Raw genomic sequence first — 57671 nt, 5'->3', positions numbered from 1 at the left:
GTTCATGCCTGGCCCGGCTTCGGCGGACCAAACGGTATTGTCAGCCGACCGGGCAGTCGTCACCGCTGACGGGCTAAGCCGTTCAATCGTGACCGTACAGCTGAAGGACGCTTATGGAAACGAGCTCAGCTCCGATGCCGGATCGCTCCAGCTTAAGCTGGCGTCGACGCTTGGCCTGCTAACGGAGCCGGAGTACGAAGCGGAAGGCCGTTATACGGCCGGCGTTGCGTCGAATAGGGCCGGAGCAGCCGTTATTACCGGAACCTTGGACGGCATTCGGATCGCCTCGTCGGTGACGGTATCCTTCGAGCCGGGCGAGCCTTCGGCGCTCGCCTCGACGGTGGATGCGGACCGGACCGGGCTGACAGCCGACGGCATGCAGTCCGCGCGGATTACGGTGCAACTGAAGGACGCCGCCGGCAATACGATTCCGGATGACGGCGGGCCCGCGGACATTCGGATTCATTCCTCGATCGGCACCGTTTCCGCGGCCGTATATGAGGCCGAGGGACGGTACACGGCCTTGCTGATCTCCACCGAGGCTGGCATTGCCATCATTACGGCATCGGTGGACGATAGCGAGCTTGCAGACACGGCTGAGGTCGAATTTCTGCCGGGGCCCGCTTCGGCCGCTGCATCGGAGCTTTCCGCCGACAGCGGGGCAATCCCGGCCAACGGCTCCGCTGCCTCGATGATTACCGTCTTGGTAAGGGATGCTTTTGGCAACAGCACGGGGAACGGGGCCGATATTCGGCTTGAAACAACGCTTGGCACCGTGACGGAAGCCACGTATCGCGAGAACGGCGTGTATACCGCGGAAGTCCGTTCAACCGAGCCGGGAGTGGCTGACATTCACGCCTGGATCGGCGGAGAGCCGATTCGGGATGGCGTGCAGGTAACCTTTGCCGACGGCATATGGTTTACGCCGCCCTCGTACCGCCTTCAAATCGGCGAATCGGTGCGCACGGTCGTGGAGGTGACTTACGAGGATGCTACCTCGGACGTAACCGCAGATGCCCGCTTCCAATATGATGATGGGCTGATCCGGGTGGCGCGGGCCGAGGACGGCTACTGGTATGTCACAGGGCTTCGTGCCGGGCGTACCGTCATGCAGGCCGTCTATGAGGCTGATGCCGGCAGGCTGACAGCCGCCGCCCCTGTCACGGTTTATGCCGTGCCGACCGGATTGACGCTGGATGCTTCCAGGTATGAAGTGAGGGAGGGCGAATATCGCCAGATCCGGGTAACTGCACATTACTCGGACGGCACCTCCTCCGATGTGACCGCGGAAGCTGCATACCGACTTGCAGACAGAGGTTATGCATCCCTGAATGCAGCAGGCCGGCTGCACGGCATCCGGTCAGGGAAAACGTCCATGACCGTGACCTACGAAGGTCTCAGCACCGCAGCCGAGGTTGCCGTTTTGCCGCCGGCAAACTCAGGCGATGATCCTGGTTCCGACGGAAGCCCGGGCAACGCCGTCGGCCTGCCGGGCGATGCAGGCGGGGTGAAACCGCCCGCAGGGGCAGATCGCGATCTCACCGTCGATCTGGTGCTCGACGGGGAAACCGGCCAGACAATTACGCTCGAGCCCGAACAGCTGAGTTCAGGCCGCATCGTGATTGAAACGAGGGGCGGAACGAGCGAATGGTCGCTGCGCATGAAGCCTGCCGTCGTGGAACGGCTGCAGGAGCTTGCCAGGGGCGCGGTGATGGAGTGGCGCACGCCGCAGGGCGTATTTGTCTTCTCGCTGGCTGAGCTTGGCGAGCTGCCATCGGATTTATCTGCGACTTTCATCGGGCTCACGATCAGAACGGCCGATGACGAGGCGGAGACGAGACTCGGGGAGCTCTCGCGGAAAACGGGAGCGAGTATGCGGCTTAAGCCGTTCTCCGTGTCGCTGAACGCATGGAAGCCGGACGGAACGGCGCAGCCGCTGGCAGATGGCCGATTATCCGCAACCTTCTCGCCTTCAGGGCGAATACTGGCCGACGGCCGGTATTTGACGGCAGCTTACCTTGATGAAGCCGCAGGACAATGGAAGCACGTTCCGGCCCGTTTCACTTCGGCCGAAAATGCTCTTCTTACTTTAAAGGCATCGGGAACCTATACCGTTCTTGAGAGCCGCCGCGCATTCACCGACATGAGCGGGCATTGGGCTAAAGCAGACGCCGAACTGCTCGCGAACAAGCTTATCGTGCAGGGGACGGAGGGCGGCCGTTTTGAACCCGGCCGCTCCATCACGCGAGCGGAGCTTGCCGCCATGCTGGTCAGGATGCTGGGGATCCATCCGAGCGGAGCTGCCGCGGTTCCTGCTTCGTTCAACGACGTGGCGGGCCGATGGTTTGCAGCCGACGTTCAAGCCGCTTATAAGGCGGAATTGATCCAAGGGTATGCGGACGGCAGCTTCCGTCCGGATGCTGCCGTGACCCGGCAGGAAATGATCGTCATGATCGCAAGGGCGATGGAAGCGGCGGGGCTTGGCAAGGAGGCCGAGGGAGCGCCGGTGCAATATGCCGACGATGACAAGCTTGCATCCTGGGCTCGCGGGGCAGTCGATCAGCTTTCGCAGGCAGGACTGTTGACGGGCGACCAAGCGAACAGGCTGGCGCCGGAGCGGGCGGCTACGCGCGCGGAAACGGCGGCCATCCTGGCAAGAATGCTGCAATCGGGCATGTGATCGCAATATGGTCGGCGGGCCTTGGTGCCCGCCGGCCTTTTTAAATCCATGGAAGCATGAAAAGAGAACATGTGGTAGCGGGCTGATCTACGCTGCAGCATGGAGAGAGCCTCCGGTTCGTTGGCATACAACGAACCGGAGGCTCTTTTTGATGACGAAAAAGGCATTCGGACAGTTCCCATGGAGCACATCGGTACACAGCCCTGCACATCTCGCACATCTCGCAAGAATGCCGAACAACAAACAAAAGTATGAAAATTATAAAAAAGGTTGTTTTCGTGGAAAGACCCCTCCACCCGAACGGAGGTATCCTTTTGAGTACAGAGAGGCTTTTCGAACCTACGGTTGTAAGCGCTCTCGATTTCATTTTTCGGAAAGGGGAACTACCGATGAAGAGAGGATTGCCAGGATTGCTGATCGCGGTGCTGCTCTTGGCCCTGACGGCCTGCAACCTCGCCGAAAGCCAAACCGGCGATGCTGAGAAGGGTTACGTCGGCCTTGCGATGCCCACCAAATCATCCGAACGCTGGGTGGCTGACGGGAAGAACATGGAGCGGCTGTTTCAGGAAAAAGGGTATAAAACCGACCTGCAATTCGCCGAGGACGTGATTGAAAACCAGATTTCCCAAATCGAGAACATGATTACGAAAGGGGTCGACGTAATCGTCATCGCTTCGATCGACGGCAATACGCTGACCGACGTGATCAAGAAGGCCCATGATCAGGGAATCAAGGTCATCGCCTACGACCGGTTGATCCGCAACACCGAGCATTTGAGTTATTATGCCACCTTCGACAATTTCCAGGTCGGCGTTCAGCAAGCCTCCTATATTGAAGAGAAGCTTGGCCTGAAGGAAGGGAAGGGGCCGTTCAATATCGAGCTGTTCGGCGGATCGCCGGACGATAACAATGCTTACTTCTTCTATGACGGCGCGATGTCCGTGCTCAAGCCTTACATGGACTCGGGCAAGCTTGTCGTTCGGAGCAAACAGACCACGATGGCCCAGATTGCAACCCTGCGCTGGGACGGCGCCCTGGCGCAGTCGCGGATGGATAACCTGATCAGCGCCAACTATTCCAGCGAGAATCTGGACGCGGTGCTGTCGCCCTACGACGGGATCAGCATCGGCATCATCTCCTCGCTCAAAGGCGTAGGCTACGGGACGGCCGGCAAGCCGCTGCCGATCATCACGGGTCAGGATGCGGAGCTTGCTTCCATTAAGTCGATCGTGGCCGGCGAGCAAACCCAGACGGTGTTCAAGGACACGCGCCAGCTCGCCGAGCAGGCGGTGAAGATGGCGGAGAGCGTGCTGAAGGGAGAAGAGGCCGAGGTGAACGATACGGAATCGTACGACAACGGCATCATGGTCGTGCCTGCCTATTTGCTTCCCCCTGTATCCGTTGATGCTTCGAACGTGGAGAAAGAGGTTGTGGAGACGGGCTACTATTCCAAGGAAGAAATCGGATTGAAATAGTCTTTAGGCAAGCGAACACGAAAGGATAGGAAGGTGAAGCCAGATGTCAGAGTACATTCTTGAAATGCGGAACATTACGAAAGCGTTTCCCGGGGTAAAGGCGCTGGACCAGGTGAATCTGAAGGTTCGCGAGGGTGAAATCCACTCCCTGTGCGGGGAGAACGGAGCAGGCAAATCGACGCTGATGAAAGTGCTGAGCGGCGTGTATCCTTACGGCACCTATGAGGGGGATATTCTGTTCAAAGGCAGCGTCTGTGAATTTAAAAACATCAAGCAAAGCGAAGACCTGGGCATCGTCATCATCCATCAGGAGCTTGCGCTGATTCCTTATTTGTCGATTGCCGAGAACATTTATTTGGGGAACGAGCGCGCCGAGAAGGGCATCATGAACTGGAATGAAACGATGATGGGGGCCAAAGAGCTGCTGGATAAGGTGGGGCTCAGTGAGAACCCGAATACGCAGGTGGGCAGCATCGGCGTCGGCAAGCAGCAGTTGGTCGAAATTGCGAAGGCCTTATCCAAGAAGGTGAAGCTGCTGATTCTGGACGAGCCGACGGCGGCGCTCAACGAGGACGACAGCGAGAATTTGCTTGCGCTGATGCTGGAATTCAAGAAGCAGGGAATCTCCTGCATCCTGATCTCCCATAAATTGAACGAGGTGTCGAAGGTATCGGATTCCATTACGATTCTGCGCGACGGCCAGACCATTGAAACACTGGATATGAGAGGCGGCGAGGTGAACGAGGACCGGATCATCCGCGGCATGGTCGGGCGGGATTTGACGAACCGCTATCCGGAGCGGAGCCCGAGGATCGGGGAGGTCATCCTGGAGGTTAAGGATTGGACGGTATACCACGAGCTGCAAGCAGGGCGAAAAGTAATTGACAATGTGAGCATGAATATCCGCCGGGGGGAGATCGTGGGCATTGCCGGGCTGATGGGATCCGGCCGGACCGAGCTTGCGATGAGTATTTTCGGCAGGGCTTACGGCCGGAACATTACGGGTACGCTTCGGAAAGACGGCAGGGAAATCCGGAATCAGTCCATCAACGAGGCGATTGAGAACGGCTTTGCTTACGTGACCGAGGACCGGAAGGAATACGGGCTGATCCTCATGGACGATATCAAACGCAACATCTCGCTGACCGGACTGTCCAAGCTGGCAAAGAAGATGGTCATTGATGATCGGGAAGAAATCCTCGTGGCGGAAGACATGCGGAAGAAGCTCAAGATCAAAACGCCGAACATTCTCCAGAAGACGGGGAACCTCAGCGGGGGGAATCAGCAGAAGGTTGTGCTGAGTAAATGGATCTATGCTGAGCCGGACATCCTGATTCTGGATGAGCCGACGCGGGGGATTGACGTCGGGGCCAAATACGAAATATACGCGATCATCAACCAGCTGGCGGATGAGGGGAAGGCGGTGCTTGTCATTTCCTCGGAGCTGCCTGAAATTTTAGGGATCTGCGACCGGATTTATGTCATGAGCGCGGGACGGATGACCGGAGAAGTTGGCAGAGAGCAGGCTTCGCAGGAAACCTTGATGAGATACATGACCAAGAATGGAGGGGCTTAAGCATGGAGACGCTCAAAAAAATGTTTAAAAACAACATCCGCCAATACGGGATGATCATCGCCCTTGTTGTCATTATGATTTTTTTCCAAATCATTACGGGAGGGCTGCTGCTGGAGCCGATCAACATCACGAACCTGATTCTCCAGAACAGCTATATTCTCGTACTGGCCATCGGCATGGTGCTTGTCATCATTACGGGTCATATTGATTTGTCGGTCGGTTCGGTAGCGGCCTTCGTCGGCGCCGTTGCTGCGATCATGATGGTCGATATGCAGCTGCATCCGGTCATTGCCGTCATCGTATCCTTGATCGTCGGCGGTCTGATCGGAGCATGGCAGGGATTCTGGGTGGCTTACGTGAGGATACCGGCCTTTATCGTAACCCTGGCCGGCATGCTCCTGTTCCGCGGCCTGACGATGATCGTGCTGGAGGGCCAATCCATTGCGCCGTTTCCGGGCGGCTTCCAGAAGCTAAGCTCCGGCTTCATTCCGGACTTCGGGAACACCGGCACCAATCTGATCGCGATTCTGGCCGGCATCATCTTTACGGTTATTTTCCTGATCAATGAGCTGCGGGAACGAAAGGCCCACAAAAAATACAACTTCGACGTTCTGCCAAGCGGCTTGTTCCTCCTGAAGCTGGTGCTCATCGCGGCCGTGATCAATGCCTTTACGTTCATGCTGGCTAGTTACGCCGGCCTGCCGAACATTCTGATTCTGCTGCTGGTGCTCATTATCATCTATTCCTTCGTGATGAACAAAACCGTGATGGGCCGTCATATTTATGCGCTTGGCGGCAACGAAAAAGCGGCGGCGCTGTCCGGCGTGAAAACCAAGAAGGTCACGTTCTGGGTATTCGTCAATATGGGCGTCATGGCCGCTATCTCCGGTTTGATTTTTGCCGCCCGCTTGAACGCGGCGACGCCGAGAGCCGGTACGAACTTCGAGCTGGATGCCATCGCGGCGAGTTTCATCGGCGGCGCTTCGGCCACCGGCGGGATCGGGACGGTCTTCGGCGCGATCATTGGCGGTCTCGTCATGGGCGTCCTCAATAACGGGATGTCGCTCGTAGGTCTCGGCATCGACTGGCAGCAAGGCATTAAGGGCCTGGTTCTCCTCGCGGCGGTAGCCTTCGACATTTACAATAAGAAGAAGGGCAGTGCCGCTTAATCTATACGGTGGCGTTATATCATAAAATGGCTGATTCCGGGGGAGAAGGTACTACCCATGGATCAGCCATTTATTTGGGTCTAGGTTACATTTTGATCGTAACTCTCCGGGTGATCAGCCGAATCAGAATCAATGCAATCAGGATGACGGCCAGAGAACCTGCGAGCGAAACCGGCAGCGTGACGGAAAAGTCTGTCGTGACCGGCAACCACTGTTCCCATATGGAAGCCAGCTCGAACTGCCACAATGCATCCATGAAGCCGATCAACACGAGGGCAACGGCGATCCATCCCAAGCCGCGAATCCAGCCAAACCGGTAAAATCCGGATCCGATCATCCACCCCATCAGATAAAAGATGAAGATTTGGATACCGTAGGAAACGAGCATCAACAGCCAGCTGTTGTCGAACGCCTGCAGCAGCCGGGTGCTTCCCTCATCTTGTGATGCAAACAGCAGGACAATCCATTGGATCAGAGCCGTGGCAACCGGAAATGCCAGGGACAAATAGACGGCGGCTAAAGCGGAACCACTGAAGAAATCTCGTCGCGTAATGCCGTGTCTTACATAATAGCTAAGAAAACCGTAAGCTGAAATGATGCCGACGACAAGCATAAATCCTTTGGTGGAGCGGTAAGCGATGGAGAAGAAGTCCTCATCCGACATTTCTTCCCGAATATTGAAACCAATGATGTTGACGATGCCGGCTCCAATATAGATCAGCAGTACAATCGTTAGAAAACCCAATGCCCAGCTGCCTTGTTGAATAAACATTTCCGTCGATACCTTGCTTATGGGCGATGACGTCTTTTTCATGCGGAATATTCCTCCCCCGTCAGATGGATAAACAAGTCCTGAAGCGAGATCGGCCCGATCTCAAGTCCTGCCTTCAATGCGGCTGATTGAGATGCCTCGTCCAGCTCCCCGTAGACCATGACGGCCTTAGTGGAACCGAGCTGCTGCACGTTCAAAACCTTCATGCCCTGGATGAATTCGTCCACCTTGGTCGCGGGGCCCGTAATGGATACTCCCTTGGACGTAAGGCTTTCATAATCATCTTGGAGAAGGAAACGGCCTTTGTGGATGATAATGACTTCCTCAAACAAATAATCCATCTCCGATACCAAGTGGGTGGAAAGAATGAACGTACGTGGATGGCGCTCCTGGTCTTTTAGCAATTCCCGGTAAAAAATTTCGCGTGACGGCGCATCCATGCCGAGATAAGCTTCATCCAGAATGGTAACCGGCGACCGGCTGGCGAGTCCGATGCATACGTTAAAAGCGGACTGCATGCCTTTGGAGAGTTGCTTGAGCTGGTTATCCAGGGGCAAATTGAATTTGCGGGCAAGCTCCAGGGCATAAGCCGTATCAAAATGGGGCCGGTACCTGGCAACGGATTCAATCGCGGCCTTGACCTTGTCCGTCTCCTCTTTATAGTCGACATCGTAGATGAAGGAAACTTCCCTCATGATTTTGGCATTTTCGAAGGGCTGCTCGCCGCCAATCGTAACGGATCCCGACGATGGTTCGCGAAATGAAGCCAGGATCGACAGGAGCGAGGTTTTGCCTGCGCCGTTTCGGCCGAGGAGACCGTAAATTTTGCCGGCCGGGAGGCGCAGGGAAACATCGCGGACGGCTTCGACGCTGCCGTATGTCACCGATACCCGATCTAACTGTACATCAAGATTCATGAGTGTCACTTCCTTTTAACTGGGTTATGATTTGAACAAGCTCATCCGTGGACAAACCGAGTTTGTCCGCTTCCTGTACCATAGGCACCACATAATGTTCCGCAAATGCACTCTTTCGGGTCCGGAGCAGCATTTCCTTGGCCCCCTCAGCAACAAACATGCCGACACCTCGCTTTTTATAGATGAGTCCGGTATCAACCAGCAGGTTGATGCCCTTCAAGACCGTAATGTGATTGATTTTGTAAAATTGGGACAGCTGCGTCGTGGAAGGAACCTGTTCACCTTCAAGCAATTGGTCATTGACGATTTGGTCCTCGATCTTTTCCTTGATCTGGATGAACAGGGGCCTATTATCTGGATGCACGGTACCGCTCAATAAGAATCACCACCTTGCCTTCATTGTTCTGTTAAGGTTATATGCTTATATATATGACTATATAACCAAAATGTGAACGGCATGTCAAGCATTTGGTTGAATATCACACCTCCATCGAAACGCTTTAGCAGAGAACATCGTCAAAAAAGGCCGACCAGAAGGAACTGGTCGGCCTTGATTTATTTACTGATGCGTCAGTCATATTGGAGTATAACTAAAGTATGCTATGGGAACCTCGATATTTAATAAAAACAAATAGCAATATCATATCATTTGGCTTCCGAATACTCGGAAGCCTCCATGGGAGGGAGCTTTCCCCGTTTTAAATCACGGATCGATAATCCAAAATCGATTTGCAGATGCGGATAATCCGGAAAGTTGGCCCAATCTCCGCCCCACTGGAAGCCTAAATCTTTTGCAATCTCCACGACTTCCATCCAGTCGGCCTTGCCGTTTCCGTTCCCGTCGTATTCCATATCCCAGATGACGCTGCCATCCTTCAGCCTCAGCGCAAAATCAATGGCGAGCCCGTAGTTGTGAAGAGATTCCCCGGCCTTGGCATTCGTCACGATGTTGCCCTCGGTGCTGCGGCCCTGATTGTAGATGCGGGTCTGCTCTTCGTGGCTCCGGTAACCGTCCGTTATGACAATCGTAATCCCTTTTTTCTTGGTGAGACGGACAAGCTCATTCTTTTGCTGCAGTACATACGGGTGGAGCTGGGTGATTTCAGGGGTTTCTTTGTTATTAAAATCAAAATCAAGATCGTTGATAAATCCCGGTATGGCGGTTTGCAACTGCATGTAGAAGATGGCGAGCAATAAGGCAACAACAAGGAAAAGCGTCGTTTTTTTGCGTTTGATCATGCGGACTCTTTAATCTACCTACTTTCATATGATGGCTTACTCTATTATATCGGCATCCCGCCCCGCATTCCAGCAGACCGGATATCACGCCCAGATACCGGAATGAATAGCAATCCATGGTTTATCGCATCCTAGTTCATAAAAAGGACTTGGTCCGGAATGGGGAATAACGAATGAGCAATATTCAAAATATGTCGATGAGACTCAATCAGCTATCCAGCCAATTGGCTGCTGCAGGGCAGAACGGCCGCATGGACGAAGTCGGGATGATCGTGAATGAGCTCGGCGGGATCCACACCGAGCTTCAGAATGCGCAGGCTGCGGTCACGCCTGAAACTTCTTCCGCCGTGCGCCAGGAGCTGGTGAACTGCAGGATGGTGCTGCATGGGATGATGGGGACGGCGCAGGATATCCGAACCGCTGCGGCGGAGCAGTACCGACAGGTGCTGGGCGAGAATAAAACGATGTTCGAGCAGCTGGACGAGGCCGCGCAGCAGAGCGAGTATGCGCAAGCCTATCAGTATCGCCAGCTGTTCAAACAGATGGATCAAGTCAGCCAGCAGCTGCATCAGCTGGATGGCTCGATGCTGGACGCAGGGTACCGAATGGAGCGGGCGCAAACGACCGGCGGCGGCCTGAACGGGGCAGTGGCTATCGAGGAACTGACTTCAAGCACGGACGACAGCGGAACGATGATGTAAGCATGCCTGGAAGGATTCGGAGGACCGAAGCGACAAACGGCTGCGGAAGAGAAAGAGTTGCACAAGAAGGGTAAGCCAAAGGAGGGGCCTTGGCTCACCCTTCTTTTTTCCCTATGACATAGGTTAGCATGACTTGTCCGGAATCGTGCGATATCCAGAACCATATCAGAATAACAGATTCCAATGAACGTCCCGCCAGTGATGAACAGAATGCGGGTAGAGAAATGTTTTCTTAAGTAAGGGAACAAGAAGGGAGCCGTTATCGTAAAATAAAAAATAAACGGAGTCAGCCATGGGCTTGACTCCGTTTATTATTTCATTCCGGATCTTGTATGTTCTTATGCCTTCCGCCATTCCCCGACAGCTTTGCTCAGGCGGGACAACGCTTCCTGAACGGTGGCGCGCGTGCAGGCCAGGTTCATGCGCATGAAGCCTTCGCCTTCCTTGCCGAAGGCGGCGCCGCTGTTCAATCCGAGCTTCGCCTCTTGAACGAGAAAGCGGTTTAGCTCTTCGTGGGACATGCCCATGCCGCGGAAATCAATCCACAGCAGGTAGGTGGCTTCCGGTATAACCACCTTCAGCTCGGGCAGATGTTCCTGTGCATATTGGGCAACGAGCTCCATGTTCCCGCGGATGTAAACCAGAAGCTCATCCAGCCACGGTTCGCCCTCACGGTAAGCAGCCTCGGTGGCGGCCGCCCCCATCGGCGTGATGGAGCCGATGGCGTAACGGTTCAGTATTTTGCGGAACTTGCTGCGCAGCTGGGCATTTGGGATGATGATGTTCGCCGTGTTCAGGCCGGCGATATTAAACGTCTTGCTAGGCGCGGTACAGATGATGGAACGCTCGGCGGCATCCTCGGACAGCGCGGCAAACGGCGTATGCGCGCCGGGTTCAAACACCAGATCCGCATGGATTTCATCCGATACGACAAGCACGTCGTATTGCTGGCAGAGGGAGGCCAGACGATCCAGCTCCGCTCGGCTCCACACCCGGCCCACCGGGTTGTGCGGACTGCACAGAATGATCATTTTGACATGGCCGGTAGAAAAGCTCTTCTCCAGGTCCTCGAAATCCATCGTGTAATCCCCCTCTTCGCTAAGAAGAAGCGGATTATGCACCAGCTCACGGCCATGGTCCTGAACGACGCTGTAGAACGGCGGATAGACCGGCGTCTGGATGACGACTTGATCGCCCGGCTCGGTGAACGCATCCACGATAAGGCTGAGAGCCGGAACGACGCCCGGACAGAATTGAATCCACTCCTGCTGAATGCTCCAGCTGTGGCGTTTCTTCATCCAATTGCTAATCGCCTCACGGTAAGCGTCGGACGGGAACGTATAGCCGAATACGCCATGCTCCACCCGTTTATGAAGCGCCTCTACAACGGCGGGTGGTGCGGCAAAATCCATGTCGGCCACCCACATCGGAAGCGCGTCCGGCACGCCGAAGACGGTGGGGACATTGTCCCATTTCTGACAGTTGGTGCAGGTGCGGTCAATCGCAAGATCAAAATTCATATGTAATTCCTCCTAGCTGAGTTGAGTTAGTCTTTAGGCTATGAATTTGGCCAGCGTGATCAGGCCGGTAATCGTAATTACGTTTAGTATGGTCGATATAAGGACGGTTTGTGCAGCAAAATCAGGCTCATTCTGATATTCTTCCGCCAGGATGGACGAATTGACGCCGACGGGCATGCCGGAAGCGATGATGAGCGCTTGGGCCGGAACGCCTTTTAGCCCGAGCAGCAGCACGATCAGAATGCCGATAGCCGGTGCGACCAAAAGACGCAGCAGGACGCTGAGGTAAACATCGAGCCGGCGCAGGCGCAGCGGATATTTAATGATCTGTGCCCCGAGCGTTAGCAGGGCGATCGCCACCATGGACTGGTCCGCATAGGTCAGCGGCTGTGAGATAAAGATCGGAAGCGGCAAGGCCAAGGCATGCAGCACAATGCCGATGACGAGGGCATAGGGGACGGGCATTTTCAGAAATCCGATAATGGCCTGTTTGTATAATCCCTCCGTCTTGGCTCCCTGAATGGAAATAACTCCGTACGTAAACGTAAGGAGGCTTTGAAAAGACATGATCAGCGCTTGCACCGAGCCGGCCATCGGATCTCCCTTGAAGGCCAGATCATTGATCGGCAGGCCGTAGTTTCCCGAATTATCCAGCAGGAGGCTGTTGGTAAATGCGGCTCTCATCCCCCGGTTGAACTTGCGCTGTCTGGCAACCAGCATGCTGATCAAGTAGAGGACGCCGATATAAAGCGCATAAAATAACGCCACCATGCCGAGAAGCTGCGGTGACATCTTGGATTCGTACATACTCATGAATACGGCTGCAGGCGTAATGTAGTAAAAGTTGATTTTGGCGAGTGTGTACAAATCGAGCTTAAAGGCATATTGCATAATAATGCCAAAGCCGATCAGGACAAAGATGGGAAGTACCACTTCAAGTAAAATGTCGGCGATCATGCTGTTGTCATCTTCTTTCCATGAGTATAGCTTGGTAATGGTCTGGCTGTGCATATGACGCCATGTCATTATATCATGACAACGGATGGTTGACACTTGATTCCGCATGGAAAAAAGAACAAGGCACGCGCATCTTGCAGGTCCTTAGAGCGGAACGTTCCTGATTTCATCGGAACCTTGCCTTGGGGGAACGGTAGCGCAGGATTCGCTGGCGCAGACCATCGCGTTACACGCCGGCTGCGCAAAAAGGGTGTTCCTTGGCCCCTGACCAAAGAACACCCTTGAATTGGTTATTGCAATGGGAGCGTCTGTCGACGCGCCCTTATTGCGGGTTGGTAGTCCAAATCCCGGCGGATTTGACGAATACGCGCTGCGGCAGCTTGAGCGCCGCCAGCACAAGCTCGGCTACGTCTTCCGGCTGCATCATCCGGTCTTCGTCCCCGATCTTCAGGCCGGCATTGACGGCCAGATCCGTGTTCACGGTGCTCGGGGTCAGCGCCGTCACGCGGATGTTGTGCTTGCGGACCTCCTGCAGCACGGCTTCGGTCAGTCCCATCACGGCAAATTTCGAAGCGTTATAGGCTGAGCCCGTGGCGAAGCCGCGTTCTCCGGCCGTAGAAGAGATGTTGACGATGTCTCCTTGGTTATGCTCGATCATGCCGGGCAGCGCTGCGCGCGTCATATAGTAAGTCCCCATTAGATTCACGTCGACGATACGCTTCCAGGCTTCGGGTTCCATTTCCAGCAGGTTGCCGAATTGGGCGATGCCCGCGTTGTTGATCAGAATGTCCACCGAGCCCAGCTCCATGTTTACCGCCGCAAAAGCAGCCTCTGCCTCGCTCTGTACGGAAACGTCGGCCACCGCCGCGACGGCTCTGACACCATACTGCTCGGCAACCAGGGCGCTCAGCGGCTCCAGGTCTGCTGCCGTACGGGCAACGAGTCCAACGTGCACGCCTTCCTTGGCAAGTGCGATGGCCAGGGCGCGTCCAATCCCTTTGCCTGCACCCGTAATGAGGGCTGTTTTATTTTTCAGGCTCATGTACATTCACTCCTTCACATTGATAAAAAATATGGTTTCGTTGACCAGTATACCCTGTACCATCCGCAACTACCAAATGCCCGCGATCCACTCTTAACAATTTGTTATAATCGTAGCAGCGAAACCAAGATAACCTTGTTCATTTTTATTACAGGAAGTGGAGGAACAACCTATGCTGCAAGCGCTGAATACCATAACCGCGTTTCGTCAGGGGGATGAATCGGCTGCGGGAACGCATCCATGGCTAATGAAGCTGATATCGGCCGAGGAACGAATCGTCAATCTGGAACGGATCACGTCCATCGGGCAATTGGCCCATGCCAACCCCGTGCTGGATTATGTAGAACGCACTTTGAAGATACTGGATTCGCTGCCTGTTTCCTATTGGATCAAGGAGCTGCTGGAAGAAGTCCTGGTGTGGGCCGAAACGGCCAAGGGCGGAACGATGAGGGATCGCCTTCGCTGGCAGCAGTTGGGCATCCATTTGTTTCTGCATAATATCGGGTCCGCGCAGCTGTATGAAAGACATATCCGGCAAGGCAGGGGAACCCTGTCACCGCACGAAGAGATGGTACATACTCTCATACTTACCCATGGACTGCTCGGGCAACACATCCGGGGGGAAGTCGCCTTCGAGGAAAACCTGCCGCTGATTAAGCTTATGGAGGAAGGACGGCTGACCGAAGATGAGCTGATCCGGCTGCTGATCCCCTTGAATCACTGCATCATTGCTGCCGTATCGGAGGATCTATGGCATTCCGTTGAGGAGGAAATCAAACAGCTGATTCGCAAGCTTGCCGAAGGGAGCGTCCCGGATCGTTGGACTTACGAGGAAAGGCTGCGCCGCCTTCGGACCGCTTCCATTGCCCGGGGGGAAGATTTCGACAGGCAGCTTCAGGAGATTCGGGAGCAGACGGATCTGCCAGCTGCCCTGCATGGGTTTCAGGACATGACGCTTTGGTATGTGGAAGCGGCCCTGCAGGATTTCTCGTTGGAAGAGTTCGTGAAGGTATTGCTGCTGGCCCTCCATCCGGAGAAGCAGGGCCCGGAGGATCAATGGTCTTCGGATTCGGTGAGCCACCTGAGCTTTGAGCCGCTGATGAACGATATGTATTACGATTACAAAGGCGTCAAGAAGCTGAACGTGTACAAGAAAAGAATGATCGAGCAATATTTGCGCCAGACGGATTGGGAGGCCTGCCTTCGCGGGCAGGCGAGCGCCAACCCGCATCTGCGCCACCGCATCGAACGAAAGCCGGAGCTGCCGGATACGGTATTCTTTACCTTCGAATTCTCGCAGGCCGCGGAGAAATTAATTGAATTTTGCATCGAGGCGGAGAAATCCCCGCTCTACGAGAAGGCGGTACTGCTGCTGTTTGATTTGTTCGGCCTGAGGCGGGATGCTTATGATCGGTTTCATAACGAAGAGAGTTATTTAAACGATATGAACAGCACGGGAGATTACAAGAAAGTGATTCTGGATTATATCACGGGAACGGCGGTACTGGATATCGGTCCCGGAGGCGGCGTGCTGCTTGACCTGATCGAGGAACGGCTGCCTCACGCGCGCCCCGTCGGAATCGATATCTCCTCGAACGTGATTGAAGCGCTGGAGAAACGCAAACGTTTGGAGCACAAAACATGGGAGGTCCTGAAGGGGGACGCGCTGAATCTCAGGGACTATGTAAAGCCCGGAAGCGTCGATACGGTCATTTTCTCCTCGATACTGCATGAGTTGTATTCGTACATTGAAACAGACGGTGCGCGCTTCAATACGGCGACCGTGGAGGCAGCCTTGCTCAGTGCCTATGAGGTGCTCGCACCCGGGGGCCGCATTATTATCCGTGACGGGATCATGACCGAGCCCGAAGATACCTGGAGAAGGATCCGTTTCCTTGAGGCCGACGGCATGGAATGGCTGATCCGGTATGCTTCGGATTTCAAAGGCCGGGTCATATCCTACGAGCAGCTGGCAGACGCGGAGGTGCGCATGCCTGTCAACGATGCGATGGAGTTTCTGTATACCTATACTTGGGGTGCCGAAGCGTATGTTCATGAAGTGCAGGAGCAGTTCGGATATTTCACGCCTACGCAGTATGCGGAGTGCATCCGCAGAACGCTGGGTCCCGAAGCGCTGATCCGCGTGCAGCAGCATTATCTGCAGGAAGGATATGCCGAGGCATTGGCTGACCGCATCGAGTTCATGGATGAGGATGGGAAGGCGGTAACTTTGCCGGATAGCACCTGCCTTTACGTGATCGAGAAGCCGGCCCGTCCGTAAAGGCCATACCCTGCTGTAACGAAAAAAAGAGGACCGGAACGCAGCTTATTTCAAGCGTGCGCCGGTCCTCTTTCGCATGTTGTTTTGGTAAGCCGTCCGGATTCTGTGCTCATTCACAAGCGAGGAAGGAAAATGGTTCGCTTACAGCGCTTATCCCAAAAAAGCTATTCATGCTTTTCGGGATCCGGATAATCCTTCCCAAGCGTATCGACCGTCACTTTCTTCATGACGGGCACTTCCAGCGGCTTGTCCATCTGATCCCGCTCCAAGCCCACGATTTCCTCAGCCGTTTCCATGCCTTCGATGACCTTACCGAAGGAGGCATACTGGGCATCCAGCGAAGGCGCATCCGCGACCATAATGAAGAATTGCGACCCGGCGGAGTTTGGATCCTGCGCGCGCGCCATGGATAATACGCCTGTCGTATGCTTCAGGTCATTCTGAAACCCGTTGGACGTAAACTCTCCGGCGATTGCGTAGCCGGGTCCCCCCGTTCCGTTTCCGTCAGGATCGCCTCCCTGAATCATGAAGCCGGGGATGACTCGGTGAAAGCCTGTCCCGTCGTAAAACCCTTGTTCCACCAGGGAGATGAAATTGTTCACCGTATTCGGCGCTACCTCCGGGTAAAGCTCAAGCTTTATCGTTTTGCCGTTCTCCATTTCAATCGTGACGATGGGGTGGCTGGCGTTCGGGTCCGGCACGTTCTGTTTGACCTCGGTTTCCTTCGGCGGTTCCGCTTCGGGCGCCGTGGCGCCGTTCGTCGAACCTGTTCCGCCGCCTGCGCCGCTTTCAGTTTCCTTGTCATTCTGGCCGCATGCCGTCATCACGAACAGCAGCGCAAGGATGACGAGCAGGGCCGGCATCCAGCGTGTTCTGCGTTTCAACATCATTGACTCCTCCTGTGCTTTGCCTTATCAGGTCTTAAGCATGTAATCTGTATCATATTTTATCACAGGTTGGACAAGTACTGAAAATCGAAATAGCGGAGTATATATAAAAGAAAACGTTATCGACGTAATGTCACAGAAGACCGACCGCGTGTAGAGGATGTTTTCCTTGCGATTAACGAATCAAGGCCAGAAGCTCAGAATGCAAGAAAATAAGCTTCCGAACCTGTGCAAGTCCGGAAGCTTCAGGAAATGGAGAGCATTGTACGTCTTTACTTGGCAGGAAATATGCCCTCCACTTTGTTTAAAGGGAGCAGAATCCGCGAACGGTTCTTGTCCTTGGCCAGTAATTCGATGAAATCGGCTCCGATTCTGACAAGCCGGATCCGGTCGAAGGCGCCGCGGGTCGGGAAGGTGGTCCGCACCCCAACCCGCACCGTTTTGCCCGGCGGCTTGACATCGAATACCCGAACCGAGTTGAGACTGGACGGCACAAAAAGCTCGCCCTGCACCTTGATGAAATTTTTCGGGAATACCCGCTGCAGCCGTCCGGGTTCCAACCCGGTGTTCGGCGCGTTGATTTCCACCAGATGTCCGGTCAATGAGGCCAGTCGCTGCTGCAGGGTGATCTTATGTCTGCAGGGATGGATCGGCAATCCTTTCATATGAGGCATCATCCTTCCAGGGTCGTATGGTGTAGTGTATGTTGGAAGGTATGGCATGGGTGAAAGAAGAGGTTCACGATTCCTTCCCGGCGTTGTTTAGGATGACGGAGGATTTCCGCGGTTGCTCGTATCACTGCCATCCGGCTTCTCGTGTTTGATGCTGTCGGGTATCGGAATGCTGTCCGGATAGGAATCCTCCACAAACAGGCCGAATTCCTCATCGATGTCGCGTTCGGTCACTAAACGGTGCTTCTCGTCAGGTTGTTTCTTCATCGGCTGTTCCTCCTATGAAATCGAATCTTTGAAATGAACGGCTGGTATAAGAACTGATAGCTTGACCCATACTGTTTTACTATAAAGACGGTTGTATGGGAGGCGTAGGCATGGAAAGAAAGGGCAACATATTAACGGCACTCATATGGGGTACCCTGATCGGCATCCTGCTGTGGATGTCATTTCTCGGCTGGCTGGATATCATATTCGGAAAATAGAGTGAACGCACAGATACTAGTATAAGACCCGCCTTCCTAAAGAGAGGCGGGTCTTGCTGGTTTAGTCGTCCTCGCCATTGCTGCCGTTCAGCAAATCGGTTCCGTGCATCTGTTCCGTCGGAGGCACGGCGGGATCCACCGGGCTGTTGGCTGCAATAGCGTCCGCGTCCGGCACATCCTCCAGCGGCGTATACTCCTCTTCACCCGAAGGGTAATTCATAAAAATGTCCTGATTCAAAAAGGCGGTTCCGCTGCCTGACAACGCTGCGTCGGCAGCGACTCTCCGCTCCGTATCGCCCGTGTACTCGGCGATGACCTCGTCACCCGGACGAGTGGGGGGCTCACCCTCGATGGCCCGCCATTCCCGGTCCGTTTCGTCGTCCGCCACATCGCGAATAACCGTTTCGTCGGCGGTGCGGTCCAGCCGCACCTCGTCGGCTTCTCCGGCATCGGATGACAAGGTTAACCGCTCATCGGCAATGGTCCGTTGATCCGGATCGGCGCCGGCAGCTTCCCATGCATCGATGGCGCTGTGATCGGGGTTCATCCGCTCCTCCGGTTTTGCATCCGCAGGAGCCGCTTCATTCTGATCGTACGCGATATGATCCGCGTCTTCGCTGCTTAGGCTTTGCTCCGTATAGGTGTTGACGTCTCTCAGATCGTCTTGCGGAATCCAATCCGTATCCTCGACTTTCCGTTTGGCCTCGAATTCCAAATATGTCAAATCTGCCAGCGTATTCCGATTGTTTTCGTCTCGCATGGTGTCCATCTCCTTCCTTGTTTTCAATTGCAATAGGTTTCTATACTTCGACTTTACCCGCTGAATCAAGAATGAATCCCGAAACATTCAGGTTATGATAAACCAAGCAGGCTTTATCTTTCCCTGTCGGTTGACGTATTATGAAAATTTTCAAATAAGGAAAATGGACGAAACACAAGATAAATGAGAGAAAATGAATGATTTCGTGAATTATTTCCCTTAAATTGAACAATGAAATTTTAAAATGATCCCGCTATAATCGAAAAAGCGACTATCGGACCGGACAATTCTGAGAGTGGATTGTCAACAACCAACAATAGAACAGGAAGTGATCGGGACTTTGTTTCAATGGATTAGACAAGGCTTCTTTGGCAACTCGCGCAAAGATATTTTATCGGGTCTGACGGTAGCGTTCGCTCTCATTCCGGAAGCGATCGCCTTCTCCATCATGGCAGGCGTTGATCCGATGGTGGGACTCTATGCGTCCTTCGTGATTGCCGTCAGCATTTCGTTTTTCGGCGGCCGTCCCGGCATGATTTCGGCGGCAACAGGAGCCATGGCGTCATTGATGGGACCGCTTGTGGCTATGTACGGGATCGAGTATTTGTATGCGGCAACGATTCTGACGGGAATCTTCCAATGGTTGATGGGAGCGCTCAAGTTCGGACGTTTTATCACGTTTGTTCCCCAGCCGGTCATCACCGGCTTCGTGAATTCCCTGGCCATCATCATCTTTCTGGCCCAGCTTCCGAATTTTAAGGGCGAATCGTGGCCGATGTACTTGATGGTGATCGGCACGCTGCTGATCATTTATTTATTGCCGCTGGCAACCAAAGCGGTTCCTTCGGCACTCGTTGCGATCATCGTGATGACGATCGTTGCGGTTTGGTTCAAAGCCCCGGTGCAAACGGTCGGGGACATGGGCAACATTACCCAGGCACTGCCGTTCTTCCACATTCCGAATGTAACCGTGAGCCTGGACATGATCATGACGATATTGCCTATTTCCCTGGCTCTTGCTGTCGTCGGGATGACGGAATCGCTGCTTACCGCGTCGCTCGTGGATGAGATGACCGAGACGGGCAGCGACAAGAACCGGGAAATCCGCGGACAAGGCGTTTCCAACGTGATCACCGGATTCTTTGGCGGCATGGCGGGCTGCGCCATGATCGGGCAGACGGTGATTAATGTGAACTCGGGTGGGCGTACCCGGTTATCCACCTTGGTTTCCGGCGTGTTTCTGCTGTTCCTCATCATTGTGCTCGGGGATGTCGTGAAACAGATTCCGATGGCGGCGCTTGTCGGGGTCATGTTTATGGTTTCGATCGGCACGTTTGAATGGGGATCGCTTCGCACGCTTCACCGCGTGCCGTTAGGCGATGCCATCGTCATGCTGGCAACGGTCATTATTGTGGTAGCGACTCATAATCTGGCCATCGGGGTCATGATCGGGATTATCTTAAGCGCCCTGAATTTCGGGTGGAAGATGGCAAAAATTCACGCCGTGCCCCATATCCAGCCGAACGGCACCAAGGTATATGAAATCCGGGGTCAGCTGTTTTTCGGAACGATGATGTATTTTGTAAATCTGTTTGACGTGAACGATGATCCGGAACATGTCATGATAGATTTTTCCAAATCCCATGTATGGGATCAGTCAGCCACGAATGCCATTTCGAAGGTATGGCATAAGTACAAGGAAGCGGGGAAAGACCTCACGCTCATAGGATTAAACGACGAAAGCCAGCGGATGGTCGATAAAGTCGGCCTTGCTTCAAACTCTACGCATTAGAAGCATTAGTCATTCCGCTGTAAGCAGGTGTGCTCAATAGAGGTAAGGTTTGTCAGATGAAAAACAGGCCAAACGAAGAAACGGCGGTGATCAAGGATATGATCCTTGAACCGCCATTTCTTGCTTACGGCCGGTTATCGCTATGAACGTAAATAAAATTTTTACAAACGATACCTGGCGTTTCATGTTATATTGATTGTAAATGAACACGAAGTTTGTCGAATCGGCAAAGGATGGAGAAGAAGACGTATTAATATTGACAATAACGGTTAGAGGTGCTGACTAGATGAAGGATATGCCCAAATCCATATTCCTGCTTCTGCTGGTCGTGCCGCTGCTGCTGATTATATCGATTTTATCGCCGGGACAATCGGATGCTGAGCGTGCTCATACCGTGATACCTGATTGGCAGTTTATGTGGGATAACGAACAACAGGAGATTGTTTCGCCAGCCGGCATTCGGCATTCAAGCGGTTGGCTGACAGGGACACCAGAGAACAAAGAATCCCCAAAGTCAGATGGGGTATCTTCAGCATGGAATCGTTTCACCCTGCCCGACCTTCCTTGGAAACAATCGGCCATTATGATTGATCGGATCAAGGGGCAGGATGTTCTGGCTTTTTTGGACGACGAACAGGTATATGAGGCCAAGCGGGACTATATGTATACGAATCATTCGCTGCTGCTTCCTTTTCATCCCGATGATGCCGGCAAAACCGTTTATATATGGTCAAACGGTTCTAGCGATATGACGCTAGGCATCGATAGCGAGATCATGCTCGGCGAGTATGATGATCTGCGCAAAGGTTTTATCAAGAAGGATCTGGAGGATTTTATATTAGGCAGCTCCTTTTTGTTTATTGCGGTGGTCATGTTCTTCTGCTGCTTGTTCCTTCCGAAGCATACGGTATCCAGCTGGTTGTCCCTGAGCTTGATCATTCTGGCCAGCGGAGCCTTGCTAATTACGTACTCGCCGTTCCTCTACACCTTTTATGGCGATCTCGGCAGCGTATGGGTCTCGGTATTTGATATTTCGCTTTTCACCGTTTTGCCTGCGCTGTATTTCTATTTCGAGAAAATCTACGGACCCGGTCCCTACCGGCTCATTCGCTACGGCCGAAGAATTCAGATGGCCTACTCCGGGATCTGCCTGGTCTTCCTTGCGGTACATGTTCTGAGCCATCATTCGTTTTATGATATGTACTACTTCTTCTCCGTGAAGATTCTAGGCATCCTGATTATCCTGCAGATGGTGCTGCTGATCGGTACCACGATTCTGTACGCTGCCAAGCGCAACAAAGACGCTTATATTTTTACAGCCGGCTTCGGCATGATGGCGTTAGCGACGCTCGGAGATATGCTGGCCTTTTATTACAATGACGGGCATTATGAGCTCTTTCTGTGGAAATGGGGCGTGATCGGCCTGATCATCTCTCTGATCATATTGCTAGGCCGTAAATTCGCCCGAAGCCATGAGCAAGTGCTGCAATATTCCCGGGAGCTGGAGATGTTTAATCAGGAACTTCAGCGATCGGAGAAAATGGAGATCATCAGTGAGCTGGCCGCTTCGGTTGCGCACGAGGTCCGAAATCCGCTGCAAGTGACGCGCGGCTTCATGCAGCTTCTGGCGGAGAACTCCAAGCAGACGGAAAAGGAGTATTTTGGCCTGGCGCTGAAAGAACTGGACCGGGCTTCCGGGATCATTACGGATTTCCTCACGTTTGCCAAGCCTGAATTAGAGCATGAGACCAGGCTGAACGTGTATGAGGAGCTGAAGCATGTGAAAGGCATTCTGCAGCCGCTTGCGAATCTGAGCGGGGGCACGATCGAACTGGATGACGCCAAGGAATTATACATCACCGGTAATTCATCCAAACTGAAGCAAGCGATGATTAATATCGTCAAGAACAGCATTGAGGCACTGGATGGAGAAGGCATGATTCGCATCTGGGCCTACGCCAAATCAGATGAAGTCGTGATTCACATCCAAGATGACGGCATCGGAATGGAGGCTGGAGATCTGGAGAGGCTGGGTGAGGCGTATTTTTCGAATAAGTCGAAAGGGACGGGGCTTGGCCTGATGGTCACCTTCCGGATCATCGAAGCGATGCGAGGAACGATTCATTTTATCAGTGAAAAAGGAAGTGGCACCGAAGTGATCATTCGCTTTCCGTCCGTTCCTGATTCCGTGGAAGTTTAGACTTCCTATCAAGAGAGATGCCGCGCTGCATCTCTCTTTGTTATATCAATTATAGAAAATTTTATCATTTTTCCGAAAATTAGAAGGTGGAAGGTTTTGCCGCAGCGAATAACAGAGTAAGAGAATCACCCATTATAATGTTTGAGGTGCGTCCATGAGGTCTGGATGGAGAATCGCTGTGTTCCTGATCATCGTTATAACTTTTAGCCAGGGGTTACCTGGGCTTGTCTTTGCTACCGAAGAAACAGCAGCTCGGGCAGCGATTAAGGAGTGGAGAATCCTTTGGTCCGAAACCCGAGGGGTACCGGACAGCTTACCGGCCCACAGGGATGACTGGCTGGTAACTTCGACCGGAGCTTCGACGCCTTCCAAGCCGCATGCCAAGGCATCCGCATGGATTCAAATGAAGATTCCCGAAATATCATCGGCATCCCCCGGCATTTTAATTGACAAGCTGCACGGACAGCACGTTGCGGTGTTTGCGGACCATGAGAAGATTTACGAATCAACCCGTACGTACAATTATGAGCTGAACTACATTTTGCTTCCCCTTCATCAGGACTTACTCGGGAAGGATCTGTACATCTGGCTGGAAACCGCGCGAGATCATGTGACGATGGAAGGGAACATCCTGGTCGGCAACTATCATGATCTGTTGAACCAGTTCGTGAAGTCGAATCTAGTGGATATCATCCTCGGGAGCGCCTTTATTTTTATTGCATTGGTGATGCTGATCTGCGCGGTGTTTCTGAACAGAAAATATTTGATTACGGTCCTGTCATTATCGTTTATTATTTTATCCGTTGGCATCCTAGTATTTACATACTCTCCGTTTCTTTATACGATTTTTGATGAGTATGGAAATTTATATACTCAGTTATATGACATCTCGTTATTTATTTTACTTCCTTCGTTCAGTCTCTTTTTTGAAAAAATCTTCGGCCCCGGCTGGAGGGGCGTGCTGCGCAAACTTCGGAGATTCCAGGTATTTTATTCGCTGTTCTGCGGCCTGTTTCTGATCTACAATCAATGGGCCTCAAATCAATGGTTCGACCTGTATTACTTCTTCTCCGTTCAGGTCCTGGGTTTTATCATGATTGTTCAATTCGTACTGCTGGTCGGAAGCTCGATGTACTATGCCGTTAAGGGAAATAAGGATGCTATTATTTTCAACGCCGGCTTTGCGGTGTTTGCCATTTTGGGTTTGGGCGAGCTGCTGCAGTTTTTCCTAACTCGGGGCAGCTACAATCTGTTCCTCTGGAAATGGGGCATCGTCAGCTTCATTATTGCGCTGATCGTTATTCTCGGAAGGCATTTTGCCAAAAATCACGAGCAGATGCTTCAATATTCCAAGGAGCTCGAGATGTTCAACAATGAACTGCAGCGTTCGGAGAAGATGGAGATCATCAGTGAGCTTGCGGCATCGGTCGCGCATGAGGTTCGCAACCCGCTGCAAGTGACGCGGGGATTCCTGCAGCTCCTCACCGGAAAAGCCCAGTCCACCGAACGGGAGTATCTGAATCTGGCCTTGGTAGAGCTGGATCGTGCTTCGGGCATCATTACGGATTTCTTAACCTTTGCCAAACCGGAATTCGGCAAAGACACGGTGCTGAGGATATCCGAGGAGTTCAAGCATATCGAAGGCATACTCGGGCCGCTGGCCCATCTGCAAGGCGGCAGAATTACCGTCGATATTCCGGAGGATATTACGATTCGGGGCAATTCCTCGAAATTCAAGCAGGCCTTCATTAACATCGTGAAGAACAGCATTGAGGCGCTGGGCGAGGAGGGACTGGTTCATATCCGCTGCTATCGCCAGCAAGGCCAGGTGTTTATTCATGTGGTGGATAATGGAGAGGGGATGGGGCCAGATGTGCTGGCACGTCTGGGAGAGCCCTATTTCTCTAACAAAACGAAGGGTACGGGCCTTGGCCTGATGGTGACCTTCCGAATTATCGAGGCCATGGATGGGGACATTTATTTTACGAGTAAACAAGGAGTGGGGACCGATGCCGTCATTACGCTTCCCTCAGCTTGCGAATGATTCGCTAAGCTGCGGCAGCGATGGCGGTTACCGTCCCCACTCTTTTTACCTAATCATCTATTTATGAAATGTCCAGGCTGTTATGTAGTCTTTACCAGATGGCTCTTTCCTTGGCTTCCGATTTGATCACGCTAGTCGGATTCGGAGGGATGACCAGATACAGCTCGCCCGGATTCTCTTCAAGCGTTCGAATCTCGATGTGGTCGGGAATCCGTACACCAAGAACTTCCTTGATCGCGGACTTTGGATCGCTGAGCAGTTTTGCCTTAAAGCTAGGATCCTCCCAGGCTTTTTGAATCAATTGTGTTTGAAAGATGGCTTCTGTCGTCATAAGAATCACCCTTTCAAATAAATTGGTTATTTTTTACTCTTAGAGAATACCATGGAATAAATATAAAATCTATTATTTTTTGTTTAGAATAGACAAATGATAATTTAATCCGCCAAAAGACAAGGTTTTTTTGCTGTTTTCGATATGATTTGCTTCGTTCTGAAGTTCATCCACTATCGTTTGATGGAAGGAAATCAGATGCGGAGCCTCGATATCTACCGATAAGAGATGGGCATGGGTGGCAGCGGCAATTTCTGCATAAGGCTTCAGTATGTTGTTGATAAAGATGGCTTCCTGTACTTCGGATATCGTTAGAACAGCGCCTTGCGGTTGTCCTCGTTCCGATTTAATGAGGGAGAGCAGGCAGTTGTAGCTGCCATCCGCAAGATCCTGTTTCCAATCGGTCCAATCGTCCATCATCTGCAAGGTAAGCAGCACATGATTCATCACATCGTTCGTGCGTGGAATAAGGTCTGCTTGATCCGATAGAAGCAGCGCGGCAGTGCTTCCCAGCTTTACGGGAGCCGCCTTTTTGGCAACCATGGCCCTGTCGTGCTTGAAGTAATCCTCCCGGGTTTCATGGAGGACGCCTTCCGACCATTCGTGCGTATAGTGTTTGAGATAAGACCAGAATTCTGAATTTGCCGGGAAGTAGGGTTGATAGGATGTGAGAAATTCGTAATACAGCAGGTTGGCAAGCGCGAGATGGTGTTTCGGATCGATAGAGGACTGGCCGTCATGAGGCGAGTCCATAATGTCGTCTTGAATGAAGTAGTATAACATGCCGATAATGTTGGCCGTGGAGAGATCACGGTATATCTTGGCAGGGAGTGCGGTCCGTTCTTTCATCCAGAAGGGAAGCAGATAGCAGATGTAATTTTTGGAACTGTCCTGCTCGAAGACGTCAAACTTTCTGAGGTATGAAAGACCGATTTGGTTCAGGGGAGCAGGGAAATCTGAAAGCCTCGCTTCGCAGGCCGAGAAAGCGGCGGCAAGATCGTCCTCGAAAGGCTTGAACCAGTTCATGGAATCACCAACCTATTCAATTTTTAAGGTACAAGTGCTTACTTGCTATATTAACATGAATATTGGTGGAGTTAAATATTACCATTCCCATTCCATGGCTATATATGGAGGTTTCGGCTCAGCGACGGGTTTTCTTTACAAGCGGATTCGGTTTCCTTGTTTGAGTATGGCGGCTGGCGTTTAATTTAGGGATGTACAGCGATAACCGAAAATGACCAAATAGGAGGAATTCATATGACTCAGAAAATTGTAGGAGCTTTTCGGACGGAGCAGGAAGCAACCCGAGCCATTGAGGAACTAAAGCAGCAAGGATTCAGAGCCGATGAAATCTCTGTCATTGCCAAGGATCGCGGCGAATCTTCCCATATTCAGGACGAGACCGGAACCAAAGCACCCGAGGGATTAGCCTCCGGAGCGGCTACCGGCGGCGTGCTGGGCGGCGTAACCGGATTGCTCGCAGGTCTTGGCGCATTGGCCATTCCGGGCATCGGTCCGATCATTGCCGCGGGCCCGATCGCGGCAACGCTGACGGGCGCCGCCGTGGGTGCCGGTGCAGGCGGGTTGGTGGGAGGCCTGATCGGTCTTGGCATTCCGGAAGATCAAGCGGAGGAATATGGGGGCTACGTCGATGAAGGGCATATACTGGTCATGGTGGACGCCGATGAGTCGAACGGTGGCCAGGTATATGATATATTCCGCAGCAACAGCGCGCTCAATGAACATCATTACCGTGAAGAAGGTACCTACAGCGGTACAGGAGCACCGGTAGATTCGCGTTCTGAAGCGGCTGCTGCCACTGAGGATGCCGTGCCGGACCCTAACCTGTATCAAGGCTATGGCGATGGCAATGGCGGCGCCGTGAGTCCTAACATTGTTAGCCCGGATCGTGAAGAAACCACGAAGAGACGATAAAGATTATTCTCATATGCATGATGAACGATGAACAAACCGCCCGGATTCTTCCGGGCGGTTTGTTTGCGGCGACAATCGGCTTCACGTGGGCTTGCTTGCAGTTGTGTTTAACGCTTGTTGCGCTGCATTCTCGCACCCCTCGGCCCATGTCCAGGACCGCCAGGTCCACCGGGGCCATGTCCAGGTCCACCCGGATGCCAAGGACCGTGCCCATGTCCATGTCCGGGAAATCCGGGATACCCCGGGTAATACGGAGGAAACGGATAGACCGGATAAAACGGTGGATAGTATGGATAAGGATAGTAAGGGTATCCGGGGATGAGACCCGGGATACCGAGGCTTGTTTGGGCTTGAAGCCCTCTTTTTGGTTGATGACTCAAGGCCTTGCACCCTCTTTCTATCAGATCGGTTATCCCATCCTATGTGGAAGCGGAGAGGAAGGGCACTTTATCCTGGTAAAAATAGGCGGGCGGCCGCTCCTCGGGACACGAGTATCGACGCTGGTTTTTTATTGGGACGAACAGGTTCTAGGTTACTCGATCTCAAGCGAAAGTAAAAAGGTGCATATGACCTCCCCTGCTTAGGGAAAGGATCAGATGCACCTTTAGTTCTTTCATTATATATATTGAAGTCCGGTTGCGTAAGGGAGAGGGACAGGATCGAAGGTTACGCTCCCGTTAGCCCTATACGGAGATTCCGGATCGAACAGGATGGAAAGCAAACCTTCGTCATCCAGCTCCAACGTTCCATGGTTCAGGCTAAGACGGTACGGACCATGTTCGCCGTCCGCCTGGATCACCCCCTCTGGAAGCAGAGGAGCCAGCTGACGAAGCAGCTGCGGGCCGCTTACCAAATAAATGGTTCCCTCGTTGCGAATATACTCAGGCAGGATGCCGGCAGATTGGATTAAAGCGGCAAGCTCCTTATCCTGCCAAGGCAGCGGAACCGTAAGCTCTGAAAGGTGGAAGGACGCGATGGCATCGGCTATAACCAGTGCGGCCGCTTCAGGGCTCCCACCCCACTCGACGAGAGTAGACTCCCTGGAAGGCGTCATCTTGTCTCCGGGCACGGCAATGATGGCATAAGCAGTCAACGCTCCGTTTTCTTCGGCGACAAGCACCTGCTGTTTAAGGCGGATCACGTTGGAATATGCGCTTGCATCCAGCAGCTTGTTAAGCTCTGAAGCCGTCGTAACATATCCGGCCTCCCGCTGTTCCATCAGTCTTTGGATCTGGAACAGATCGTGCGGCTGCATGGCCCGGATGTTCACTTTTTTTCCCGTTGCAGCACGCAGCGGCTCCACGTCGGCCGGAGATAGACGGAACCGGAACGCCCGCCCGAATATACGGCTGCCTGCCCGGGTATAAAGGGATCTGCCGCCGGAAATAAGGATGAGGGATGCGCCGGAAGCCTCGCCATGCCGCATGCACTGTTCCAGGAGATTGCCTGCAAGTCGTTGACCCCGGTAATCCGGGTCCGTGCAGACGGAGCCGATGGAGAAAATATTTAATCGGGCACCGCGAGTCTGGATGGTGAACGGCACGAATCCCATGAAAGACACCAGTTTGTCCTGATCCCAGGCACCGTAGGAATGGCTGATACCCGGCGAGAATATCGGAGGGAAGGATACCCCCATTGAAGGCTGCTCCGGCTGCTTAAGAAAAATACGGTCGGACAGCTCGACGGCTTGTTGCAATTGATCGCTTTTCATCATAGAAATCTTCACTCGATTGACGCCTCCCCTATGTATGTCGTTTGTTATTACCAGTATAAAGTCATTGGGCGGGGAATTTCCAGTAAACGTTTTCTAAGGTTATCCGGAATTTCCGGTTGGCGGAGTTAGCCTGCCCTGCAGCGAAGCGTCTCGGGTTGAGGCGTATACGAAAAGGCGGTGTTTTTCGGGTAATACTAAATGAACGAATCTGACGCCGGAGGGATGAGCTTGCCAAGTTTTGTTGATTCCATGATTTTGCTGTGTGGCGCCTTGCTTCTGACAGGCGTATTGACCACCAAGTTCTCTTCCCGTTTCGGCATGCCCGCTCTGGTGCTGTTTATCGCGATCGGGATGATTCTCAGCCGGTTCATTTTTTACGATAATGCGGAGCTCACGCAGCTGGTCGGCATCTTCGCACTGATCGTCATTTTGTTTCAGGGCGGGATGCAGACCGACTACAAAGAAATCAAGCCGGTTCTGGGTCCGGCCATTTCGCTTGCCACGATAGGCGTCCTGCTGACAACCGTTGTAATCGGACTATGCGCTTCTTTCGTGCTTGATATTTCTTTGAAAGAAGGGCTGTTAATCGGCGCTATCGTTGGCTCGACGGACGCTGCAGCCGTATTCTCGGTTCTTGGCGGAACGAATCTGAAGAAAAGGCTTCGCATGACCCTTGAGGCCGAATCCGGAAGCAATGACCCGATGGCGGTGTTTCTAACCGTGTCCTTAATCGAATGGATAGAACATCCGGGCCTAAATTTGTTCGGGCTTATTTTTTCCTTTGTCATGGAAATGGGATTGGGACTGGTTGTCGGCATTCTTGTCGGCATGCTGGCCGTGTATGTGATCAATCGCATCAACTTCGATTCTTCGGGGCTATACCCCGTGACCGCTTTAGGATTCGCCGTGCTGACGTATGCCGCCGCCGCATGGCTTGGAGCCAGTGGTTTGCTTGCCGTATACGTTATGGCCTTGCTGCTCGGCAATACCGAGCTGACGTACCGCAAGACGATTCAAGCATTCAACCAAGGCTTTGCGTGGATGATGCAGATCGTGATGTTTGTCCTGCTCGGGCTTCTTGTCTTCCCGAACGAGCTGTCGAAGGTCATATGGCAAGGACTCCTGTTGTCCTTGATTCTCATCTTCATCGCCAGGCCGATCGGCGTGTTCAGCAGTCTGCTGTTCGCCAAATTTGCCGTCCGCGAGAAAATATTGATTTCATGGGCCGGCCTCCGTGGGGCCGTACCGATCGTATTGGCTACATATCCCGTACTGGCGGGAATCAGGCAGGGGGAATTGTTTTTTAATGTCGTGTTCTTTGTTGTTTTGACTTCGGCGGTGATCCAGGGCACCACCATCTCTCCGCTCACGCAAAGGCTTGCGCTGGTGGAGAAGGATAAAGCAAAGGCTCCGTCCTTATTGGAGTTGATGGCTCTAGGAAAAACGGATTCCGAGATCAACCACGTGCTGGTGGATGGGGATCTGCCCATCGTCGGCAAGGAGATTCAGCAGCTGAATCTGCCAGACGATATTCTCTTTACGGCCATCATTCGGGAGAAGCGCATCATCACGCCGAGAGGAAACACTGTCATTGAGGCAGGGGACACGTTGTACGTGATGAACCCGAAGCAAAAACGGAAGGAAATGAAAACGATACTGGGGTTATCCTAGGATTTTGCAGCTGAAGCTATATGATGCCCATCACAGCAGACGGTCTTAAAAATAATTTAGGATAGGTATAAATCGGAGGTGAATTCTTCATCCTATCTTCATCCGAGAAGTTTCGATTTCCTTTGCAAAAGAGACAGAAATCTGATATGATTAATTCAAGGATTTAGAATAAGTCTAAATATAATATCAAAGGAGACGATATAGATGAGCAACCTGACCCAACAAGCACAAGGAAATACGACCGATGAACTTCAACAAATTCTAAATACGCAGGTAGCCAACTGGAGTGTTCTTGGCGTGAAGCTGCACCATTATCATTGGTATGTGAAAGGTCCTCAGTTCTACGTGCTGCACGAGAAATTCGAGGAGTTGTACAACACGGCCGCTGGTTATGTGGATGAGCTGGCAGAGCGCATGCTGGCTATCGGCGGCAAACCGGCCGCCAGCATGGCTCAATATTTGAAGCTGACGACGCTGCAGGAGGTGTCGAATGAAAACACGGCCGAGCAGATGGTCGGACAGCTGGTTGCGGATTTCGAGAAAGTGGCCGGAGAGCTCAAGTCCGGTATCGAGGCAGCAAACCAAGAGGGCGACGATGCGACTGCCGATCTGTTGACCGGCATGGTGAGCGATGTGCAGAAGCATTCGTGGATGCTGAACGCATTTTTGGGCAAATAACGTTCATATCCGTTGCTGCCGTTTCATGATGGATAACAAAAGCAAAGGGAGAACGGCCAGATAATGGTCGTTCTCTTTTTTTATTCGCCTTGTGATGCTGTTACAAGATTCAATGAAATTTATTGCGCCTTTCTTCCATTTTATGCGTATAACCTTCATAGATCGTTTTAATTCGGATAGAGGAGTAGTGAGGATGGCAGAGATGGAATCACGACAACAGCTGGAGTCGCAGCTTCAAGAGATTTTGAAATGGGAGAAGGAGCAGAAGGACGTCATGTTCTGGGAGAAGCTCGGAAGAATTCCCTTTATGCTGCTGGACCGCCTTACGCCCAAGGCTGTTCAAGAGAAAATCGGGAGCGCCTTGAACGAGGTAGGCGGATTTATTCAAAGCGGCGGAAAGCATCTGGTTCGCGAGAAGTCGGTCATGAACGTACTGGCTCAGACCGCTGGATTGGAAGGTTCAGGTGCGGTGAACGACCCTTCCGCGAAATCCGGCGAGGCGGAGTCGGGCGGGGCTGGGAACGGAGAGGAGCAGGCGGTGGCTTCCGGACTTACGCTGGCAGCAGCCGCGAAATTGCCGCTCCAGGTCATGGATGCGGCAGCGGATACGCTGACGGTAAAGCGGGTCAAATTCGCGGCGGCCCAAGGGGCGGCAACGGGAATCGGAGGCGTATTTACGATAGCGGCCGATCTGCCCATGGTGCTCGGTCAATCGCTCAAGGTGCTTCAGGAGATGGCCCTTTGTTACGGGTACGATCCGAACGATCCCCGGGAGCGGGTGTTTATCGTGAAATGCCTGCAGTTTGCATCTGCCGACATCGTCGGAAAGAAAGCGGTGCTTGAGGAGCTTGCCAGTTTTGACGACGTCCAGGCGACGGAGCAGGTCTTCTCACAGCTGCAGGGCTGGCGTGAAGTCGTCCAGTCGTATACCGATAACTTCGGGATGAAAAAGCTGTTTCAGCTGATTCCGATCGCCGGGATCGTATTCGGCTCGATCAGCAACAAAGGCACCATAAGCGATGTGGCCGAAGCCGGGAAAATGCTGTACAAGAAGCGGCGTGTTCATTACCGTCTTCGGAACATGGAATATCCGCTGTAGCCAAGGATGATACACGGATCGACAAGACCAAAAGGGATGCCCGCCATGCGCGGGCATCCCTTTACTTAATCAACATCGGAGAATATCATGATGCAACCATAAAGGTGGTTTCTTACCGATTATCCACCTTTTCGGGGTACAGGTCATGGTTCATCAGACGATTCGCGGCAATCTCCTCGTATTTGGTTCCCGGGCGACCGTAATTGCAGTACGGATCGATGGAAATGCCGCCGCGCGGGGTGAATTTGCCCCATACCTCGATATATCTCGGATCCATCAGCTTGATCAGGTCATTCATGATGATATTGACGCAATCCTCATGAAAGTCCCCGTGATTGCGGAAGCTGAACAGGTATAGCTTCAAGGACTTGCTCTCCACCATCTTAATATCCGGAATGTAACTGATGTAGATGGTCGCAAAGTCCGGCTGGCCGGTGATCGGGCATAAGCTTGTAAATTCGGGACAGTTGAATTTGACGAAATAGTCGCGGTAGGGATGCTTGTTGTCAAAGCTCTCCAGAATGCCCGGATCATACTCGAACGTGTATTTCGTGCCTTGGTTGCCGAGCAGGGTAACGTCTTCCATTTCTTCTTTTTGTCTTCCAGCCATATATGATAACTCCTTCATTTATAATAATTCAAACTCCATCAGATCGTCGGTAATTTCTTGATGCCGTGCTATACGCCACGTTTATTCCCCCAGACGAGCGTATGCAATTGCGGCAAGACGCGCACATCGTTTAACCGGTCGGATTGCATGACCGCATCAACAAGCGACTCGTACCGGTCCAGCAGATGGGAGACAAGCGAAGTCGTGTCCCCTGTGCCTACATCGGGATTACCGGTCTGCAAGTAAAATGGCACGTTCGGGTATCGTTCATGGACCGTTTCCGCGTAGGTCAAGTCCTTATCGTCAAAGACCACAACCTTCAGGCTGAAGGTTCTGCCGGGCGGACGGGCGGATAAACGCGAGACGATATCGTCGAGCTTCCCCCAGTCCGTATCCATGCCCGAGCTAGGCGGCTTAGGGGAAATGGTGACTTCATCGATATGATTCAGCCAGTCCTGCCAGCGTGAGCCTTGGGTCTCCACGGCAACGGTAATTCCGTGCCGATGCAGCTCATCCACAAGCGCTCCAAGCTGGGGAAGAAGAGCGGGATTGCCGCCGGACAGGGTGACGTGATCGAAGCGTTCTCCGCCCAGCCGGTACAGCTCTTGCCAGATCTCATCAGCAGTCAACAGCGAGATGGAGTCCTTAGCCGAACCGTCCCATGTGAATGCGGAGTCGCACCAGGAACAGCGATAGTCGCAGCCCGCCGTCCGAACGAACATCGTCTTGCGGCCAACGACCATGCCTTCGCCTTGAACGGTAGGACCGAAAATCTCCATTACGGGAATCGGACGGTCCACCGTCATGGCAGGGGAGGAGCCCCGGTTTGAATCCGTTACAGGCGTTTCATGCACATTATTCATGGATCATCCACTCCCGTCTGACCTCGGCATAGCTGGTCGGCGTCTCAAACAGGCGAACGAATTCCGTTCGCATGCCTTGTTCCTCGTAGGATTCTCTGCTGCGGAGGGCCTCCTCCATTTTCTCAAACAACCAGACCACCATGTTCTCTGCCGTCGTATTCATCGGAGGCAAGGTCTCGTTCAGGTAACGGTGATCCAGGTAAGGTTCGATACTCGTTTTCCAGCAATCCTTGATGTCTCCAAAATCCACGGTAATGCCGACCTCGTTTGGAGTTCCGCTGATACCAAAAACCACTTTATACGTGTGGCCATGGAGGTTTTTGCATTTTCCCTCATAGCAATGCAGGTGGTGGGCAGCATCGAAGGTAAACTCTTTGGAAACAAGCACCCGCTTTCGATGGTAACGCAGGCTTCCGGCATCGATGTCTTCGCCAATCTTCTGCAGATGCTCTACGATGCGGAAAGCCCCGGGCTCGCGGCTCATACCAGGCGCCCCCTCTCGGAGATGGCGCTGCGGCGCTGCATATACTTGTCGAGCCCTGCTTTTCTCAGCTTGCAAGCAGGACATTCCCCGCAGCCGTCTCCCTTGATGCCGTTATAACAGGTTAACGTATGATCGCGAACATATTCGAGCGCATTCATCTGGTCGGCAAGCTCCCAGGTTTCGGATTTGTCGAGCCACATGAGCGGGGTATGAATGACGAACGGGTAATCCATGGCCAGGTTCAGCGTAACGTTGAGCGATTTGATGAAGCTGTCCCGACAGTCGGGATAACCGCTGAAATCCGTCTCGCATACGCCCGTGATCAAATGTTTCGCTCCGACGCCCTTGGCCAGCACGGCTGCAAAGCTGAGGAACAGCAGGTTTCGGCCATCCACAAACGTCGTAGGCAAGCCGTCGCCTTCGGCGATCTCGATATCGCTGCGCGTTAATGCATTCGGCGCCAGCTGATTAAGCAGGCTCATATCAAGCACCGTCTGCTTCACGCCTTGCTCCTTGGCAATCTGTGCCGCGCATTCTATTTCAAGCTTATGGCGTTGGCCATAATCGAATGTTACGGTTTCCACTTCGGCGAAGCGTTCCTTCGCCCAGAACAGGCAGGTGGTGCTGTCTTGCCCCCCGCTGAAAACAACGACTGCTTTTTCATTTTTAAGCATAAAAAAACCTCTCATCCTTCATAATTTAAGAGCAGCCCGAAAGGGCCGATCCCGTAGAAGAAAGAGAAGTTCATTGAACTGAATCCGTAAAAAAACAAGCCTTATTCTTAGGGTGTAACACCGAATAAGACACGATAGTTTTTTATAGAGGGAGTTCACGAACCTCTCCCACGCACCGATGCAGGCGCATGGATTGTCTTCTGTTGTCCTTGTGACCGCATGGAGAGCCGTAAACGGCATGCGGTCCGATTACGCCCTCCATTATAACACGGCCGGATTATTTGATAAACACTCCGCCGAAGGGAATTGCTTCCCGCAGGAATCGCTTGATGATGCCTTCGTCGTTTAAATCGTTCACAAGCCGCTGATTCTGGCGTCCCGCTTGAAACAGCACATAACCGTCGCCGGTGAGCTTCCAGTGATAGTTCATGTGCTGGCTGGCCAGATGATTGCCGTATACGGTTAGATCCAGCTTAGCGGCTTCGGGGTAGGCGATGATGCTTCCGGCGTCCACATACAGCGGCTCGGTAGGATGCAGCTTGACTTTGCATACCGGGCCTTGAGTCAGAATGCCGATGCTGCCATTCCCGGAAAACTTCATCTTAATGGCATCTCGCGTGACCAGCATGTTTTTGATTTTCAGTATTCTTGTCTGCATCGTAACAAACCGGGTGTAAAAGAAAACATGACGAAAATCATAGAGCATGTCCTGCTCGCCTTCCAGCTGTATTTCATGCATGTTGAAGCCCGGGGGAAGCGCAGCCGTAAATTGGCTGGGTCCCGTAATGTCGGCACGGATCAGCTTTTTTTTGCGGTAGATGCCCTTCACGTTCATAAGTCGATCGCTGCGTCCGGAGGAGGGTCCCCGATAGGCAACGATCTGCTCGGGATGAAGGACATGCGCCGTGTCCCCCTCCGTCAAGGAGAACGTAACCGCTTGACCTGCTCCGCTGCCGGCCGCATCTTCCATTCGGATAATCATCGCCGCGCCTCCTTTTGCCTGGTTGAATGGGATGGATCTGGATAAGAGCTTGTCCTATCTCGAACGGTTCGTTCGGCGCATGCCGAATCGCAGGACGCGAATGATGACAAAGTATCCCGCAGCTAACGCCACGGCGGTAATCGCTACCGTTTTTAAACGTTCCGCCCCGCGCTTTCGTGCGGCTTCAGCCTCCTGTAACTGGCTTACCATTTGGGTTAATTGCTGGTTCTGCTCTGCAAGATTGGAGTTCTGCTCCGCGAGGGTCAGATTTTGCTGCTGCAGCCGTTCGGAAGCGATCTTGGCTTTATCAAGCTCTTGCAGGGCTTGGTTATAGTTGCTCTTAAGCTGGTTTATTTCGTCGGGGAGTCCCGTGAACTGCTGGATATTATCGTACATATTGTTGAAATAATTGGCATTGGCGGTCCGTCCTCCGGCCGGCAGCGCGATGCCTGCTACCAGCAGAATCAGAGAAAGTTGGATGAGCCTGGATTTTGACGGCTTAAACATGCGGTGTCACCACCATTCGATTATTTATAGTAAATACGAATCAGATTTCGACAGGTTTCTATTAATATATATTACCCACATTCGCATGGGAAGTGAATCCATTCGCAGCTAGGTTGTTTAACTTGCCAATGGGGCGGGTAATGTATTCAAGCAAGCGCATAGAGGCCATCCCATACGAAATGAACATAAAATGAACTAGCAGATAAAAGGAGATTACGATTATGATGAAAGATAACAACGTGAAGAAAATTATGATAACGGTGAATGGAAAGCCCGTAGGCAACGGCTTATTGATCGATAAAGTCACGTACGCACCCATTCAACGCACCGAAAGATTTATGGGAGATACGAAGTCCGCTTCGGCAGCGGTAATTGGTTAGCAGATCCCGTATATTCCAAATAAGCAGCCTTTAAAACCCGGAGAACGCTCCGGGTTTTTTTGCGTTGGTTGGCGTTTATCGATCGAAGTCGTTTTCATTCTGCTGTGGGATAGGAGTATCCTAAACAAACGGAAAATATCGTCTGAATATGACGTTTTATGGCAGAAACAGTTGCAAAATAATACATTTATGGCGTCGCACATCAATGCACTAACGACATCTCGGTGAAATACACGGCGGCAGCGGCGGAGCCGGAACATGGGCGTCCCGATTCCGCATCGGCCGGAGGCTCGCATGCCAAAACTTCATCGGCCGTTCAAGTCGATGGTCAGGTGCTGCTGAATCTATTGAAAAATCCGATGAGTGCCCTGAATATGCGGGGGGATCAAACAGGCATGATCTACGGCCTGATCGGGATGGCATCCAGCATCCTCGGTTTTTGGTTGTTCGGCCTTGGAGTCAAGCGGATGTTCTATTCCGGACTAGGCATGATGTCCGCCTTGTTAAGCGATTTCGGCATGGGGGGCCGTTTTCTTTTACTGGGATTGTTCTCAACCGTCATTCTGCTGGGTTCGTTCTGGCTTGCCGGGAACATGATGACCAAACATAAGCTCGACATGAAGGATTACATAGCCAAAATGGGCTCGTTCCAGCTGCCGTTCGGAGCGGTGCTTATCGTTAGTGGACTGCTTAGCTTCTTGTTGGTAAAGCCGGCTTTCTTCCTCCTTGTATTTGCTCTAATGACCGGATTGGCAGCAAGCAGCGCCGCCGCAATCGAGTTGTACCGGATCGGCTCAACCCAGCTGGTCAAATTCATTGGGATCGCTTTAGGGATATATGTTGTGCTGCTTGCCGTCGTCAACACCATATTATTGTAAAGGAAGAACATTCTGAGGTTAGCCGCAGATTTCCTTGTACGCGAACTGCCATAAAGCATATTCACGAAAGACCGCAGCTCATAGGGATGTGGTCTTTTTTGTCGAAATTAGAACAGGAACATATGTTCCGTGACAGTAAGATGTCCCTCTCTATTGGTACATTATTAGAAGAAGAGGAAAGAGGTGGATGTATTGCAGTCAGGCTTGTATTCGGATTATACATGGAGCCACAGTCATGTGTTCGCTGGCGGCACTAGTCAAGTCTTTCTGCTGATCGAGTGGAGGGCTGGTGTCCAGAAGCAGAAAACGCAGACCAAAGGCCTTCGTCGGCAAATAGCCGAAGAAGTCCAGCTGCACCTTCAATTAGGAGAAGGCGTTCGAGTGGAACAGATGTATGGCTGCCGAGGGGAGATTCTGAATGATCGCAACATCTCGTTGTCATTAGGCTCTTTGTCCGAAGGAAGAACCAAGCAATTGGTTCTTGAGCTGAGTGTTGGTGCTCGTCAATCGGGGGTGTATCCCATCGTTACTGCTTTATGGACTTACATGGATGTTCTGAAGCAGAAGGTGGTTTTGCAGCCGTCCCGAACGATCCCGCTTCAATTCAGCAATCATACGACATTGAGATATCGAAAAGCAGATTACCGGGTAGAGAAAGTGCTGAAATTATACCAGAATGCTTTCATCCTGGAGCAGGCAAGAGAAGAACTGGAACAGGGGAATTGGACTCAAGGTGAAGACCTGATTCGTAGACAGGCAGATGAGATGCTTTTATACGCAACCCGATTTCGAGATCCGGAATATTTAAAGGAGGCCGAGGTCCTTTATAAACTTAGTGTTCTATATAAGATTACATATCAGCAGTTTTATTCTGAAAATGCGAACTGGAAAAGGGACTTTAGACTTAAGTCATAACCAGGAAACAAGAATCCCTATATAAAAAAGGAAAAATGATATCAGGGTCGAATGTACTACTTAGCAGTCAACAAAAATATGTCTAATTTACTAGAAAGATAGGGAGAATGCCATATGACAGACCGACTGATCCGACTAATGAGAATCATTACCCTTGTACAAGCAAGACCAGGAATACTTGCTCGGGAGCTTGCCGAACGCTGTGGAACCAGTGAAAGAACCATTTATCGGGATATGGATGCCCTCAGTGCCATGCATATCCCCATCACTCACCAAGGCCGCGGCCGCGGCTATACCTTCATTGGACATTTTGCAATGTACCCCCTTGGTTTAACGGAAGAGGAGGTACAGGCATTATTTAAACTGCTGAATGTAATGGACAAAATCAAGCCGATCCTGCCGGATGAATTTGAAAGCGCTTATGAAAAGGTGTTGGCTGCTGTATATAAGCAAAGCGCGGAGAAAGCTGAAATTCAGGCAGGGGACCGGGAAGAATCCTCAACCGGTTTATAAGCACTTCCACTACATGTAACAATTAAACCTCGAACGAATGGACACAATTTCACGTGACTACTCGTCGAGGTTTTCTCATGTTTAGGGTGCATCTGCAGTCGTGAATTGAGATATTCCATAAACTAGTCAACTAGAATCAGGTTAGGAATATTATACCAAAATAGTGGATTATATGATAAAATAACTACAATTTCTCTCATTCATACAAAACTGTAATTGTTGTGTAATTGTGAGAGTTGGCGGTAGATGTCCCTAAGCAAGGGCGTAGAAAGGAGATATAAAGCAATGACATAGGGTTTATCTATAACGATATTCAGGAGGATATGCATGAAGAAGATCTTGATCAGTGTATTAACGGTGCTAACCGTGATCGTCGGAAGCTTGAATTCGGCCGTGGCGGAGACGGCCCAAGACAATACGGTCGACAAAGCGATGGAGTCTCGTGAGACCGCGGCTGTCCAGTTTACGGATATTCAGGGCCACTGGGCCCAGGCAGCTATTCAAGATGCGGTACAACGAGGTTATGTGGATGGGTACCCGGATAGAAGATTCCTGCCTAACCAACAGGTATCCCGAGCGGAATTCATCAAAATGGCGGTGTCGGCCCTGAAGCTTGAGGCAGCTTCTACAAGTTCAGGTTCCTGGTATGCTCCTTACGTGACGGCGGCAGAATCGGCAGGGATCTATAAAGCCGGCGATTATGCCGACGGTAACCTGACTCAACGGATGACGCGTGAAGAGATGTCCAAACTGGCGGTAAAAGCACTGGGGTACAAAAATGTGGAGGACAAGCAGTGGATGTATCTTGCATCCAAGGACGGCATCATATCCGGGACCGCCCCGGGCGTAATATCACCAACGGGCGCTACCACAAGAGCTCAAGCGATTGCGGTCATTGAGCGACTGCTTCAAGTAAAAGGCGGCAAGGAGCTTCCCGTGGATAAATATGCAGTAGCTGCTGCTGAGGTGTATTGGCACAAGACGAATATTTTCTCGGTGGCACCGGAGATTTTTAATGGGCCAGATAATCATAACAAAACAGGAATAAATTCTTGGAAAGTCTCGAATCTAAAATTCTCTGGTAAAGATGGTACCACAATACAGGTAGAAGAGCTTTTAGCAATTGATTGGAATGACCCAAGAGATCCAAATAGAATCATACTTCCATCAAAAAATAAACTCTCATATAGAACTTATAATGGGGATTGGGTAAAATTTTCTGATGATCTCAAATGTTATGTTGTTGTTGTTAAAGCTCGTATAGTAATTAATAAAAATCCAAAAGGTTACCCTATTTCAGATCGTGTAAATCTTCAAATTCATGGTTACAATGGTGTTCCTACTGGAAATAGTCTCATAGTACCTTCAGTTATTCAATCGAATGATTCTAGCAAAAATATATTTGGACTTGTTATTCCAAAAGAGAAATTCAGTACAGACGGATCTATCAGAGTTTCAATAGAGTCTATTTCAGCAGGGGCACCGATCATAAGTCAAGTCCTTTCTAGATCAATATTGATAAAGTAGGAGGACTTTGAAGATGTTGCGAGCTTTTTCATTATTGGTGCCATTTATTTTGTTATTTAACATTATTATATTTGATCCAATTGAAATAGTTGCGGCCGGGGAGATATCAGAGAGTATCAATTATGAAATGCTCAAAGATCCTGATGATTATGAATACGGGGGGTATTTATTTTCGGATAAAAAGCAGTTATCTACAAAGTCCATCTCTGTTACTGCTCCTCCAGGAAAAATAATTAAAAAATTAGAGTGGGTTGATAAAAGTACTGGGACAACTATACGTTCATTTGTAGACTTTACCCCGGGCGTAAACAAATGGATAAATAAAACTGATACTTTAAGTGGTAGTAAAACAATGGTCCGATCAGAAGAAAACACAAATTATGGAGGGGTATATTATTGGGATCGTTGGTCCATTTTTGATGCAGGTAACTGGTATGGGAAACATTGGAGGGCATCGGGAGGTGCTGTAAGTAAGAGAGACAGTAGAGGTTGTGATGACTCAGCCGCAACTGAAAATGTTCAAGGTAACTTACTTCCGAAGTATCCAAACTGCACAGATGATGCACTTGAAGCAAAAATCCCACGAACTAAACCATTTTATGTTATTGACGCTAACTCCCCTTTCTATAGTCAATGGATTCGAGATGGTGGGATTTCAAAAGAAGAGGTTGAGGCTACTAATGTTAAGGTTGATAGAAATTCTTTAATTGTTAGTGGGGGTGTTCCTACTGATACAGGCTATGCTGATGCAAGTACTTTGCCAAAGTCAGGCGCACTTGTAAATGTTACTGATTTAAATTTAATAACTATTAATTTTAGTCAATCATTTAACAATGATAAATATCATCATTATTGGGCAAATCCTGGTGCCAAGCAGGTGTTTTATTTTAACAAGTTTTATGCAGATTTCACATCTTACACCTACGTGTACAAAGACAAACTCCTCCGAGCCACCTTTGCAGATGGAACATCAAGCCTGGACATTACCGGTCCGACCTGTGTTCCACCGGCCGGTACCATTCAACTTACAGCGAAATTAACGAAGGTAGACGGAAGTACATACAATCTGCAAAGACACGATAAGTTGACTTGGCGAAGCTCGGATAACGGCATCATGTCCGTGAACGCTTCCGGTGTGGTTACAGCCGTGGCAACGACGGGGCAAGCGACGATTACGGCTCATTTTAAGGACACGGCCCAAGCCCTGGACGAAACCGACGATGCCATGATTCAGGTCGGTACAGGGGCATCGTGCGGTAATAACGGAGGAGGAGGCGGCGGTGGAGATGGAGGCTCAGGCGGTCCGCCCAACACATGCGGGATCCAAATCGGTGCTGCGAGAAAGGGAACCGTTACTTCGCACACGGTAATGGACCCCGTGGCAACGGGCGTTATTAAGGCGGATAACCGGGATTCAGAAAAGTTTGATGTTCTGGACGGGATACCGACTTCGGAATCCCTGTACGTCAATGTGTTTGGCCTTAATTATCTGTACAAGAACCAATGGGCGAACATGACGGGGGAGATCACCTACACCGTTCCCGTCAAAAAAACATATCTTCTCACCTGGACGATCCCGGGAACGCCAAGCTCAGGACCGGATGATCCCGGCACGCCCGATGAACCTATGGAAGAAGAGGTTCCGGTAGAAGAACAGGTGACGATAACGAGGCCGTACTCCTACTGGCAAATCGATAACCTGGAGGTTTATAAGCTTTCCAAAACGACTGTCAGCAACTATGCTTTACCAGGCGGTTCGGTGAGCCTTACTCCAGCCGGTTACACACCTCCGGTTCTTACGTCTGATCACAGCGCGAGTCTTGCCGATCATGTGGAGCCTGCTTCATGCGAAGAAGTGGATTTAGGCACGGAAACCGTTTCAGGCGGTTCAAGCAGACCGGCGGTGCCGACAACGGATTTTACGTCCGCAGCCGAGTCGGCCGTGGGCCAAAACCAGGTAAGAAACGATAAAGTCTTGTTTAACGGATCTACCGTCATGAGTGACAGCTGGGCACAGGGAACGGCGCCATCGCCAGGGATTATCCCTCCGGCTGCGACGATTCAAAGAGACGTATTGTACGGTAGAAACTATCTTATCAGCAGTACGCTGTTGAATAAAGCGAATACGGTGAGCAACGGTACGATTGATTACGAGCTCATCCCGGGCAACATTAATGGCGGGTCCCATCAAACGTTCCCGGTCAACGCCATAAACACCGTCACCGTCCACACCCCGGTCGTCAACTATTCCTCCGTAACGGATGATCAGGCCCACAACCAGAAGACGACCCCCAATCCGAATCGGTCTGCCTTCATCTTGGATCGGCCGTTTACGGTACGCATCCCTACCTCGGGCCAGCATCGGAACATTCAGGGATACGGAAACCGGGACTATACGAAGTATGTAAGATCGAAGCAGGTTTATTTTCCGTTTGATGTGTACAGCAGCGACAAGCGCACCTTCTATCCAAAAGACACCTGGATCACGATCCCGACGGCACAGCTGGACACGGAGTTTTTTCTGCCGGTGTGGGTAGATGAGGGCGATTACCAGGTGTACTTCCGTACGATTGCGGAGAACGCGCCGCCCGACTATACGACGCAGCCCGATGCCAACACGAATTTATCCCACCATGTGGCTACCGATATAGAACCTGTGGAAGTGATCGGGCGCGTATATGATTTTCATATCACGGATATTGCCGATTATAACTGGGAGACGGTCTTCCGCAAACAAAAAGGGAATGCGTCACCAAGCGGGGCGTCCTATTGGACAGGACTCCGCGGCATTGACGGCGAGGCCCGGGGGAACGCGCTGCCTTATACGCTTCCCATCGCTCCGGGCAAGCATCCGGCGCAGGGGTATAAGAATGCGGCCGTGAAGACAGGATACCATTTCAAATTCGATTTGAAGACGAAGGGCAATATGTTCGGGGCGCAGGACGGCATTTCGGTTACGCCGAGCTTTTATTTCGTGAATAAAGACGGCAGCGGACGTCAGCCTGTCGATCTGTATTACCACAGTGGAGACCGGAAGTTCATTCGCATCGGTTCCCCGCAGGATACTGAGAAGCGTTACGTCATTCTGAATGAAAGGCTGCGCAATGTACCCCAAGAGGAACTGCAGGATACCGCCTCGTATCTATACAACTACGGTGGAGCGCCGGCGGGAATCTCCCCGGCAGCCTACGCGAAGCAGTATATGGAGAAGATCAGCAAGAGTAAGACCTGGGTTGGCCGGCTCGACTGGATGCTGCTGCCGTCCGGCATTCGAACGCTGATCGGGCCAAAGTCGGGGCTGCCAACCTCCGTTGACGGAGAGCGGGCCAACGCCGCTGTTCAGCGCTGGTACGGTGAATACAGTCTTCCCGCCGACGTCTATGTGGTGAAGAAAGGAACGGATCTGGCAGCTTATGGGCGAAGTAACCGACTGGACGAGAAGTCCTCTGTATTTCTCAAGAAGGGGTATATCGTGGTCAATTTCAACATCGAGACGATCCGAGAGGGCAATACGGCCAAGCCCCATCTGCAATACATTCACGCACCGCTCATGAATCAGTGGCAGCTTGAAGGGTACAGCCGAACCTATACCGATCCGTATGGCAAGAGATTCACGCTGCTGGACGGGGATATCGTATTTTACCATGCGGATCAATCCAGTAAAGGGGATTTCAAATCCCAGGTGCCTCATTAAAATCGTCATAAACCAGCCTCTCCCCGTTCACAGGGGAAGGCTGGTTTTTTCCATTCAATAATGCGGCCAGACCCCATTATCATAAAGATACCGGGCAAAAGCCATCGGATTGTAGTACGAATATTTCCAAACTTCCTCCATTCCGGCTTCCCGAAATCCATAACGTTGATCGCAGCCGTTGCATTCAATGAAATAGATCTTTCCATTCTCGGTAATGCCGACATCCATTCCAAAATCAGCTGCGTACGGAATATACAAGGACAGCGTCTTGGCGACATGGAGGGAAAACTCGGCAATTCGTTCTATGGTAAGTCCTACAGGCAAGTCAGGCATGCAGCGGGCGAGTATGTCCGGGACCCGATAGGCTGAGCCGCCTTGAGCTATGTTGGAGACAAACGTTCGTGGAGCCGATGTTTTGGCGAACATCCCGGCGACCTCCCAGCGCCCGCTTCCCCCGCGCTGTACGGTAACTCGGATATCAAAGGGGCGGTCATCATATTCGGCAAGCGGTATGCGCTGTTGTACAACGAATGGAGCTTGCCTAATCCGCTGATAGATCAGAGGATGGAGCTTTCCGGGCGGCAAGGTAACCGTTCTCCAGCCCTTGGCCGACGGGGATGAGCGGGAGTAAGTGAATTGACTGCGTAAAGAGTTACCTTTTAATCGCATAATCCCAACCCCGATGCTTCCGTTGCATGGTTTTAGAACGAGATCCCCGTGCTGGTTCAACATGGAGCGAATCGAGGCAGGGGTAGCTTCTACCGTATGAGGCAGGGAGGGTAATATCCCCTGGTCCTGTTCCAGCATATGATGTATAACGTTTTTACCGTAACGCGTACGCCCGTTATAAACGAATACCCCGCGCTTGATCAGTTGGTCAATCAGCGCCTGCTCCTGCTTTTTATGATAAATAGCCCGCATATGAATAACGCGTGGGATGGGAATATGCACTTGTGAATATCCAGCTGGAGCCGGAACAAAACCAGTCACCTTTCCAGTCTCTAGTGAAATATGATGGATTGTAAAAAAACAAGGAACCAACCCATTCATGGCAGCAGCTTCTTCGTAGTTGGTCAGTGATTCAGTGCCGATTCTCCCGCTGGAAATTCTGCGATACGTATTGTTGTTGAGCAGAATGCCGACATATTCCAGATGCATGGTCACCCTCCTTGTCACCATAATCCTGTAGTCTTTGTACCATATCGTATGCGTGAGGATGATTGTCCCGGATGGACGGGTGTCGCCCGTGGTTGGCCTATTATTTATCGGGAATTAGTCACCAACAGGCCATGATCCGGTATATGTTAAGGTATCTGACCATACAAATGAACAGGTATGCGCATTTTGGATATGGCAACGAAACACTATGGGTCAAGGGGGAACCTTTGATATATCAGTAGGTGTTTTTCATATAGATAAGATGTGAGAAGGATGTGGAGTTATGGGTTTGCGGAAGGTGGCGGTTGTGACGCCGGGATCGTTTGTCATTCCATCGGGGAGGAGCAGCTCCGTCGAGCGGGTAGTAGAGCAGACCATTCCATTAGCACAGGGTGCCATGGATGTTCGCATATTCGGAGTGCTGGGGAAAGGGCTCCCCTCAAAAGACACGATCAACGGCGTTCCGTGCTACCGCCTGCCATCTGGAACGAATTATTATCCTTCCTTGCTGCGGAGGCTTCAGAAATGGAGACCGGATATTATCGAAGTTCACAATCGGCCACTGCTGGCGCAGCGCCTCAAAATGCATCTGCCGGACGTGAAAATCGTATTGAATCTTCACTCCAATACATTTATTTCGCCCCCGTGTATGAGCGAGCAGCGTTTTGGGACCATTGCTCGCTGGATGGACGGCATTGTGGTGAACAGCCGTTTCCTGCTGGAGGATATCACTTCAAAACATGCTGGGCTTCTGGAGAAGATCACGATTAATCATCTTGGCGTGAGTCTTGATCATTTTACTCCTGCATTCAGTCCTGCTGCCAAGGCACTTAGAGAGGCAAAGCTGGCTCATTACGGATGGAGCGGACGGCGAATCATCCTGTTTGCGGGACGGCTCATCCCTGACAAAGGGGTTCACCATCTGATTGCCGCATTGCCTCATATCATTGACAAGCATCCGGATGTTCTTTTGCTTATTATCGGGAGTGCGGCCTACGGATCCGATCGGGAAACCGCATATGTACGGGAATTGAAAAGAATGGCCGAACCTTATGCCCAATGGGTATTTTTCCGCCCCTTTATCCCTTATCCCGCAATTGCAGACTGGTATTCGCTTGCCGATATTGTGGTTGTCCCCTCAGCGCCGAGGGAAGCCTTTGGGCTCGTGAACGTGGAAGCCATGGCAGCAGGAGTTCCCGTCATCGCTGCGGATGCAGGCGGTATCCCCGAGATCGTGGAGAACGGTGTGACGGGTTACTTGGTTCAAAGGGATGATTTTCCTGGCGGGCTTGCCGAACGGATTAACGGATTGCTTCAGGACGAGAATCTGCGCACCCGAATCGGGATGGCTGGTCGTGAAACGGTGCGTCAGCGTTTCAGATGGGATCATACGGCAGAACGATGGGCTAACCTGATGCAAACCATCTAACCGACTGTGGCAGTAGCCCTTTCTCTTGAATAGGATGAAGGTAACGATTAGAAGCAGAGGAGAGAGCTGACAGTGAACAAAGCCAGAAGGATCACCAGGATAAGAAGGGGAAGGCCCTTTCGGCGGTACGATGGCTATAATAAAAAGATAGCCATCAGAGGAACTTCCGGCAAGTGGTCAGATTTAGAGAATGACGTGATGGATCACGCGTTGGCTGATGATGTAATCAGTGCTTCCCATCTGCAGCATCGCAGCGTAAGAAGTGAAGCGATTGAGGATTATGCCGTACACAGTATTCATCTGTCATCCGAATCCATTATTTCTTCCAAACTAGCCCTTGAATCGGTTCAACCGAGTCATCTTTCCTTTAATCCGGTTCAAGGGATTCCTGATATGCCTTTACTTCAGCAGTTTGGATGTTTCCCCTTCATCTTTTCTGATGAACAAGAAACGATCGAAATTACAATACCGCTTCAGACCTCCTATCAAGATGAACATTATGTAGTGGTGGCATCGTGCAGTGATCCGGTGTTTCAAGCTGGCATTCGAAAACGGCAGCATGCGGAGGTAGCCATCGGAATTACACGGCCGGCAGGCACTATGATCTCAGAAGGCTGGCTGTACTGGATCTCAATAGGCCGGACGGCAACATAATGGATAAGAAGGATGGGGGAGCGTGATTCCACCCATCCTTTTTAGTAACAGAGGGAATTCAAGAAAGTGTTGTTTACATATGGAAGATGATCATACGATTTAGAGAATGGAATGGTCCCTGTGGATGCCGTCACGAAGCGAGAAAGTCAACATACAATAGAAATGAATTGCCAAATGATTATTCGGTCCTCACGCAGTGATGAGAAACGGGAGGCGGAATGTATATGAAGGACTTTTTACGATGAAGAGACGCGGCACTCGCTTACGGACATCTTTATCGGCGACTCTTCCCAAAGCTGATCCGGTTGAAGGACGGAAGGATGGATTTATCGTTGGCTATTCTTATGGCGTTCAACACGGACAAAAAAACGGAGAAGCCTCATTTGAGGGCATCAGCATCATCATCCCCCTTCATGATTCTAACGAAGATGCCATTGGCAAGATCAGAAGAATCGAAGCCTTAACGCCGCATCCATATGAGCTGCTCATAGCTGATGCCGGCTCCTCGGAAGGAACCAGGCAATATGTGCGCGGCCGGATCGGAGCGGTACGACACATTATGGAGAGAAGTGGTCAAGGCGCAGCGGTTGTTCTTAATAAGGCGCTTCGTGCTGCACACGGGAAGAGGTTAGTTATTCTATATGGCTGTACACCTGTTATGGATAACTGGATCGGCGGTCTGATGGATGAGCTGGAACATGCACCCGCTATCAAAACGGTTTGCGTGAGTTTTGCCCAATCAGGAACCCCCGTACTTCCCAGGGATGAAGCGGATACCCATAATCGGTTAAATGCGTGCTGTGCTCTGTTCCGTCCCGAGCTGTTAACGGAGGTTGGAGGACTGGATGAGGGGCTCCCATCCTTACAGGAAAGCATAAGCGAATGGTTAGGACGTGTTCCGCAGCAATATAGAACGATGCTGTCGGCTAAGGATCTATTCACCTGATTCGAAGGACGGCATTATTCATGGCACCAGGAAGCTTGTCGAAGCATATGTTGAAAAATATGATGAGCGAAGGAGAGTTATGTCGTGGAGAAAAAAATAGATGATATGGTCGAATACCTATCGCACTCCCAGCAGCAATTAGCGCGCATTCTAGAAGCTCAGCGTCACGCAGCAGTCCGCATGGCTCAAATTATACATTCCTTACCCAATCATGAAATCCAAGCCTCCGAAGAACCGAATTCACGAGGAGGATCATCGTTAGGAGGACCATCGTTAGGGGGGCAATTATTAGGAGGCCGGTCGTCAGGATCCCAGGTGGAACAAGTCAATAGCAGCATTGCTGCTTATTTGAACGCCATGGCTGACCTGCAACAAACATCGGCAGACAGTTTGGAAATCGTAATGAAAGAGCTTAGAGCGACCGAGCAAGGCGAAGAATAAATGGGATCCGACTTCGTTGGTTAAGGGGGAATGTATGTGAGTAAAGAGGAATCGTTCATGCGGATTCTCGATGCATCCGTGACTATTCAATATAATACCTATCTCATTCTTCAAGGGAAAGCGGTAGAAGCCGAAAAGGTTTGTCAATGGGTCTTGACTCAATATCCTCGTTCCAAGGGAGAGTTGAAGGATTCGTTATCCATTCACGAACAAATTGTCGAGCAAATCGAGGGCTTGACGAAAATAGGCTCCGGTCTGTGCCGGAATCTGCGGATTATTCTCGGAACGGACGCTGAACAAGATGATGCCCTGGGATTTGATGCATTCGATTTCGGAGATACGGACTCATGATCACGCGCATACAACGGGAACATGAGGCCAAGATTGCTATGGTATCATCCATTGCTAGAAGCCAGCAAGCGCTGGCGAGTATTTTGGAAAGTATCGCAGAGGTGACGGCACATTCCGAAACAACCGCGCGCACGCTTGCGGAGAATATTCGGCTGCTTGTCGGCTATCAATCCGTGATGGCTGAAATGTTGACAGGCATTCCGTTAAATCGGTACAAATTAGGCAGTCCGGCATCGCCCTGGATAACATCCGAATGCCAGCTATTTTACAACGAAGCCGGGTTAGAAGCTACGAACTGAACCTAGCAGGAGGATTCGGCATGAACACGGCATTAACGGTTAGGAATCATCGTAAGGCTTCACCCATGGCACGGAAAAAGTCATTCGCAAAAGGGCTGAGGAGCCAAAAGTCATCGGCAACCAAACGCCGCTATGGCAAGCCAGGCAAGCGCCATCGGGCTGGCGGCCGCTACAGCTCCAGATCAGAGGCCGGCAGATCCCGGCCTTTATCCCACCCAATCCATGACAAAGGGTATGATCATTCCTACATGGAAGATTTTAAAGCCGGATTTGCGAAAGGTTATGAAGATGGGAGACAGGCTGTTACCTTAGTCTAGACGATACAGCAGCATTCTATATAACTAAGGCTGAAGAACGATCCCGTTTACAGAACAAAATTATGGAAGAACCCCGCGGACCAATTTGAGCCTGAGCACATTTCCGTTTGGTAGGCGAATGAATGGATTTGTATCGCTATGTTCGACATACGATGGTTAAAAGCGAAAAATGGGGTGAGGACTAATGAGTCGAACCAGCAGAATAGACAAGCGATTCATTCGAAGAACATGCCGTAAGATGGGTTTCTCCAAATCATTCAAGTCCTTTGGCACCGAAGCGAGATGGGTTCATCAAACTATGGAATGTTTAAAAGACTCCTACAAAAGCAGCATATGGAAACTTGAAATTGAACATAACCAAAAGCGCGTTCCCGTTATTCTTAAAATTTCGAAACCGCTCAAAAAAGACCGGCCGGAAAGCACGGTTGAGAAAAACATGTACCGTAAAGGAAAAAAAGTGCTTCAACCGTTCATGCCACTGGTCTATAAGACCAAACGAAATATGAACGGACGCGATTTGTGGGTGTTCATGGAATACATTGAGCCTCTTAAAGGGCGGGTTCAGTATAATCCGGATCATTTTGACAAAATCATTCCGACATTAGCGAAGCTCCACTCCTCTACGATAAATGAACGCTTTATACAATATGAGGGACTATTCGGTGATTGGCTGCCTCGATATAATTCCAATGTTATGAGACAAGAAAGAAAAAACATAAATAAGTTAACCTTATTTTATTTAGATGAAGCGATGAAAAACAGCAAGTTGAAAGATATGATTAATCCATATTACTCACTCGTGAAGGGCCTGCTGCAGAGAGGGCCGGATTATTTCCCGGAGGTCGTTCATGAAGGCTGCTGCATTATCCATGGAGATCTTCACACTGCAAACATAGCGGCCAACAATGTTAAGGAGAAGTCGTGGAAAATCAAGTTTATCGATTGGGAAGGCGCAAAATATGCCCCGTGCTGGTTTGATCTCGTCAATTTGATCGGGGTTTTCTTGGCATACCGCCGAGAATGGGGGGATCAGGAAGAGGATATAACCCGCCGCTGCGTTCAATTGTATTCGAGTGAAATGAGAAAGCACGGAGTTATCTTTAATACGGATCCACTAAAACTGTATCAGATGGCATTTTTAAAACGAATACTCGAGAAAGGGCTGTATCTGCAGCTGAATTGGGCTGTTACCGGAAAAAAAGAGGCGAAGCTGCTGCCGGCGTATTTAGAAAAAATCAAGGTTTTAGGAAAACAGTTGGAGCTTTATTAGCGCTAGAAATATTCAATCCTATGAATACGAAGTTGATGACTGCTCGGATAGCCCGTGTGTTCTGCGGGTTATTTTGCGTTGCTTTACAATGTTTATCCAGCGCCCATCCGCATAAAGATCCGATTATTTGCAGGATGTAAAATCGTGTATACGGAATGTTAAATCGCGTTTTTTTAATGTCATGTCGGAGGTCCTCCACATAGGATATAAAAGGAATACGGAGTGGAGGATCGCGGATATGGTGAAAACAGGAAATTCGGAAGGGTTCGAGCAAGGTCGTGCGGATGGATTTAAAAAGGGAAGAGAAGATGGATATAATAAAGGGCTTGAGGATGCACAAGCCTTATTGGCAAACCCGCCTCTTAACGATATAAGTCTGAAGTGGCGGGAGCTTGGATGCGCTGATCAGATTGCAAGCCATTTCGGATCTTCCGTGGTTTTGAACGACGGAAATATGGAGTGTTTGAAAGAAACATTCAAGAGTGCAATCTGGAAACTCGAAATTACGGCAAACGGACAAAAATATCCAATGATTTTAAAGATATTCAAAGCACCCGTGAACGAACAGAAACTTATCGAGTTAAACATGTACCGAAAAGCAACCCGTATTTTATCGGATCTGATACCTAACATCTATCTGATCGTGGAAGGTATGAATGGTGAGGATGTATGGGTGTTCATGGAATTCGTCCCTCAAGTAAAGGGTCAGGTTATCTTTACACCTGATTATTTCGACCGGATTATCCCTTCCTTGGCGAAACTTCACGCGCTAACCTATAACGACAATTTTTATAGTCATTGGGAAACGTTCGAGGAATGGCTCCCGCTTTACGATTCCCCCGCCTCAACGCAAGAACGCCAGAAGACGCATCAAAGGACATTAGAATATCTGGATAAGGCAATGGAACGTCCCGAATTAAAGGCGAGGCTGGAGTCTAGCTACGCTAATGTCCGTACCATGTTACAAAAGGGACCTATTTATTTTCCCGAACTTCTGCAGGCAGGTAAAAGCATCATTCACAATGATCTGCAAACACCGAATATCGGCTGCCATAATGTTGCCGAAGAGAACTGGAACATTAAGTTTATCGATTGGGAAGGTGCACGTTTCTCACCTTGCTGGTTCGATATGTTTAATTTAATGGGGGTGTTTTTTGCATACCGCAAGGACTGGAGAGGCGACGAATATGCCGTAATTGAACGCTGTGCGCCTTTATATGCCGCAGAAATGCTCAAATATGGAATTCGGTTCGATACGGACCCGGTTACGTTGTACAAAATGGCCTATTTGCAGCGCGTTTTGGAACGCAGCTTGTTCCAGCAGCTTTTTTGGGGCGTGGAGGATCTGAAGACGGTTCATTTATTGGATCATTATTTAGAAAGAATCAATGTGTGGGGTAAGGAGCTCGGGTTATATTAATGCCAATGGCTTTAGCGGGATAGGGATCCGGGAGTATCAGAAACATTGGCATGATGGCCAGGTCAAAGCTCTGAAAACAGGAGGGAGGTATAGGAATGAATCATGTGTTAACCCGATTAGATTTAGCGGATTCTCTGCTGTGCTCCCTTCCCTCCAGGAGTCGGATTGCAGGAAGCCCGAAGCTTCCAAGCATTCGAACCTTCCGAATACGAGTTGACAGAACGATGCCCTTTGAGTTTGTTGCCAATTTGATGTCTCCGTTTTGCGGATTATGGGAGGCTGATGTCTGTTTTGATTACTCAGATTATGATAGTGCTCTGTCCGGTATTGGAGGGGAAGCTCAGGCGGATGTATATATTATCTGGTTAGATTGGCGGATTTACGCCCGATCTATGAGTGCACAAGAAGCTGCACAATGGCTGAATGAACGGATCGTTAAACTGCGAATGGTAACGGATAAACCGATTTGGATAAATAACTGGCCGGAGTCCTTGGAAGATGCCGATAGGGTGCTCAGCTTCCGTGCCAGTGACCGTGGATGGTTCCGGAAGCTAAATTCGTTTTTGTTGGGGGCGGTTGAGAACAACACGGGCTGTGTCCTGATCGATTTAGCCCAATTGGCCCATGAAACCACCGAATCCTTCTATGATTATCGGAACGAGGAAATCAGCAACTACCCGATTTCCAATCAGGCAACAACGATTATTTCCCGTCACCTTGGCGTCCAGCTCTTGCCCGCTTCCTTGGTTCCGAGGCTTAAAGCGATTGCACTGGATCTAGATGATACGCTATATCACGGAGTCCTGGGAGAAGAAGGCGCTGAAGGGGTAACGCTAACGGAAGGGCATCATCGATTGCAAAGGCTGCTGCTTCAACTAAAACAATCAGGAATTATGCTTACCTTGTGCAGCCGCAATGAGGAGGAAGATGTCAAAACACTGTTCGATGCGCGTACCGATTTTCCGCTGAAATGGGACGATTTTGCCGCTGTTCGTGCAAATTGGCAGACAAAAGCAGAAAATCTGAATCGACTCTCTCAAATACTGAATATCGATCCGTCTGCTTTCTTGTTTGTGGATGACAATCCGGCGGAATTGGTGAAGATGGCTGCAGAACTACCGGAGGTGCGCCTTCTCCGTGCCAAACGAAACGGTGAAGAAACGATGCTGGGTTTATGTCATTTTCCCGGATTGTATCAACTTCAAAGGGATGACATTGCCGTATCCCGTACAACGGATATCCAGGCCAATCAGGCAAGAGAGAAGATCAGGCAAACAGCATCGGATTACCATTCCTATTTAGACAGCCTGAACATGGTCATTACCATTTATGAGAATGAAGCTTCCCATGTCAAGCGGCTGTATGATTTAAGTCATAAAACGAATCAGTTTAACCTGGCTCTAAGGCGTATGACTGAAAATGAAGCAAATGACGTTATGGACCCCTCAAAATACGTTACGATTACGGTTGGCCTATCGGATATACTGTCAGACAGCGGAATTATCGGCACCTTTGTATGCAGGTTGGATGGCGAACAAGCGCATCTCATCGAGACGCTTTTTAGCTGCAGGGCGCTTGGACGTGACATTGAAACGGTAGCCTTTGCCTGGATCTTGGAGAAATTGATGGATCGCGGAGTGCAGCGTATCCACGTTGAGATGTCCCAGGGGCCGCGGAATGCCCCCGCCTTGGACTGGATAAAGCGTTTTGTTGAGGGCTCGCCGGAACAGCTGCCGCTTAAGGAACTCTATACACGTGTAAAAGCTGCTTGCGGGAACCATCCTGCCAGAGTGGAGGTAAATCGATGACGGAAATACGCAAACAAATTGGGTCCATCTTATCGGAGGTGTTGAATACCCCGATACCGCCTCATGGTAATCCAAAGCGGGAAGAATTGCCGAATTGGGATTCATTAAAGCATATGGAGCTCATTCTTCGCCTTGAAGAGCAGTTCGATGTTCGCTTTTCCATCAGGGAAGTAGCGGGTATTCAAAGCTTGGATGACATTGCCAGGATCATTGAGGTGAAGTCGTGAACCACAACATCACCGTTGAACGTTTCGGCATTCGATTAAGACCGATTACGATGGACGACGCCGAATTTATTTTCAAGCTAAGAAGGTCCCCTGAGTTATCGAAGTACATCGGAGAGATCGACGCTCGTTATGCTGTGCATGAAGCATGGTTGAAAGAATATTTTCATAGAGAAGGCGATTATTACTTCTGCATTGAGCTTCTCTCGGGAGTGCCGATCGGAACCATCGCGATCTATGATATTGAGGGTCAAGCCGGCAATTGGGGAAGATGGATCATTTCCGATTCGATCCCAGCCGCTCCTGCCAGCGTATGGCTTATTTTTCACGTTGCATTCGATATTCTGGGTTTGTCCAGTGTGTTTTCCAATACGGTTATCGAGAATGCGAGCGTCGTTTCTTTTCATGATCACTGCGGGCTGCCGCGAACCGGAATCGAACGCAATGGCCTGACGATCAGGGGGGTCCCTTACGATATGGTTATTCATACGGCTACGAAGGAGAACTGGCCAACGGTACAACAACGTTTAGAGAAGCCTGCCATTTTGGCGGAGCGTTTGCTCGGGGAGACTCCGGAAAGTAATTAATATGCATTCGGGAGGCAAGACAATATGGCTTGTATACTACGACAGCGAAACCGTTCGCTGTCTTTTCTGTATGTACCGGACGAACAGGAATGACATGGGTAATATGTCTGGTGAATTCGCCGTTGCTACTCTCAGGCATTTTTCATATTTTATCAGGAGAAGGGAATTCATGATCGCCCGGTAATTTCATCATGGGTGTTTACTGAACAAGGACTTACTCTTCAAGAAAGGATGGACAACCAGGATGAGCGAAATCTTGCATAAAATAAAAACCAAGACGGCAACGGTGGCCGTGATCGGTCTTGGTTACGTTGGACTATCTGTGGCAGTGGAGGCGGCAAGAGCCAATTACAGGGTGTACGGAATTGACATTGATAAGAATAAAACGGAACAGCTGCAACGCGGAAAATCGTATGTTACGGATATCAAGGATGAAGATATTGATTCTTTGATCCATCAGCGTCTGTATGCGGTTCATGAGTTTTCAGCGCTGGCTGAGGCAGATATCATCGTTATTTGCTTGCCCACCCCGCTTAACATCAACAGAGATCCTGACGTTTCCATGATTCGGTCAGCGGTTGATTCCATCATCCGGTATGCTTCGAGAGATACGCTCATTATTTTGGAAAGCACCACCTATCCCGGAACGACCGAAGAATTAATTAAGAATGTGATTGAGGCCAATACGCCATGGGAAGTGGGTAAGGATGTTTTTGTATGTTATTCTCCGGAAAGAGTGGACCCTGGAAACCATAAATTCAATGTAAAAAACACACCTAAAATCTTAGGTGGAATCACGGAGGAATGTACACACCTCGGCATTCAATTTTACCGTTCTTTTTTGGATAACGTGATTCCGGTAAGCTCAACGGCAGCGGCCGAGATGGTTAAGCTGCTCGAGAACACGTTTCGAAGCGTTAACATTGCGCTTGTGAACGAGCTGACGCTCATGTGTGACCGAATGGGGATTAACATCTGGGAAGTGATCGACGCTGCTTCGACCAAGCCGTTTGGTTACATCCCCTTTTACCCGGGGCCGGGGATCGGCGGCCACTGCATCCCGATCGATCCGACCTATCTGTCATGGAGAGCTAAAAAGTTCGGCTTCTATAACAAATTTATTGAATTGACCAGCGATATCAACAGCAATATGCCCCGCTATGTGGTATCTCAGATTACCGACATACTCAATGACCATGAAAAGCCGCTAAAAAACTCCAATATTATATTGATCGGCATGGCTTATAAAAAGGATGTCAACGATATGCGGGAATCGCCTGCACTCGAAGTGTTCAGGCTTCTACAGCAGAAGGGGGCTGCGGTAACCTATTATGACCCGCTCATTCCATGGTTTATGGACAACGGCCACCGGATATCCTCCATAGAACTTTTGCCGGATCTGATTGCCTCCGCCGACCTGGTCGTTATTACTACTGATCATAGTACGATCGATTACCAGTTTATTGCTGAGCATGCCGCTTTGCTGTATGACACGAAAAATGTGACTCGGTCGATTAAAGGAAACATCGTATTGCTCGGCGGACATAAGCGTTTGGAGAAAAGCTCATCCCCGGTTGTGTCGATCAAAGATAACGGGGAAGGGAGGGAGGGAAGGATTGATTGATGTTGTCATTTGTGTGCATAACGGTTTGAACGCAGTAAAACAATGCTTGAACTCCATCCAAAATAATACGACACAAAAAATTAATTTAATTATCATAGATGATGGAAGCGATCAAGCCACAAAGCAATATCTGGAACAGTACACACGACAATTTCACTATAAATTAATTCGACACGATAAACCGCAAGGCTATACGGCTTCTGCGAATCAAGGATTAAAACAGTCAACATCACGATACTGCGTCCTCCTCAACAGCGATACGATCGTAACCGGTCAGTGGTTGGAAAGGCTGACGGAAACCATGGAATCCGATCGCAGGATCGGTATCGTCGGTCCGCTGTCAAATGCAGCCAGCTGGCAATCCATTCCCCATCGGGACTGGAACCGTAATGGATTGGAGTCCAACTTGACGATCGAACAAATGGCCGAGCTTGTCTATCAAGCCTCGGATAAGATTTTTCCGAGAGTCATGTTTTTGAACGGCTTCTGTTTAATGATCAAGAAAGAAGTGTTAGAC

55 protein-coding genes and 1 riboswitch (2 of these 56 cut by a window edge) are annotated in these 57671 nt (G+C 50.8%); of the genes, 33 read left to right on the top strand and 22 right to left on the bottom strand.

The features are described from left to right. From BMX45_RS16185 to mmsB, 4 genes are all read left to right on the top strand, one after another. Positions 1 to 2680: the end of an invasin domain 3-containing protein gene (locus tag BMX45_RS16185; RefSeq protein ID WP_090910557.1), read on the top strand. Its footprint begins 4163 nt before the window's first position; the window shows 2680 of its 6843 coding nt (coding positions 4164–6843); its start codon lies off the left edge, out of view; it ends in the stop codon at positions 2678 to 2680. 389 nt (positions 2681 to 3069) lie between these two features. Then, complete coding sequence (gene chvE, locus BMX45_RS16180) at positions 3070 to 4155, top strand: multiple monosaccharide ABC transporter substrate-binding protein (RefSeq protein ID WP_090910556.1); 1086 nt, start codon at positions 3070 to 3072, stop codon at positions 4153 to 4155. A 43-nt stretch (positions 4156 to 4198) separates the two neighbouring features. Continuing rightward, positions 4199 to 5731: a multiple monosaccharide ABC transporter ATP-binding protein gene (gene mmsA / locus BMX45_RS16175; protein ID WP_090910554.1), complete on the top strand. Its 1533-nt coding sequence runs from the start codon at positions 4199 to 4201 to the stop codon at positions 5729 to 5731. A 2-nt stretch (positions 5732 to 5733) separates the two neighbouring features. Continuing rightward, a complete protein-coding gene (gene mmsB / locus BMX45_RS16170) occupies positions 5734 to 6900 on the top strand; it encodes a multiple monosaccharide ABC transporter permease (RefSeq protein WP_090910553.1) in 1167 nt (388 codons plus the stop codon). An 85-nt stretch (positions 6901 to 6985) separates the two neighbouring features. Here mmsB and BMX45_RS16165 read toward each other — a convergent pair whose 3' ends face one another. From BMX45_RS16165 to BMX45_RS16150, 4 genes are all read right to left on the bottom strand, one after another. Continuing rightward, complete coding sequence (locus BMX45_RS16165) at positions 6986 to 7714, bottom strand: Tat pathway signal protein (protein WP_090910551.1); 729 nt, start codon at positions 7712 to 7714, stop codon at positions 6986 to 6988. Next, complete coding sequence (locus tag BMX45_RS16160) at positions 7711 to 8589, bottom strand: ATP-binding cassette domain-containing protein (protein ID WP_090910550.1); 879 nt, start codon at positions 8587 to 8589, stop codon at positions 7711 to 7713. The genes BMX45_RS16165 and BMX45_RS16160 overlap by 4 nt, the downstream gene beginning before the upstream one ends. Beyond that, complete coding sequence (locus BMX45_RS16155; protein ID WP_090910549.1) at positions 8579 to 8965, bottom strand: GntR family transcriptional regulator; 387 nt, start codon at positions 8963 to 8965, stop codon at positions 8579 to 8581. Before BMX45_RS16155 ends, BMX45_RS16160 begins: the two co-directional genes overlap by 11 nt. Before the next feature lie 269 nt (positions 8966 to 9234). After that, a complete protein-coding gene (locus BMX45_RS16150; RefSeq protein ID WP_090910547.1) occupies positions 9235 to 9828 on the bottom strand; it encodes a M15 family metallopeptidase in 594 nt (197 codons plus the stop codon). Positions 9829 to 10001: 173 nt separating this feature from the next. Between BMX45_RS16150 and BMX45_RS16145 the strand changes: the two genes are divergently transcribed. Further along, positions 10002 to 10529 carry a hypothetical protein gene (locus BMX45_RS16145; protein WP_090910546.1) on the top strand — a complete coding sequence of 176 codons (528 nt, stop codon included), beginning with the start codon at positions 10002 to 10004 and terminating at the stop codon, positions 10527 to 10529. A 338-nt stretch (positions 10530 to 10867) separates the two neighbouring features. On the opposite strand, the gene BMX45_RS16140 is transcribed toward BMX45_RS16145, so the two are convergent. The 3 genes from BMX45_RS16140 to BMX45_RS16130 form a co-directional block, all read right to left on the bottom strand. Next, positions 10868 to 12049 (bottom strand): MalY/PatB family protein, encoded by a 1182-nt coding sequence (locus tag BMX45_RS16140; protein WP_090910545.1) that lies wholly within the window; start codon positions 12047 to 12049, stop codon positions 10868 to 10870. A 33-nt stretch (positions 12050 to 12082) separates the two neighbouring features. Beyond that, a complete protein-coding gene (locus BMX45_RS16135) occupies positions 12083 to 13006 on the bottom strand; it encodes an AEC family transporter (protein ID WP_090910544.1) in 924 nt (307 codons plus the stop codon). A 322-nt stretch (positions 13007 to 13328) separates the two neighbouring features. Further along, entirely contained in the window at positions 13329 to 14048 is a 720-nt protein-coding gene (locus BMX45_RS16130) for a 3-ketoacyl-ACP reductase (RefSeq protein ID WP_015733909.1), read from the bottom strand. Between the two features lie 172 nt (positions 14049 to 14220). Between BMX45_RS16130 and BMX45_RS16125 the strand changes: the two genes are divergently transcribed. Next, the gene (locus BMX45_RS16125; RefSeq protein WP_090910543.1) at positions 14221 to 16329 is read left to right on the top strand and encodes a class I SAM-dependent methyltransferase; all 2109 of its coding nucleotides are present in this window, start codon (positions 14221 to 14223) and stop codon (positions 16327 to 16329) included. 164 nt (positions 16330 to 16493) lie between these two features. Here the strand turns inward: BMX45_RS16125 and BMX45_RS16120 are convergent, their stop codons facing one another. The 4 genes from BMX45_RS16120 to BMX45_RS16110 all read right to left on the bottom strand — a co-directional run bounded on the left by BMX45_RS16120 (position 16494) and on the right by BMX45_RS16110 (position 19132). Continuing rightward, on the bottom strand, positions 16494 to 17216 hold the full coding sequence (locus BMX45_RS16120; RefSeq protein ID WP_090910542.1) for a peptidylprolyl isomerase: 723 nt from the start codon (positions 17214 to 17216) through the stop codon (positions 16494 to 16496). A gap of 272 nt (positions 17217 to 17488) precedes the next feature. After that, a complete protein-coding gene (locus BMX45_RS16115; protein ID WP_015733912.1) occupies positions 17489 to 17881 on the bottom strand; it encodes a hypothetical protein in 393 nt (130 codons plus the stop codon). A 96-nt stretch (positions 17882 to 17977) separates the two neighbouring features. Further along, positions 17978 to 18154, bottom strand: a complete 177-nt coding sequence (locus BMX45_RS31350; RefSeq protein WP_009591634.1) for a hypothetical protein — start codon at positions 18152 to 18154, stop codon at positions 17978 to 17980. Positions 18155 to 18433: 279 nt separating this feature from the next. Then, entirely contained in the window at positions 18434 to 19132 is a 699-nt protein-coding gene (locus BMX45_RS16110; RefSeq protein WP_090910541.1) for a hypothetical protein, read from the bottom strand. A gap of 340 nt (positions 19133 to 19472) precedes the next feature. On the opposite strand from BMX45_RS16110, the gene BMX45_RS16105 reads away from it, so the two are divergent. The 3 genes from BMX45_RS16105 (at position 19473) to BMX45_RS16095 (ending at position 25168) form a co-directional block, all read left to right on the top strand. Beyond that, positions 19473 to 20924, top strand: a complete 1452-nt coding sequence (locus BMX45_RS16105) for a SulP family inorganic anion transporter (RefSeq protein WP_090910540.1) — start codon at positions 19473 to 19475, stop codon at positions 20922 to 20924. 286 nt (positions 20925 to 21210) lie between these two features. Beyond that, the gene (locus BMX45_RS16100) at positions 21211 to 23124 is read left to right on the top strand and encodes a sensor histidine kinase (protein WP_090910539.1); all 1914 of its coding nucleotides are present in this window, start codon (positions 21211 to 21213) and stop codon (positions 23122 to 23124) included. A 154-nt stretch (positions 23125 to 23278) separates the two neighbouring features. Next, complete coding sequence (locus BMX45_RS16095; RefSeq protein WP_175495123.1) at positions 23279 to 25168, top strand: sensor histidine kinase; 1890 nt, start codon at positions 23279 to 23281, stop codon at positions 25166 to 25168. Between the two features lie 91 nt (positions 25169 to 25259). On the opposite strand, the gene BMX45_RS16090 is transcribed toward BMX45_RS16095, so the two are convergent. Next, positions 25260 to 25499, bottom strand: coding sequence for an NHLP leader peptide family RiPP precursor (locus BMX45_RS16090; RefSeq protein WP_009591587.1), 240 nt, complete (start codon positions 25497 to 25499; stop codon positions 25260 to 25262). A gap of 72 nt (positions 25500 to 25571) precedes the next feature. After that, complete coding sequence (locus BMX45_RS16085) at positions 25572 to 26525, bottom strand: hypothetical protein (RefSeq protein WP_090910537.1); 954 nt, start codon at positions 26523 to 26525, stop codon at positions 25572 to 25574. Positions 26526 to 26759: 234 nt separating this feature from the next. Between BMX45_RS16085 and BMX45_RS16080 the strand changes: the two genes are divergently transcribed. Further along, complete coding sequence (locus tag BMX45_RS16080; RefSeq protein ID WP_009591703.1) at positions 26760 to 27437, top strand: general stress protein; 678 nt, start codon at positions 26760 to 26762, stop codon at positions 27435 to 27437. Here the strand turns inward: BMX45_RS16080 and BMX45_RS31345 are convergent. Then, on the bottom strand, positions 27400 to 27657 hold the full coding sequence (locus BMX45_RS31345; protein WP_175495120.1) for a hypothetical protein: 258 nt from the start codon (positions 27655 to 27657) through the stop codon (positions 27400 to 27402). The two genes, BMX45_RS16080 and BMX45_RS31345, sit on opposite strands and share 38 nt — an antisense overlap. Before the next feature lie 396 nt (positions 27658 to 28053). Next, positions 28054 to 29151 (bottom strand): GNAT family N-acetyltransferase, encoded by a 1098-nt coding sequence (locus tag BMX45_RS16070; RefSeq protein WP_254778098.1) that lies wholly within the window; start codon positions 29149 to 29151, stop codon positions 28054 to 28056. Between the two features lie 222 nt (positions 29152 to 29373). On the opposite strand from BMX45_RS16070, the gene BMX45_RS16065 reads away from it, so the two are divergent. The 3 genes from BMX45_RS16065 (at position 29374) to BMX45_RS16055 (ending at position 32599) form a co-directional block, all read left to right on the top strand. Then, positions 29374 to 30822 carry a potassium/proton antiporter gene (locus BMX45_RS16065; RefSeq protein WP_175495131.1) on the top strand — a complete coding sequence of 483 codons (1449 nt, stop codon included), beginning with the start codon at positions 29374 to 29376 and terminating at the stop codon, positions 30820 to 30822. Between the two features lie 204 nt (positions 30823 to 31026). Then, a complete protein-coding gene (locus BMX45_RS16060; protein WP_015733923.1) occupies positions 31027 to 31500 on the top strand; it encodes a Dps family protein in 474 nt (157 codons plus the stop codon). Between the two features lie 193 nt (positions 31501 to 31693). Then, positions 31694 to 32599 carry an EcsC family protein gene (locus BMX45_RS16055; protein WP_090910534.1) on the top strand — a complete coding sequence of 302 codons (906 nt, stop codon included), beginning with the start codon at positions 31694 to 31696 and terminating at the stop codon, positions 32597 to 32599. Positions 32600 to 32711: 112 nt separating this feature from the next. On the opposite strand, the gene queF is transcribed toward BMX45_RS16055, so the two are convergent. The 6 genes from queF to BMX45_RS16025 form a co-directional block, all read right to left on the bottom strand. Further along, the gene (gene queF, locus BMX45_RS16050) at positions 32712 to 33209 is read right to left on the bottom strand and encodes a preQ(1) synthase (protein ID WP_009591586.1); all 498 of its coding nucleotides are present in this window, start codon (positions 33207 to 33209) and stop codon (positions 32712 to 32714) included. Positions 33210 to 33277: 68 nt separating this feature from the next. Next, the gene (gene queE / locus BMX45_RS16045) at positions 33278 to 34015 is read right to left on the bottom strand and encodes a 7-carboxy-7-deazaguanine synthase QueE (RefSeq protein ID WP_090910781.1); all 738 of its coding nucleotides are present in this window, start codon (positions 34013 to 34015) and stop codon (positions 33278 to 33280) included. A gap of 49 nt (positions 34016 to 34064) precedes the next feature. Beyond that, a complete protein-coding gene (gene queD / locus BMX45_RS16040; RefSeq protein ID WP_090910532.1) occupies positions 34065 to 34556 on the bottom strand; it encodes a 6-carboxytetrahydropterin synthase QueD in 492 nt (163 codons plus the stop codon). Beyond that, on the bottom strand, positions 34553 to 35230 hold the full coding sequence (gene queC / locus BMX45_RS16035) for a 7-cyano-7-deazaguanine synthase QueC (protein ID WP_090910531.1): 678 nt from the start codon (positions 35228 to 35230) through the stop codon (positions 34553 to 34555). The genes queD and queC overlap by 4 nt, the downstream gene beginning before the upstream one ends. Positions 35231 to 35365: 135 nt before the next feature. Next, positions 35366 to 35397, bottom strand: a riboswitch (PreQ1 riboswitch). Positions 35398 to 35507: 110 nt separating this feature from the next. After that, a complete protein-coding gene (locus BMX45_RS16030) occupies positions 35508 to 36212 on the bottom strand; it encodes an AIM24 family protein (protein WP_009591651.1) in 705 nt (234 codons plus the stop codon). Between the two features lie 54 nt (positions 36213 to 36266). Then, complete coding sequence (locus BMX45_RS16025) at positions 36267 to 36719, bottom strand: cell division protein ZapB (RefSeq protein WP_090910529.1); 453 nt, start codon at positions 36717 to 36719, stop codon at positions 36267 to 36269. 221 nt (positions 36720 to 36940) lie between these two features. Between BMX45_RS16025 and BMX45_RS31340 the strand changes: the two genes are divergently transcribed. The 6 genes from BMX45_RS31340 (at position 36941) to BMX45_RS15995 (ending at position 44626) form a co-directional block, all read left to right on the top strand. Further along, positions 36941 to 37099, top strand: coding sequence for a hypothetical protein (locus tag BMX45_RS31340; protein ID WP_009591751.1), 159 nt, complete (start codon positions 36941 to 36943; stop codon positions 37097 to 37099). A 224-nt stretch (positions 37100 to 37323) separates the two neighbouring features. Then, entirely contained in the window at positions 37324 to 37977 is a 654-nt protein-coding gene (locus tag BMX45_RS16020; RefSeq protein WP_254778097.1) for a hypothetical protein, read from the top strand. Positions 37978 to 38160: 183 nt separating this feature from the next. Then, positions 38161 to 38892, top strand: a complete 732-nt coding sequence (locus BMX45_RS16015) for a hypothetical protein (protein ID WP_090910527.1) — start codon at positions 38161 to 38163, stop codon at positions 38890 to 38892. Positions 38893 to 39006: 114 nt separating this feature from the next. Beyond that, the gene (locus BMX45_RS16010) at positions 39007 to 39405 is read left to right on the top strand and encodes a helix-turn-helix transcriptional regulator (RefSeq protein ID WP_009591580.1); all 399 of its coding nucleotides are present in this window, start codon (positions 39007 to 39009) and stop codon (positions 39403 to 39405) included. Positions 39406 to 39732: 327 nt separating this feature from the next. Then, positions 39733 to 40932: an S-layer homology domain-containing protein gene (locus tag BMX45_RS16005; protein WP_090910526.1), complete on the top strand. Its 1200-nt coding sequence runs from the start codon at positions 39733 to 39735 to the stop codon at positions 40930 to 40932. Between the two features lie 925 nt (positions 40933 to 41857). After that, positions 41858 to 44626 carry a DUF5704 domain-containing protein gene (locus tag BMX45_RS15995; RefSeq protein ID WP_254778096.1) on the top strand — a complete coding sequence of 923 codons (2769 nt, stop codon included), beginning with the start codon at positions 41858 to 41860 and terminating at the stop codon, positions 44624 to 44626. A gap of 54 nt (positions 44627 to 44680) precedes the next feature. On the opposite strand, the gene BMX45_RS15990 is transcribed toward BMX45_RS15995, so the two are convergent. Then, positions 44681 to 45784: a YheC/YheD family endospore coat-associated protein gene (locus BMX45_RS15990; protein ID WP_090910524.1), complete on the bottom strand. Its 1104-nt coding sequence runs from the start codon at positions 45782 to 45784 to the stop codon at positions 44681 to 44683. 283 nt (positions 45785 to 46067) lie between these two features. Between BMX45_RS15990 and BMX45_RS15985 the strand changes: the two genes are divergently transcribed. The 14 genes from BMX45_RS15985 to BMX45_RS15920 all read left to right on the top strand — a co-directional run. After that, positions 46068 to 47213 (top strand): glycosyltransferase family 4 protein, encoded by a 1146-nt coding sequence (locus BMX45_RS15985; protein ID WP_090910522.1) that lies wholly within the window; start codon positions 46068 to 46070, stop codon positions 47211 to 47213. Positions 47214 to 47285: 72 nt separating this feature from the next. Then, on the top strand, positions 47286 to 47867 hold the full coding sequence (locus BMX45_RS15980; protein ID WP_090910520.1) for a WIAG-tail domain: 582 nt from the start codon (positions 47286 to 47288) through the stop codon (positions 47865 to 47867). Positions 47868 to 48108: 241 nt separating this feature from the next. Continuing rightward, positions 48109 to 48813 carry a glycosyltransferase family 2 protein gene (locus BMX45_RS15975; RefSeq protein WP_090910519.1) on the top strand — a complete coding sequence of 235 codons (705 nt, stop codon included), beginning with the start codon at positions 48109 to 48111 and terminating at the stop codon, positions 48811 to 48813. Between the two features lie 84 nt (positions 48814 to 48897). Beyond that, positions 48898 to 49254 (top strand): nucleoside-diphosphate sugar epimerase, encoded by a 357-nt coding sequence (locus BMX45_RS15970; protein ID WP_090910518.1) that lies wholly within the window; start codon positions 48898 to 48900, stop codon positions 49252 to 49254. A gap of 36 nt (positions 49255 to 49290) precedes the next feature. Further along, the gene (locus BMX45_RS15965; RefSeq protein ID WP_090910516.1) at positions 49291 to 49605 is read left to right on the top strand and encodes an alpha-helical endospore appendage domain-containing protein; all 315 of its coding nucleotides are present in this window, start codon (positions 49291 to 49293) and stop codon (positions 49603 to 49605) included. Further along, on the top strand, positions 49602 to 49904 hold the full coding sequence (locus BMX45_RS15960; protein WP_090910515.1) for a hypothetical protein: 303 nt from the start codon (positions 49602 to 49604) through the stop codon (positions 49902 to 49904). Before BMX45_RS15965 ends, BMX45_RS15960 begins: the two co-directional genes overlap by 4 nt. A gap of 20 nt (positions 49905 to 49924) precedes the next feature. Continuing rightward, positions 49925 to 50221 (top strand): hypothetical protein, encoded by a 297-nt coding sequence (locus BMX45_RS15955; RefSeq protein ID WP_090910514.1) that lies wholly within the window; start codon positions 49925 to 49927, stop codon positions 50219 to 50221. Positions 50222 to 50519: 298 nt separating this feature from the next. Then, the gene (locus BMX45_RS15950) at positions 50520 to 51491 is read left to right on the top strand and encodes an aminoglycoside phosphotransferase family protein (protein WP_254778095.1); all 972 of its coding nucleotides are present in this window, start codon (positions 50520 to 50522) and stop codon (positions 51489 to 51491) included. 238 nt (positions 51492 to 51729) lie between these two features. Then, positions 51730 to 52911, top strand: coding sequence for a phosphotransferase (locus BMX45_RS15945; protein WP_090910512.1), 1182 nt, complete (start codon positions 51730 to 51732; stop codon positions 52909 to 52911). Positions 52912 to 53303: 392 nt separating this feature from the next. Further along, positions 53304 to 54719, top strand: a complete 1416-nt coding sequence (locus BMX45_RS15940) for an HAD-IIIC family phosphatase (protein ID WP_254778094.1) — start codon at positions 53304 to 53306, stop codon at positions 54717 to 54719. Beyond that, positions 54716 to 54946, top strand: a complete 231-nt coding sequence (locus tag BMX45_RS15935) for an acyl carrier protein (protein ID WP_009591683.1) — start codon at positions 54716 to 54718, stop codon at positions 54944 to 54946. Before BMX45_RS15940 ends, BMX45_RS15935 begins: the two co-directional genes overlap by 4 nt. After that, positions 54943 to 55530, top strand: a complete 588-nt coding sequence (locus BMX45_RS15930) for a GNAT family N-acetyltransferase (protein ID WP_090910510.1) — start codon at positions 54943 to 54945, stop codon at positions 55528 to 55530. The genes BMX45_RS15935 and BMX45_RS15930 overlap by 4 nt, the downstream gene beginning before the upstream one ends. A 244-nt stretch (positions 55531 to 55774) precedes the next feature. Next, positions 55775 to 57154 carry a nucleotide sugar dehydrogenase gene (locus BMX45_RS15925; RefSeq protein ID WP_090910509.1) on the top strand — a complete coding sequence of 460 codons (1380 nt, stop codon included), beginning with the start codon at positions 55775 to 55777 and terminating at the stop codon, positions 57152 to 57154. Further along, on the top strand, positions 57147 to 57671 hold the 5' end (the start) of the coding sequence (locus BMX45_RS15920; RefSeq protein ID WP_090910508.1) for a glycosyltransferase. 996 nt of this gene lie beyond the right edge of the window; the window shows 525 of its 1521 coding nt (coding positions 1–525); the start codon lies at positions 57147 to 57149; its stop codon lies off the right edge, out of view. Before BMX45_RS15925 ends, BMX45_RS15920 begins: the two co-directional genes overlap by 8 nt.

Origin of the sequence: Paenibacillus sp. cl141a (assembly GCF_900109305.1) — a bacterium.
GTDB classification, from domain to species: Bacteria; Bacillota; Bacilli; order Paenibacillales; family Paenibacillaceae; genus Paenibacillus_AQ; species Paenibacillus_AQ lautus_A.
The sequence above is the reverse complement of the archived record's forward strand: the minus strand, read 5'-3'. Positions and strand labels throughout refer to the sequence as shown.

Excerpts from the sequence above, each read along its gene's own strand:
- chvE (WP_090910556.1), top strand. The coding sequence starts at position 3,070 with ATGAAGAGAGGATTGCCAGGATTGCTGATCGCGGTGCTGCTCTTGGCC.
- mmsA (WP_090910554.1), top strand. The coding sequence starts at position 4,199 with ATGTCAGAGTACATTCTTGAAATGCGGAACATTACGAAAGCGTTTCCC.
- mmsB (WP_090910553.1), top strand. The coding sequence starts at position 5,734 with ATGGAGACGCTCAAAAAAATGTTTAAAAACAACATCCGCCAATACGGG.
- BMX45_RS16165 (WP_090910551.1), bottom strand. The coding sequence starts at position 7,714 with ATGAAAAAGACGTCATCGCCCATAAGCAAGGTATCGACGGAAATGTTT.
- BMX45_RS16160 (WP_090910550.1), bottom strand. The coding sequence starts at position 8,589 with ATGAATCTTGATGTACAGTTAGATCGGGTATCGGTGACATACGGCAGC.
- BMX45_RS16150 (WP_090910547.1), bottom strand. The coding sequence starts at position 9,828 with ATGATCAAACGCAAAAAAACGACGCTTTTCCTTGTTGTTGCCTTATTG.
- BMX45_RS16145 (WP_090910546.1), top strand. The coding sequence starts at position 10,002 with ATGAGCAATATTCAAAATATGTCGATGAGACTCAATCAGCTATCCAGC.
- BMX45_RS16140 (WP_090910545.1), bottom strand. The coding sequence starts at position 12,049 with ATGAATTTTGATCTTGCGATTGACCGCACCTGCACCAACTGTCAGAAA.
- BMX45_RS16135 (WP_090910544.1), bottom strand. The coding sequence starts at position 13,006 with ATGATCGCCGACATTTTACTTGAAGTGGTACTTCCCATCTTTGTCCTG.
- BMX45_RS16130 (WP_015733909.1), bottom strand. The coding sequence starts at position 14,048 with ATGAGCCTGAAAAATAAAACAGCCCTCATTACGGGTGCAGGCAAAGGG.
- BMX45_RS16125 (WP_090910543.1), top strand. The coding sequence starts at position 14,221 with ATGCTGCAAGCGCTGAATACCATAACCGCGTTTCGTCAGGGGGATGAA.
- BMX45_RS16120 (WP_090910542.1), bottom strand. The coding sequence starts at position 17,216 with ATGTTGAAACGCAGAACACGCTGGATGCCGGCCCTGCTCGTCATCCTT.
- BMX45_RS16115 (WP_015733912.1), bottom strand. The coding sequence starts at position 17,881 with ATGAAAGGATTGCCGATCCATCCCTGCAGACATAAGATCACCCTGCAG.
- BMX45_RS31350 (WP_009591634.1), bottom strand. The coding sequence starts at position 18,154 with ATGAAGAAACAACCTGACGAGAAGCACCGTTTAGTGACCGAACGCGAC.
- BMX45_RS16110 (WP_090910541.1), bottom strand. The coding sequence starts at position 19,132 with ATGCGAGACGAAAACAATCGGAATACGCTGGCAGATTTGACATATTTG.
- BMX45_RS16100 (WP_090910539.1), top strand. The coding sequence starts at position 21,211 with ATGAAGGATATGCCCAAATCCATATTCCTGCTTCTGCTGGTCGTGCCG.
- BMX45_RS16095 (WP_175495123.1), top strand. The coding sequence starts at position 23,279 with ATGAGGTCTGGATGGAGAATCGCTGTGTTCCTGATCATCGTTATAACT.
- BMX45_RS16090 (WP_009591587.1), bottom strand. The coding sequence starts at position 25,499 with ATGACGACAGAAGCCATCTTTCAAACACAATTGATTCAAAAAGCCTGG.
- BMX45_RS16085 (WP_090910537.1), bottom strand. The coding sequence starts at position 26,525 with ATGAACTGGTTCAAGCCTTTCGAGGACGATCTTGCCGCCGCTTTCTCG.
- BMX45_RS16080 (WP_009591703.1), top strand. The coding sequence starts at position 26,760 with ATGACTCAGAAAATTGTAGGAGCTTTTCGGACGGAGCAGGAAGCAACC.
- BMX45_RS31345 (WP_175495120.1), bottom strand. The coding sequence starts at position 27,657 with ATGGACATGGGCACGGTCCTTGGCATCCGGGTGGACCTGGACATGGCC.
- BMX45_RS16070 (WP_254778098.1), bottom strand. The coding sequence starts at position 29,151 with ATGATGAAAAGCGATCAATTGCAACAAGCCGTCGAGCTGTCCGACCGT.
- BMX45_RS16065 (WP_175495131.1), top strand. The coding sequence starts at position 29,374 with ATGAGCTTGCCAAGTTTTGTTGATTCCATGATTTTGCTGTGTGGCGCC.
- BMX45_RS16060 (WP_015733923.1), top strand. The coding sequence starts at position 31,027 with ATGAGCAACCTGACCCAACAAGCACAAGGAAATACGACCGATGAACTT.
- BMX45_RS16055 (WP_090910534.1), top strand. The coding sequence starts at position 31,694 with ATGGCAGAGATGGAATCACGACAACAGCTGGAGTCGCAGCTTCAAGAG.
- queF (WP_009591586.1), bottom strand. The coding sequence starts at position 33,209 with ATGGCTGGAAGACAAAAAGAAGAAATGGAAGACGTTACCCTGCTCGGC.
- queE (WP_090910781.1), bottom strand. The coding sequence starts at position 34,015 with ATGACGGTGGACCGTCCGATTCCCGTAATGGAGATTTTCGGTCCTACC.
- queD (WP_090910532.1), bottom strand. The coding sequence starts at position 34,556 with ATGAGCCGCGAGCCCGGGGCTTTCCGCATCGTAGAGCATCTGCAGAAG.
- queC (WP_090910531.1), bottom strand. The coding sequence starts at position 35,230 with ATGCTTAAAAATGAAAAAGCAGTCGTTGTTTTCAGCGGGGGGCAAGAC.
- BMX45_RS16030 (WP_009591651.1), bottom strand. The coding sequence starts at position 36,212 with ATGATTATCCGAATGGAAGATGCGGCCGGCAGCGGAGCAGGTCAAGCG.
- BMX45_RS16025 (WP_090910529.1), bottom strand. The coding sequence starts at position 36,719 with ATGTTTAAGCCGTCAAAATCCAGGCTCATCCAACTTTCTCTGATTCTG.
- BMX45_RS31340 (WP_009591751.1), top strand. The coding sequence starts at position 36,941 with ATGATGAAAGATAACAACGTGAAGAAAATTATGATAACGGTGAATGGA.
- BMX45_RS16010 (WP_009591580.1), top strand. The coding sequence starts at position 39,007 with ATGACAGACCGACTGATCCGACTAATGAGAATCATTACCCTTGTACAA.
- BMX45_RS16005 (WP_090910526.1), top strand. The coding sequence starts at position 39,733 with ATGAAGAAGATCTTGATCAGTGTATTAACGGTGCTAACCGTGATCGTC.
- BMX45_RS15990 (WP_090910524.1), bottom strand. The coding sequence starts at position 45,784 with ATGCATCTGGAATATGTCGGCATTCTGCTCAACAACAATACGTATCGC.
- BMX45_RS15985 (WP_090910522.1), top strand. The coding sequence starts at position 46,068 with ATGGGTTTGCGGAAGGTGGCGGTTGTGACGCCGGGATCGTTTGTCATT.
- BMX45_RS15975 (WP_090910519.1), top strand. The coding sequence starts at position 48,109 with ATGAAGAGACGCGGCACTCGCTTACGGACATCTTTATCGGCGACTCTT.
- BMX45_RS15960 (WP_090910515.1), top strand. The coding sequence starts at position 49,602 with ATGATCACGCGCATACAACGGGAACATGAGGCCAAGATTGCTATGGTA.
- BMX45_RS15955 (WP_090910514.1), top strand. The coding sequence starts at position 49,925 with ATGAACACGGCATTAACGGTTAGGAATCATCGTAAGGCTTCACCCATG.
- BMX45_RS15950 (WP_254778095.1), top strand. The coding sequence starts at position 50,520 with ATGGAATGTTTAAAAGACTCCTACAAAAGCAGCATATGGAAACTTGAA.
- BMX45_RS15945 (WP_090910512.1), top strand. The coding sequence starts at position 51,730 with ATGGTGAAAACAGGAAATTCGGAAGGGTTCGAGCAAGGTCGTGCGGAT.
- BMX45_RS15940 (WP_254778094.1), top strand. The coding sequence starts at position 53,304 with ATGAGTGCACAAGAAGCTGCACAATGGCTGAATGAACGGATCGTTAAA.
- BMX45_RS15935 (WP_009591683.1), top strand. The coding sequence starts at position 54,716 with ATGACGGAAATACGCAAACAAATTGGGTCCATCTTATCGGAGGTGTTG.
- BMX45_RS15925 (WP_090910509.1), top strand. The coding sequence starts at position 55,775 with ATGAGCGAAATCTTGCATAAAATAAAAACCAAGACGGCAACGGTGGCC.